Origin of the sequence: Pectobacterium sp. F1-1, from assembly GCF_025643735.1 — a bacterium.
Classification (GTDB): domain Bacteria; phylum Pseudomonadota; class Gammaproteobacteria; order Enterobacterales; family Enterobacteriaceae; genus Pectobacterium; species Pectobacterium colocasium.
Window position 1 is genome coordinate 2,133,843 of record NZ_CP104733.1, and the last position, 57,671, is coordinate 2,191,513.

Consider the following 57,671-nt stretch of genomic DNA (forward strand, 5'->3'; position numbering starts at 1 on the left):
CATCTTTCGATGTCGTGAAGAAATCGACAGGCGAACAGGTGGCGCACTGGTTCGGTCATCTGGATGCTGAATTGTTCGCACAACTGCTGGCGCACATCGGCAAGTGGTACAACACCGCTTATATCGGGCCAGAGCGAAATAACCACGGCCATGCGGTATTGCAGAAGCTGCGTGATATTTACCCCGTTCGCGCTATTTACGCCGAGCAACACCTTGATCGCGATAACGACGACGAGACGCCGAAGCTGGGCTGGCTGACTACCAAGCAGAGTAAGCCGGTGGTGACGGAAGGGCTGAAAACGTTACTGCGCGAAAAGGCCAGCGGCATTCGCTGGATCGGCACCATCAACGAACTCAATACCTATGTCTATGACGCCAAAGGCAGCATGGGCGCACAAACCGGTTGTTTCGATGACCAGGTGATGAGCTATGCCATTGCGCAGGAAATGCGTGCTCGCATGCCAGCCAGACCGAAACTGAAACCTATCGACCGTTCTAAACCCACTCACTGGATGTCACATTGATGAACACAGCCGCTATTGACGCTGAGGCACGGCCACAGCAGCAGGATAATCGCCAGCAGGACAATCGCGACCGCTTTACGCAGCGGCAGTTACTGGATCTTTCATCGGACATTGACGCGCAACCAGACTGGCGCACCACGGCAAATACCGCTTGTGCGTATTACGACGGCGATCAGCTTGCGCCGGAAGTGGTGGCGAAACTGCGTGAACGCGGTCAACCGCTGACGATGCATAACCTGATTGCGCCAACCATTGATGGTGTACTGGGCATGGAGGCCAAGACACGTACTGACCTGATGGTTATCGCTGATGATCCTGATGAGGAAATGGAGCAACTGGCCGATGCGGTCAATGCGGAATTTGCTGACGTCTGCCGATTGTCCAACATCAATAAGGCTCGCTCCGATGCCTACGCTGAGCAGATCAAGGCGGGGTTATCATGGGTTGAAGTCCGCCGTAATAGCGATCTGTTTGGTTCGCGCTACAAGGTTGGAACCGTTCACCGTAATGAAGTGTTCTGGGACTGGCATAGTCGCGAGGCTGATTTGAGTGATTGCCGCTGGTTGATGCGCAAGCGCTGGCTGGACGTGGATGAGGTGAAGGCCACTTTTCCCGATATGGCGCAAGTTATCGACTATTCGATCAATGAGTGGCGCGGATTTGTCGATACCGATATTGCCGAGGGGCAGGAGTCCGCCTTAATCAGCGCTTATGACGAGTACCAACAGTGGAGCCGTAAGGATACTGAATGGGTGTCTGCCAATCGTAAGCGCGTCATGTTGCAGGTGATCTACTATCGCACGTACCAGCGGGTGCCGGTTCTTGAACTGTCTAATGGCCGCGTTATCCAGTTCGATAAAAACAACGTGATGCACGCCGTGGCGCTGGCGACAGGCCGTGTGTCGGTGGTGATGTCTCGCGTCAGCCGGATCCGTGAAGCGTGGTTTGTCGGGCCGCACTTTCTTGGCGACCGCCCATGCTCAGCGCCACAAGGCATGTTCCCGCTGGTGCCGTTCTGGGGCTATCGCAAAGACAAAACAGGTGCGCCTTATGGCTTAGCCTGCCGTGCGATCCCCGCTCAGGATGAAGTGAACTTCCGCCGTATCAAATTAACCTGGCTATTGCAGGCCAAGCGCATCATCAAGGATGCCGATGCAACCAACATGACTGACAGGCAGTTAGCGGACGAGGTTGAGCGGCCAGATGGCGTAATCACGCTCAACCCTCAGAGACACAATAAAACAACGGCAGCGGATGCGATTAATATTCAGCAGGATTTCCAAGTCGCGCAGCAGCAGTTTCAGGTCATGCAGGAGAGCATGAAACTGATTCAGGACGGGATGGGCGTGTATTCGGCATTTCTCGGGCAAGACTCCAGCGCTGCTTCTGGCGTAGCGATCAGTAACCTAGTCGAGCAGGGGGCGACGACGCTAGCGGAAATCAACGATAACTACCAGTTTGCCTGTCAGCAGGTCGGACAGTTGCTGCTGTCGTATTTACTGGAAGATCTGACGCGCCGGCGCAATTACTCCGTTGTGGTGAACCGCGACGATCCGCGGCGCCGTAAATCTGTCACCATCAATGAGGAATCCGGCAACGGGATGACGAACGATGTTTCCCGCCTGCGTGCGCATATTGCGCTTGCGCCGATCCAGCAGACGCCAGCCTATAAATCGCAACTGGCCGAGCGTATGTCTCAGGTTATCAACGGCTTGCCGCCGCAGGTGCAGGCCACGGTGCTGGATATGTGGGTCGAGTTGCTGGATGTGCCGAAGAAAGCGGAGTTTATCGAACGTATTCGCAGTGCGCTGGGTACGCCGAAAGCGCCGGATGAAATGACGCCAGAAGAACAACAGGCGGCTCAGCAACAGCAACAATTGCAGGCACAGCAGCAAGACCTGGCGATGCGTGAGATTGCAGGGAAAGTGGCGAAGCTGGAAGCCGAGGCACAGCGCATCGCGGCGGCGGCTCAGCGTGAGCAAACCTTAACGAACAGCCAGCGCTTTGATGATGCGAAAACGCAGGCGGTGATCTAGCCCCCTGAAACACCAGACAGTAGCTGTATCTCCAGATAAGAGATAGGCTTGAATATATGTCTAATACTAACGCCAATTTTGAGATGACCGGGATCCTATTAGGGCAAGAAGTCCGTAAACGTAAAACGCCACAGGAGAAGATCGCCATTATCCAGCAGACGATGCAGCCGGGCATGAATGTCTCCCATGTCGCCCGTCTGCATGGTATCCAGCCCAGCCTGCTGTTTAAGTGGAAGAAGCAATATCAAGAAGGCAGCCTCACCGCCGTTGCGGCCGGAGAGGAAGTCGTTCCTGCTTCCGAGCTTACCGCTGCTCTGAAGCAGGTCCGGGAGCTTCAGCGCCTTCTGGGCAAGAAGACGATGGAAGTTGAGATCCTGAAAGAAGCTGTGGAGTACAGTCAGTCGCGAAAATGGATAGCGCACGCGCCCTTGTTGCCAAAGGACGGAGAATAGCTCAGGTCAGCCGTACCATGGGCGTGTCGCGTGCGCAGTTGTCACTGCGGATTAAGCGTTCTGCCGACTGGCAGGACAGTCGCTGTAACCGGCGTAATGACGAAGCTGACGCTGAAATACTGTCGGCCATCCTCGGTATCATCAGCGATATGCCCAGCTACGGCTATCGACGTGTGTGGGGTATCCTGCGTAAGCAACGTCGTGCAGAGGGGCAGCCGCCGGTAAATGCCAAACGGCTTTACAGGATAATGCGCAAACATAAGCTGTTGTTACTGCATGACAAACCAGAGCGGCCGCAGCGCGAGCATAAGGGTAAAATCGCGGTGGCAGAAAGCGATATGCGCTGGTGCTCAGATGGCTTCGAGTTCGGATGCGACAACGGTGAAAAACTACGGGTTACGTTCGCTCTGGACTGCTGTGACCGGGAGGCCATAGAGTGGGCGGCGAGCACGGGAGGCTACGATAGTTCGACCGTGCAGGATGTGATGCTGAGGTCAGTGGAAAAGCGCTTCGGAGACAGGTTGCCGGACATCCCGGTGCAGTGGCTGACGGATAACGGTTCAGCGTATAGCGCGCATGAAACGCGCAGGTTCGCGAGAGAACTAAATCTGGAGCCCTGCACAACAGCGGTGAGCAGCCCGCAGAGCAATGGCATGGCCGAGCGGTTCGTGAAAACGATGAAGGAAGATTATATCGCGTTTATGCCAAAACCGGATGTGAGAACAGCACTGAAAAACCTTGCAGCAGCGTTTACGCATTACAATGAGAACCACCCGCACAGTGCGCTGGGATATCACTCTCCGAGGGAATACCGGCGGCAGCGGGCATCGTTAACTTAAGATACAAAAGCTGTCCGGAGATGGCGGGTCAAGATCACGAAAACGCAGGCGGAAACTGGTCGTATCCTTCAGGATATGGAGAATACGACGCGGGAAATTGAGGTGTTGAACGCTCAGATGATGCAGAGTATTCAGGGACAGATTGATAAAATAGACTTTTAAAATCAGTTTATTAACTGTGTTTATGAAATTAGGCGAATGCTTTAGCTTGGTCAGCGAAGTCTCTATAATTGCATGACTGTATAAAAATACAGTATTGGAATTTTTTGATGGAGAACTTCAATGATTAAGTACCGTTTATATGCTCCAAACGATGGAGACACAATGACCGTTGATGGCGGTGGCGGCGGTTGGGTTTCAAACGATGACCGCAAAGGGGGTAATGACAGGAACAATGATAAAGGCGGCTCTGCCGTTGATTATGGTAAAAACCCTGAAAAGCAGGCTATCGTTAATCCCTATTTGGCAATCGCGATACCGATGCCGGTCTACCCTCTTTATGGAAAGCTAGGGTTCACAATAAATACGGCAGCAATTCAGACTGAACTCGCAAATATCAGAGCAGCAATTAACACTAAACGTGCAACACTCAGTGCAGTGATTGGCAGATCACTTCCGATCATTGGGCGGGTATTTGGTGTTACTGCAGCCGGCATGTGGCCTTCTAGTACCGCTCCCAGTAGTCTCGACTCTATATACAATCAAGCACATCAGCAGGCTTTAGCCCAGTTAGCTGCTCAACAGGGAGTATTAAATAAAGGGTATAACGTTACAGCAATGCCTGCGGGTTTCGTCAGCAGTTTACCTGTCAGTGAAATCAAATCATTGCCAACAGCTCCCGCCAGTTTACTGGCACAAAGTGTGATTAATACCGAGCTTTCCCAGCGTCAACTGGCTCTAACTCAGCCCACGACGAATGCACCCGTCGCGAATATTCCCGTAGTTAAAGCAGAGAAAACAGCAATACCAGGTGTGTATTCAGCGAAAATTATTGCTGATGAACCTGCATTCCAGATCAAAGTAGATAATACCCAGACTGCTTTGGCAAAAAATCCGCCGAAAGTAAAAGATGATATCCAAGTCTCTTCTTTCTTGTCCACACCTGTGGCTGACACGCACCATGCATTTATTGATTTTGGCAGCGATCATGAACCGGTATACGTGTCTCTTTCAAAAATTGTGACAGCAGAGGAAGAGAAAAAACAGGTTGAAGAGGCCAAACGCCGTGAGCAGGAGTGGTTATTGCGTCATCCTATTGTTGCTGCAGAGCGAAAATTAACTGAAATCCACCAAGTGCTCTCTTTTGCTCAACAGCTAAAAGAAAGCTCTGCCGCAACCATTTCAGAAAAAACTAAAACTGTTGCGGTTTACCAAGAACAGGTGAATACCGCTGCGAAAAATCGCGACAATTATTATAATAATTCTAAGGCATTTTTGAGTTCGGGAATAACCGGGGGACCAGGATATCCAATGTATCTTGCCGCATGGCAAACGATGAATAACTTTCATCAGGCTTATTTCAGAGCAAATAATGCATTGGAACAAGAGAGTCATGTTCTGAACCAGGCTCGTTCTGAACTGTCTAAGGCTGAGCAATTGCTTGCTGAGAATAATCTGCTTCAGGTTGAAACGGAACGAACGCTTGCCGAAGAAAAAGAGATAAAACGTAACAGGGTTAATGTATCAACATTTGGCACAGTGCAAACTCAACTTAGCACACTGTTGTCAGCATTTTATGCCGCTACATCTGGATCTACTGCATCTATTTCCCTAAGTGTTCCTTCTGGGGAATTAGCCTCTTTTTTATATAAACCACAAGGGATGATTGGCAGCGGTAAGATTGTTGGGAAGGATGTCGATATTTTATTTTCCATTCCAGTAAAAGAGATTCCTGGATATAAGCCTCCTACTAACTTTGACGATTTAGTCAAGAAAAATGGAAATCTGGATCTTCCTGTTCGTCTGGCATTTTCTGATGAGAATGGAGATAGGGTTCTCCGGGCATTCAAAGCGGGTAGTCTGCGAGTCCCTTCAAGTGTCAGAGGTGTAGCTGGTAGCTATGACAAAAGTACGGGTATTTTTAGTGCAGAAATTGACGGTGTTTCATCTCGCCTTGTACTGGAAAACCCTGCGTTTCCTCCGACCGGAAATGTCGGCAATACGGGTAATACTGCTCCTGACTATAAAGCATTACTGAATACTGGTGTTGATGTTAAACCTGTTGATAAAATCACAGTTACGGTAACACCAGTTGCAGAGCCGGTGGAGTTCGATGATTATATCATCTGGACACCGACAGCAGATGGCAGCGGAGTTGAACCGATTTATGTGGTGTTTAACGATCCCTTGGATTCAGATCGGTTTACTCGTAAGCAACTGGACAAAAAGTATCTTAAACATGCCAAAGATTTTGGTATTGTTGATACCAGAAAAAATAGTGAAACACTGACTAAATTTAGAGACGCAATTATTACACACTTAGAGGAAAAAGAAACTTTTGAAAAAGGGACATATCTACTTGTGAAGGATTCAAAGGTTTTCTTTAACCCGAAGACGAATAATGTTGTTGTCATGGATAAGGATAATAAATTTATTTCCGGTTGGAAGTTGGATGTTGATTCTCAGCAGTATAAAAACTACGTTAATAATGGGGTGTTAAGATGAGTAATAAACTTATTGATTTTGCTAGGAGTTTTGTTGAGTCTAAAATTAATGCTGATAATTTCTCAGATTCTTACATTCTCATGTGGAAAGAAGAAAGGGATGCTAATCGGTTGTCAATCGATGGAAAAGAAGTAGATGAAGCGTCGTCTAGTATTTTTTGCTTGGCTGATTGCTATAATCCAGAGTCGGATCGTGATAATTACGAATTCGACGAAGCTAGTTTAAGAAAAGAAATAAAAGCCACGTTGGAAAAATTCAAACTTCTTTGATATCTCTTGCGTGTAAGAAAGATACGCGCTAAATTCGCGAAAGATACCGGAGTATGCCTTAAAAAGCTGCTCCGGTTTTTTTATACCACAAAATCAGTATCGGCCACCTTCGGGTGGCTTTTTTGTTTGTGCCGATAAGCGTTTTTGTTAGAGCGCTTATTCGCATGGGCAGCGATACGCCTTTTCCCTTTCGGATCTATCCGACAAATAGACATGCAGGAGTAATGACGTGAGTGTTGATATTAATAATTTAACAGGCGAAGAAACAGCTGAAGAGCTGGAAGCATTGTTGAATGGCTTGGGCGATGTGGATATTTCTGATGAGGCGGCAGGTGTGGTAACCCATACCGGACAAGCTACCGCCGATAATCTGAATGGGCAGCAGGAAAATAAGGGCGATACCACCACGCTGACGCCGGGCGTAGCTGCACAACCACAGGTGACCACAACGCAACAGCCGACTGTTTCTGATGAAGGTACTGGCCCCGCAAAAAGCATTCTGAGCAAGGACGGTAAGCACACCATTCCTTATGGCGTGTTGGAGGCAGAGCGTGCTGAGAAGCAGCGACTGACAGAAGCGAATCAGCGAACCTCTACAGAATTGGCTGAAGCTCGGCGACAGTTGGAAGTCTTTACGCGCCAGATTAACGATGCTGGTTTACAGCCTGCGCAGCTGCCGGAAAAAGCTAAAATCACACCAGAGCAGATCGCGACGGTGCGTGAGAGTTTCCCTGAAGTGGCGAGTGTGCTTGATGCGCTGACACAGAAAGTGGAATACTTACAATCTGCGCAGCCAGCCCCTATAGTTTCTCAACCTGTTAATGACAACCCTGTGGTTGCGGCACTGGATGCCACGCCAGATCTGAAAAACTGGCAAGATAGCGATCCAGACCGCTTTACACTGGCGGTGCATATCGATGAAACACTCAAACTTGATCCCGCGTGGAAAGACAAACCGTTAAATGAACGATTCGGTGAAGTCGTGAAGCGAACCCGCGCCGCCTATGGTGAGTCTGTGGAGAGTGCACCTCAACAGCCTACGCAAGCCGCGCAACAGCAACCGACCGCCGAAGAGCTTCAGCAAAAAGCAGCAGATCTGCTGGCGAAAGCAACCGCTTCGTCACAGCTGCCTGCGTCACCGTCAGATGTCGGTTCAACGACGCAACATACTGCATCGCCACTGGAGCAGGCGGCTAATGCCGATCCTGACCAATTGCAGGTGATGTTTGCTGGCATGACCGATGCGCAGATTGAAGCGCTGTTAGAACAAGCCATCTGACGTTACCTACTCACATCATCCAACCCGCCGCGTGCGGGTTTTCTTTTTTAGGGAATCAACATGACTACCATTACCTCCGCTCAGGCGAATAAGTTGATGCAGGTTGCGCTGTTCACCGCAGCCAACCGCAACCGCTCATTCGTTAACATCATGACGGAACAGCAGGAAGCACCAAAAGCGGTAACGCCGGATAAAAAAGGCGTGAAGCAAACCAGCTATACCGCGCCAGTGGTGCGTATTACCGATCTGCAAAAGCAGAAAGGCGATGAAGTGGATATGCAGATCGTCCACAAACTCAGCAAGCGCCCGACGATGGGCGATGCGAAGCTGGAAGGGCGTGGTGAAAACCTCGCGTTCGCGGATTTCTCACTCAAGATTAATCAGGGCCGTCACCTGGTTGATGCAGGTGGGAAAATGTCAGAGCAGCGCTATAAGCACAATCTGAACAAAACCGCACGCACCTTGCTGGGCACGTACTTCAATGATCTGCAAGATCAGTGCGCGACGGTACATCTGGCGGGCGCACGCGGTGATTTCATCGCTGATGACACCATTCTGCCGCTGGCGGGGCATGGTGAGTTCGGCAAAATCATGATTAACGATGTGCTGCCACCAACCTACGATCGCCATTTTTACGCCGGTGATGCGACCAGTTTTGAAAGTCTGGATGTTGCCGATATCTTCAGTTTGGGCGTAGTCGATAATCTTTCTCTGTTTATCGATGAAATGGCGCACCCGCTCCAGCCCGTCAAAATGTCGAAAGACGAAATGGCGAACGACGATCCGTATTACGTCCTGAACGTCACGCCGCGCCAGTGGAATGACTGGTATACCTCCACGTCGGGTAAAGACTGGCAGGCGATGTTGTCACGCGTTATTCAGCGATCTAAAGGTTTCGATCACCCGTTGTTCAAAGGTGAGTGCGCAATGTGGCGAAACATTCTGGTGCGCAAGTACACAGGGATGCCGATCCGCTTCAATTCTGGCTCTCAGGTCTCCGTATCTAACAACGATCTGGCTGCCACCGTTGCACTGAAAGAAGCAAAAACCACCATTGACCGCGCTATCTTGCTGGGCGGTCAGGCGTTGGCGAATGCTTACGGCACGGGCGAGGGCGGTGGTCACTTCGGTTACCACGAAGAGAAAGTGGATCATGGTAACGGTACTGAGATTTCAGTACGTTGGATTAACGGCCTGAAGAAAATCCGCTTCCAGCAGAAAGATGGCCGCATGAGCGACCACGGCATCATCGTCGTGGATTCCGCGATCTCCACAGGGCGTTAATCAATCCCCTCAATCCCTCTCATAACAGCAGGTTGCGGCCTGCTGCTTTGCTTTATCAGGAGAAAATTTTATGGCAACGATTCAAGCACCGTCCATGCGTGACGCGGTGTACCAAGGTCCACAGGGCAATCTGTCTTTGGCAGAGAGCCAGATTGTGCTGGCTGCCGCAGCCGCCGGCGATATTGTCGAACTGCTGGAAATGCCGATCGGTATGCGTATCTGTTCTGTTGATCTTGTCAGCGAAGCATTAGGTGCTGGCGTAACAGTGGAAGTAAAAAGCGGTACACATACGCTTGTCGCGGCGGCCAGCCATGCTGATGCGGTAGCGAAATCTGTACCCGTGGTGCCGTACAGCACGGCGGCTAGCGGTGAGAAAATTACCGCCACGATTGCCGGCGGTGCCGCAACGGGTCGTCTGGTCGTCAATGTGAAATATGTCGCGGTAGGCTACTAAGCCGCTTCCAACATTATCCAGCCCACTTCGGTGGGCTTTTTTATGAGGATTCAAGAATGACAGATATTTCTGTTGTGTACATCGGTGGTAAAGACAAAAAGCGCGATACCGTGACAGGTAGCCGCCTGATCTTTCCCCGCCTTAAACCCGTCAACGTTGAAAGCGGGATTGCTCACCAGTTGCTGGAGTTCCCTACCGTATGGGTACGTGAAGACCAGGTGAAATCGGTGTTGGCACAGTCTGCGGAAGACGAGGAATTAAAAGCCCATTTGGCGGCGGAAGAGTTGGTACGCCAGAAGGCTGAAGCTGAAGCGAATAGCTGGGTGGTCAAAATCGGTAACGATGATGTCGATTTGGCAAAACTGACATCCGTCCAACTGGCGACGCTGGTTGAAGCGGAAGATCTGGCGGATCTGAAACAAGGCGCTCAGGAAAAAGTTGATGATTTCCGCGCACGCGTTCGTGACGCTGTCAAAGCAAAGGGCGCTGAGTAATGGCATCGCTTGACGCATTTCTGCCAGCGATCCGTAAGCATATTAGCGGGCCGTTAGATTTCATGATGCGGCAATCTGCATTGGAAGCCGCTATCACATTTTGCCGTGAGTCGCTGTTTTGCCGTGAATCGCTGGTGCTGACAGAGGTTGAGCAAGGTGTAACTCTCACGCTGACGGAGAGTCTGGAAGTGAAGTGCGTCAAGCGCTTACTGGTCACCGATACTAGCAACCCTGATGAGCCGGCCGTTCTTATTGCTGGCGTAGACTTTACCGTGATTTCAGCCAATCACATTGCGCCTACACGGCCGTTTGGCCGCATCGCCATTGTTTTTGCCGTAGAGCCGCGGCGCACTGCGGATAGTGTGCCTGATGCGTTGGCTGACGATTATGCGGATGTTATTGCTTCTGGTGCGTTAGAAGACCTCTACCTGATGCCGGGTAAGCCGTGGAGCGATCCGCAGCGAGCGGCGTATTTCAGATCCCTCTTCACCGATGGTTATCGACGTGCCTATCGTGATGCGCTTGATAACTCCCCGATAACCGGTTTCCACAATCCAGTCCGTAAACACGAATTCTACTAATGACAACGATTAACGACATTATCGGCAGAGCAAACTCACAGTTGCTGGATTCGCTGTGGCTGCGCTGGCCTAAATCCGAGTTGCTGGATTATTACAATGATGCGATTAACGCCATCATCATCATCAGGCCAGATGCCGGGGCATCCATTGAGACATTCGATTGCGATCCTGGTACGCGGCAACGCTTACCCGATGGCGCGATACGTTTACTGGAAATTACGCGAGTAGTTGGGGGGCGTGCTATTCAGCCGTTTCCGCGTGATGCGCTCGATTATCAGTATCCCGATTGGCACAGCATAACGGGCCCGATTGAGCGCTATTGCTACGATGAGCAGATGCCAAAAACCTTCTTTGTATTCCCCGGCGCACTGGCTGGTGCTCAATTGGAAATCAACGTAGCGCGCTTACCTTCACCTGCCACTATTGCCGATCTATCGCCGCAGAACGCCCGGTTATTCCCCCTTGATGAGCTGTACTTTAACCCTGTTCTTGAGTTCATCCTTTTTCGCGCCTATGGCAAAGACGCAGAAAACGGCAATAACGCGATGCTGTCATCCCAGCACTATCAAACTTTTGTCGATCTGCTGGGCGTCAAATCACAAACTGATACCGCCGCCGGGCAGAAAAAGCAGGCGCAATATAACGGGAGTTCGCAAGCGTGAGTGTATTAATCAGTGGTGTATTAATGAATCCGGCTGGTGTCCCTGTTTCTGGTGCTGAAGTCACCTTTAGCGCGCTGACCAACGGACCTTCGGTATTGAACGGTTTTTCTGCATCTGTCATGACCGATCAGGATGGCAACTACGCTATTCCGTTGGAGATCTGCGAGTACGCCATTTCAATCCAGAGTGATGGTTACAATTCGGTCTATGGTTCCGTTTCTATTAATGAGAAATCGACGCCAGCGACGATCAACGAACTATTAAAACTGGCCGCGATGGAGCAGGCCGTTACGCCAGCGATTATTGTCTATTTTCGTGAGATTCAGGCTGACGTAGCGGCAAAGCTGGCTGCGATGCAGGTGTTGGGTACTAACGCGGCAGAGGCTGCGAGTGCCGCTGCTGCTGCCAGAGATGAGGCGGCACAGTATGCCCAAAATCTCAGCGCGGCGGTGGCTCAAGTTCAGCAAGCCAGTGCGGCGGCGACGGCTTCAGCTAATGCTGCTAGCAATTCAGCCAATGGTGCGCTTGTTGCAAAAAATGCAGCAGAGACAGCTGCGGGAAATGCTCAGGCAACACTGGCTAACGCCATGCTTAAGGGGCAGTTCGGGTGGGGTGGTAAGGCAATTAATGTAGGTTCAAACGTTAACCTGTTTGATTATTTCACTATGGACAGGCCGGCGGGATTATATTGGGCAAATCAAACAGCAATCAACCGCCCACCTGATTTTGCAGACGTATTGTTGTCTTGGGAACCGATTGCCCATGGTGAATTTTATGGTGCCTTATTTGCAATTGGTTTTACTACAGGCGGTGCGAAAACCGCTTCTATTAGCGTGCAACAAGGTGCGTGGGAGACTTCTTGGACAGTTGATTGGAACAGCAAGAATCTTCCCAATCCTGTGTCTAGAGGTGAATTTGGAATTGGCGGTGTTGCTGTACCAATTCCGCCCAATGTTGATATTTACGAGTTTTTCTCATCGAGTAGACCGTCTGGTTTTTATTCCGCACATCAGGGAAATAACGCAAACGCTCCGGTTGGCCCAGCAGGAGCCGATTCGGGTAAGTATTTATGGATACTAGGGTTGAATAGTAACTACGGTACATTATATTTTAGCTCTCATAATATTCCTGCATATGAAGCGACGAACATTTGTTCAAACGGAAATTGGGCGGGGTGGTCTAAGCCGTGGAATGACAAAAATCTCCCGGCACCCAACGGATTTATGCGTAACGCCACCGCTGAGGGTTATCCTTCAGTTAGCGCCTATTACGATATGTTGAGAAGTGAACAGTCAGCGGGCTCTTGCACGATATTCGGGGAATGGAAAGCGTTTCTAAGTATCCGGCATCGAGGGGGACAGCCCGGTACAGACGCCTCTGACTGGGGATGGGCTATTGTTGATAACAATATGACGAGTGGAAATTTCAACAATTTCGTGTTGGAGAAAACGTTTAATAGTACACCATTACCAGCCGTGTTTATAAAACACTCAGGTAATACCACTGTAGACGCCAACGGTTTCCTCAAAACAGCCTCCCCGATAGTGAAACTATTTTCCGATGGCTCGTCAGAGTTAAATGCAGAATCCGATGGTGTTGTAACAACGCGGCTATCAGAGGGCGTTTATCAAATTACTGGCTGCCTAGGATTAAATGCCGATCGTGCATGGGGCGGCGAAGATGGCGGAATTACGAACCCGAAATGCCGGAATGGTTACGAGCGCATTTGGAATGACTACGAAGTACAAGAGGACGGCTCACTGATAATATGCACGTATCATCGTGTTCACAGTGACGCGATGCCGTTTGCGCAGAACAGACTAAACCTCGATCATCGACCATATAACGAGAAGAGGGATTCTGAAGAGTGGCCAGACCGAGCATTGATAGACATTCCGCTGGGTACTTATCTGACGGTTCGTGTACAGATGCCTGCACGCGAGGAAAAGCAATATGTGCCAGCCACCCGAGCAATCAGCCACAGCAACGTTTACTGCAATAGCGTCTCACCTACCTGATCACGCAAAAAACGCTAATTACTCAGCAATGATATCGAGCGCACTCTCCAGCGTTTCTACTGGATCTGTGTGAATCGCTGGCGCGTCATTTTCACCGACGCGTACAGCGACATAAAACCCTGAATCCTCGATCACTGCATAGGCACCAATTGGGCAATCAGTCAGCATGTCGCTGTCGTCCAAAATGCAGATTGTCGTTCCGTGATAATCAATGGTGTGCATATTCAATCCTTTTAAATTGCGTAGGTGAAAGATACGCGCTAAATTCCCCAAAGATACCAAGCCTCGCCTTAAAAAGCGGGGCTTTTTTGTTTTCTGTCTCAGGATCATTATGGCGACCATTGATATCACCACAATGCGCGGAATGATGCCACGCGTTGTTGAACACCTTTTGCCTGAATCTAACGCGACGGTGGCGGAGAGCTGCCACTTTCGGCATGGTGTTATCACTCCTATGCTGGATGATACCGATCAGGGCAAAACCTTTGCCTTTAAGCCCAAAACCATCTTCCACTATCGCGATAATTTCTGGTTTGCCTGGAATAAGATTGTTGACGCAATCCGCAGTCCGGTCGCCAATGATGATTATGGGCGCGTTTATTACACCGACGATGAATTTCCGAAGGTCACCTCTGCACAGATTGCGACGGGCGGTAACGGCAATTATCCCTCGGCATTTTTCCGTCTGGGTGTTCCGGTGCCTGCCAACCCGATCGTCATTGGCACCATCACGCCGCCAACTGACGTAGAAGAAGATGATCCAACGGATGATGAAACGCGCTTCTACACTGAAACCTACGTTACGGCATATGGTGAAGAGGGGCCGCCGGGGCCAGCCTCTGCGGAGCTGACGATAAAGTATTCTGGGAGTTCAGTGGAACTGAATTTGCAACCACCCGGACAGCAGAACAACAACATCACCAAACGCCGGATTTATCGATCGGCGACCAGTAGTCAGGCGGCGGATTTCTTATTGGTGGCCGAACTGGATATTGCCGTCGGCGTATTTGTTGACGATCTGTCAAATGCTCAGCTTAGCGCTTCACTGGAGACTTACGATTATTACATGCCGCCGGATGGTATGAGCGGTTTGTGCATGATGTCTAACGGCATTGCTGCTGGGTTTAAAGGCAATCAGGTGATGTTCAGTGAAGCCTATTTGCCTTACGCATGGAAAGACAGCAACAAGCAGACCACGCAGGATGATGTTGTGGCGATCGCGCCAGTAGGCACAACGCTGGTCGTTGGCACGAAAGGTATCCCCTATATTTTTTCAGGTATCACACCGTCGAATATCACGTCAACGCATTCCCTGATCGCGCTGTCCTGCGTCTCACGCCACTCAATGGTAACGATGGATGGTTTCGCGTTGTATGCCTCGCCGAATGGCCTGGTTTCTATCAGTGCTGATGGTGCGGCGACGATTGCTACGGCAAATATCGTTGAGGCTAAGCAGTGGCGGAAAGATTTCAATCCGACAACGATCCGAGCCTGGCGCGTGGAAAACGAATATCTGGCGCTCTATGACACAGATAACGGGGTGGCTGGGTTTATTTTCGATCCTGCCAGCATGGATATTCGCCACATCACGACATCGTTTGATACAGCCTATAACGATCCGGCGGGTGACACGCTCTATATCGTGAAAGGACGGCAGTTATATACGTTCAATGATGGCGCTTTCAACCTGAATATGCGCTGGCGCTCGAAGCAATATCTGGCTCCAGCGCATACGGCCTTTTCCTGCCTGCGAGTCATGAGCAATGCGTTATCGCACGTCGGCGTCATTCTGCATGTTGATGGCCGCTCAGCATTGCATTTGCCGCCGGGCAGCCTGCGAGAGTCGTTAGTTAAGCTGCCTCCCATTCGCGGTAAACGCTGGCAGGTTGAAGTCTACGGCAGCGTGCCGGTAGACAGAATTACGTTAGCTACATCGATGCAGGAAATGACAGCATGACGGCAAAGTTTAGAGCGGGCAAAGACCAGTCGGCGGTTTTAGAGAACGTTGAAACGCTGACCGGCCAACGTGGTGACGGGCGCAATCGCGCGGTGACGTATGGTGATTTGGCGACCCTTGGTCTGGCTAACCTGCGTCAGCTCGGGGGCGGAAAGGTTACTTTGACGCCTGGTAATGGTTCGGGAGGCGCTAATTCTGGCGGTGGTGTACAGAAGCCAACCAAACCCACCAATTTTAAAGCGACGGGCGGGTTTGCTTACGTGCTGCTTGAGTGGGACATGCCTAATTATCGCGGCCGGTCGCTGACGGAAATCTATCGTTCTCCTGAAGATAATCTGGCAAATGCGGTGTTGATTGCCAGCTCTGCGGCTGGGGTTTACGGTGACCCCGTTGATCCAGACTGGAAAGGGTACTACTGGATACGACACGTGAATGCGCTGGGTGAGCCGGGGGCATTCAATGATTCAAAAGGCACCTATGCACAAACGCATCCCGATCCAGCGGCTATCATCGAGGTGATTAAGGAGCAATTAAATACGTCGCCACTGATTGCCGATCTGACGGAAAAGCTGGAAACAAATACCAAAAATATTGGTACGGTTGATTCAAACGTAAAAACGTTATCTGAGTCTGTTAGTAATCAAAACAGTGCCATGGCAAAGCGGGTAACCGATGTTGAAACGTCATCACAAACCAATGCGTCAGCAGTCAGGGAATTATCGCAGTCGGTATCCGAGCAGTTTTCATCATCAGCAGAGCGTGTTGAAAAAGTAGAGGCTGCAACGAGAGAAAACAATGCAGCGGTGCAGACAAATGCAAAAGCCATCACTGAAATGGATAAAAATGGCTCAGCGTCATATCGGGCAATGTGGAGCGCGAAAGCACAAGCAGGAGATGTGACGGCAGGGATTGGTATTGTGGCTGGTCAGGATTCAAGTGGAAATACCATTAGCCAGGTTGCAGTATCAGCCGCTCAGTTCTTTATCTTTGATCCTAATAATCCCAACGATAAAACCACCTATGCGATCCCCTTTGCTGTTGTGGATGGCAAAGTGGTTATTGATGAATTGATCGCCAAAGATGCAGTGATAAAAATATTGTCCGCGCAAACCATTATTGCAGACAGTGTAAAGGCAGGTATTGAGATTGTTTCTCCGTATATAAAAACGGCTCGGATTGAAAGCGGTAATTTTACCGTTGATCAGAACGGTAATATGACAGCGAAGAATGCAAAGATAGAAGGGGAAATAACTGCGACCTCTGGATCGTTCACTGGAACCGTTAATGCCCAAAATGGGGTATTTCGGGGGACAGTTTATGCAACTAATGGGGAGTTTCGGGGAAAGGTTTATGTTGAAGATTTGGAGGGAGATGTAGTCAGGCCAATTACACATACAATAGGTCAAACAACGATAATTGAGGCAGTTCCATTTAAGAGGACAATATTTTCATCACCTGTTGTTTTAATTTGGAATACTGGTGAAGGTAATGTATGGGTTAACTTTAATGATCAGAATGCAATGAATGTATACGCAAACCCATGGAACAACAATAAGATCGCTCAGGGGGTTATTCCTGCAAACACTGAATTGAAAATAACGAGCGGAAGAGGGGGGACGGGGACCCCAGAAATTTTAGTTTTTACTATTATAAAATCATAATGGACATAAATTCAGCAATTAATCGTGTAGTCATAGACAGCCGAGAGCCCAATTTAATAACAAACATCCAAAGCGCCTGCCGTAAAAAGCAGGCGTTTTGCTTTGGTACAGATGATACGCGGATTGTTCTGCGGCCACGAAGTTATTACGGAATCCCGTATGTGGTGGTGTGGCTCGGTGTCAGCACAAGAAAAGATGCATTGGCCTATTGGCTGCCCCACGTTCAGGAATTAACGCGTATTGTCGGTGGGCGTTGGGCTGAGTTCTACACGGCAAGAAAAGGGTTCATCCGGGTGGCGCAGCGGCTTGGATTTGAGCGTCTACCTGATGAGTTCGGACTAATGAAATTCAAAATATCGGTGTGAGGTGATACGTGGGAAAAGGTGGCGGTGGCAGTACAGAGGTAAAGGAGACATCCCAGCAAGCGGCGGCGGCTGATGTTGCGCGGCAACAGTGGGATCTTTATCAGAACGAGCTGAAGCCCTATGAAAACCTGTTTATGGATAAGGTGGAAGGGCTTAACGATCAGCAGAAATACGACGGCATTGCTGGCGATGTCAATCTTGGTTACCAACAGGAATTTGGCAAAGCCAGGCGGCAAGCGGCCGATGGTCTTGCATCGGCAGGTGTCGATCCCAGCAGCGGCAAATTCCAATCAACGCTGAAGGATGTTGCTACCGACCAAGTGGCAGGCACGATTGATGCAACGAATCGGTCTCAGACCGATCAGCAGAATAAGTATGTTGCAGGTTTGCACGATGTGCAGGCAATGGGAGCGGGGCAAAAAGCGGAGGCAATGCAGGGATATCAGGGGATCGCCACTGCGTCGCAACAAAAAGCGATCTCGGATGCGCAGAGTTCGCTATCCAAGCAGCAGGCGACGAAAGGGCTGGTCGGAGCGGTTGGTGGGGCACTGGTTAGCCAGGGGCTATCAAGCTTACCGAGCAAAACACCAACACCAACTGGCGGTAGCTCCAGTGGTGTATTTGGTGTGTCTAATACGCCATTCATGAGCACAAGTTTCAGAAACATTGGGGGATAGCATGGGCTACGCATCGGATACATTTGCCGACATCACACGCAAGCAGTATGCCGACTGGCAAGCGCGGTATTTGCCGAAGCGTCAGGGGCTGATGGATTTATCCACTAACGGCCAACTGATGAATAACCAGTTAGCAAGGGCAGACGCTACACAGCAGCAAACACTGAATACGGCAACGGTCGGTGCCACCAATCAACAAGCACGCTACGGGGCGACTCAGCAAACCAATCAAAGCGATAACAGCCTGGGGCTTAAGTCCGCACTTGCCACTGCGGGGGCAAAAAATGGGATACGCGACGCGGAAACCGATCGGCAAATGAGCATCTTAACTGGCGGTTCAACGGGATTGCGTGAACTTCTCAACATTGGGAGTGAAACATAATGGGATACGGCTTAATTGATATTGCGGCGCAGACGCGCCAGCAGGGTTTGCAGGGTATGCAACAGTCGGCGGAAATGGAACAGCAGCGTGAGTCGGCTAACGAACAACTTAAGGCTCAGAAGAAGCAGGCACAGAATACCAATATGGGGATGATGGCCGGATTGGGTGGGGCGGGTGGTGCCTATTTAGGTGCTCAAATGGGAGCGGTGGGCGGCCCTATAGGCATGGGCGTCGGTGCTGCCGTTGGTTTACTGGCTGGTTCACTATTTTAATTGGAGGGCGTTATGGCAGATGTCAGAGGACTGGCAGACGGCTTTCTGGCCGGATTCAATACGATGGATAATGCATTACAGCGTCGGGAGGAGTCGGAGTTACGGCGGTTAATGATTGATCAGCAGCAGAAGAATGAAGATCGTCGTTTTGGGCTTGCCCAAGAACAATTTAACTATGGCAAGGAAACTGACAACCGTAATTTTGATCGCCAAACGGGCCGCGATAAGGAAGATGATCGCCGATTTGGTTTACGACAAGAGTTAGAACGTCAGCAGCTTGGAATTCAGCGAGCTGGGTTAGGTATGCGTGCGCAAGAGCTGAATATGCGCAGAGAAGAGCATGAATTCCAGATGGCAGAGACGAAGCGCCAGAAACGTATTAATGACGAAATGCCTGCTATAAAAATGTTCTATGACCAGTTGGAAAAAACCGGAAATATTGATCCTGAGTTATTTAATCAAATATCACCGGATAATCCGTTAAACCCGAAACGGTTTATTGGCGATAAGGCCATCAAGGACGTTACAGAGATTAACCGTATCATGCCCGCTGTTCTCAATGGCGATATGGACTATAACGATCCAGCAGCTATCAGCGTGATGAATAACGTGTTATCAGCACGTATCCAGCGTGGGATAGGTGATAAAGATCCAGAAACCGGTAAGACGATTAAGGCAAAAGAGTTGGGGCATATCGGGTTAACAGAAGATGGTCAGGGTGTCATTCCAACATTAAAAGTGACGTATAACGATGGATCTACCGCGCTCAAGCCAATGACCCGCTTTGGCTCGACAGATCCTAATGACACGATTGCGCCCATTGCCTTGCCTCGCCTGATGGAGGAAATTCGAGGTTATAGCCAGATGGTCGGCCAGTTAAATTATGGTGGTCGGGCGAAGTTCTTGAATGACATGGTTAATCCGCCAGATAAGACAGCAGTACGCGAGGAAGCAAAAGGGCTGCGTAAAGACTTACTGGATGTTGGCAAGGCGAGAGCGAAGGCTCTAGCTGATCCAATGGCGCAAGATCCGCAAACTGCTGCGGGGATTAACTCACAATATGACCAGTTGGAACAGCAGGTGAGAGATTCATACGGGCAGCCCCAACGGCAACCGAAAGCAAAGGATGACAGTGGGTTGCAGCAATGGGCGGCAGGCGATCAGGGTAAGGTTGCATTTGCTCAGAAAGCTATCGCTATGGGTGTGCCAGTCTCCTCATTGAGCGCTGAGCAATTGGATGCTAAGTATTTGCAGTATACGAAAGGAGCGAAGGCATCTGCCGATGCTGCTGTAGCTAACCAGTTGAGGCAGGCACGGAGCACACAAGAATAAGAATAGGCGCACGAATGCGCCTAAAAATTATCAACGATAGCCACCGCCACCAGGGCGAGAATCAGCAGATCGCCCACCGCAGCGTGAGCCGTCAGCAGCGGTATCAGAATCATGCTGACAACGGCCAGATCCAGCCATCACCTGAAATGATGAACCTAAAGTTAACATCACAAAAATTAGTGCAATTGCTTTCTTCATTATTAGCTAGTCCTTGAATGTGTGTAGTCCGCGAAATAGCGGCAACAAGAGCGTAGCCTAAGAAAAAATTCTTGCCTGTCATTTTTGATGAGAACGCGCTAAATTCCCCAAAGATACCAAGCCTCGCCGTTAATTCGGTGGGGCTTTTTTTTGGTTCATCGCGCTTAAGCGTGAACCAATAGAAAACGGCGGTAAAAGTGGTTAGTTTTGTATTCGCCAAAACACTAACCGACCACTCAACCGCCGTCTGCCATGAATGCTAACCTCTCTTCCCTTTTCTGGGAAGGCTTTACCGTTGACTCCTTTTCCCATTCCTCATCTGATGCGCTGCTTATTACGCTTCGCCCAGACCCCCGTTTTGCACCCCAGTGCCGCCGATGTGGCCGAAGAGACTGTGCCGTTCATGATGTCTCTGTACGTCAGGTTCGTGAGCGGGATTTGCTGCACTGGCGCGTCACCCTTCTGGTTCCTGTTCGTCGTCTTCGCTGCGCCTGCTGCGGTGTTGCCACCGAACGTATCTCCTGGTTGCCTGAGAGGCAGCGTTACACCTCTACATTATCAGTCTGGGTTGAGTCTCTTAGCCGTCTACTCCCCGTGAAGCACGTAGCACAGCTGACAGGCCTGCACTGGCACACCATCAAGAATATCGACCTCCGCCGTTTGCGTCGGGAATTGCAGGAGCCAGAGCGACATACACTTCGCCGCCTGATAATGGATGAGTTCGCCCTGTTTAAAGGCCATCGCTATGCCACTGTGGTCGTGGACGCTGATACGCAGCAGGTGCTGTGGGTCGGGGAAGGTCGCAGCCGCGCGGCCTTCCGCCCGTTCTTCACCTGGCTGGGACCGGAAGGCTGCGCGGCTATCGAGTCTGTCGCAATGGACATGAACACGGCGCTGGACCTTGAAGTCAGGGAGCAATGCCCACAGGCGGAAGTGGTCTATGACTTGTTCCACGTGGTGGCGAAGTTCGGTCGCGAGGTCATCGACAGGGTGCGGGTTGACCAGGCGAATCAGCTACGTGACAACGCGAAAGCCCGGAAGGTTATCAAGCGCAGCCGCTGGCTGTTGCTGCGTAACGCTGAAAATCTGCCAGCAGGTCATGATGTAAAGCTGGCAGAGTTGCTGGAGGCCAACCAGCCGCTGAACACCGTGTACGTGATGAAAACTGCGCTGAAAGAGCTGTGGTATGCGCCGGATAAGGAGGTGGCCCGGCATCGCTGGGATGAATGGTACAGGCAGTCTCAGGAGAGCGATATAAAAGCGCTGCAGCAGTTCGCAGATAAGCTCAAGGGCTACGTGAGCGGGATAATCGCCAGTGCTGAACATCGTCTGAATACGAGTGTGCTGGAGGGGATGAATAACAAAATCAAGGTACTAAAGCGAATGGCTTATGGATACCGGGATAACGACTACTTCTTCCTGAAAATTAAAGCAGCGTTCCCCGGTAAAGCGCGATGAACCTTTTTTTTGCCAAAATTTTGGAGTCCGCAATGGCTTACGATCCTCAGCAGCAGCGCCCCGAACAACAAGTAGCGAATAAGAACCGCCAATCTCTCAACATTCAGCAGCCGGGTGAACCATCCGATTTTGATCGTCAGTTCTTTTCGGCTGAAAACTGGAATAAGCCCGTTGTTGAGCCAGAAGCAACAATGGGGGATTACGTTAAAGCCGTAGGCGCTGGCGCGTTAGACATGGTTGCTGGCGTTGGTCAGTTATTTAAATCTGGTAACCAGATTCTTGATGAAAAAAAAGCAGACACCGCAGGTGATGCCGCCAATCCGCTAGGCATTGATAGCCAAATGATGGACGTTATGCGTCAGAATGCTGGAAATCCGGTGTCGCGTGCTGGCAATTTCATTCTTGAAGGTGCAGGTGATCTTGCTGGTGCTGCATCCCAGCGTATTAAGGATAGTTACAGCGACGGGGCGAAGAAAGCGGCTTCGCTAGATTTTGTCAATTTCGAGCATAATCAGGATGGGGATATTACTGGTGTCAGTGTTGGGGAAGGGCTTTTCGATAAGGATGCCTGGTTAATCAATGCTGTCCCAACGATTGCTCAACTATTAACGGCTGGTGGTGTATCAAAGCTGGGCGCAGGTGCTGCGCGTGAAATGGCAGAGCGTGCGACATTTAACCGGCTCAGCAAGTCAATGCCTGAAGAGGCTGCCCGTCAGCTTGCGAAAGAAACCGCAGATCGTGCCGCAGCGGTCGCCGGTAAAACGACATTTGTCGGCGCAATGTCTGGCTCAGCGCAAGGTCAGGGCGGTATCGATATGCGTGAGCAAATCAACAGCCTGTCATTCAATGAGTTGATGGAAAGCTCTACGTTTCAGTCTGCATTCAGCTCAATTGACTCCAATCCAGACAATGCCCGTTTGTCCGATACTCAAAAACTGGAGCTGGCACGTACTCAGGTAGCTGATCAGGCGGCAAGTGCTGTAACCGCAGATCCCCGCTTACTGGCAGTCAATATTGCCGCGTCAACTCTGGGCGATCACACGTTGCTGAAACTGCTAACACGTAAAGGCGCGGCTTCTGGGGTGCTATCTGGTATGACGACAGGAGCCGTGTCAGAAGGTGCAACCGAATTTGCTCAGGGGGCTGGGCAACGTTATGTGCAGAATGAACAGTTGATCGACACCGCGGGGCAAAAAATCGACCCGATGAAAGATGTGTTGAAAACCGGTGCAAATAATGCGGTTGTCGGCGCTGGGATGGGGGGCGCCATCGGTGCCGTCGGTGGTGTTCGCGGGCGACAGGCAGATAAGCAATCCAATCCCGAACCAACGGCAGGAGATCTTACAGGTGATCAGCCGCAGGCTACGCAGGTCGATGTGCCGGAGTGGCAGGCATCTGGACAGCTATCCGCTGAAGGTAACGGTTCATCTATTCCCGTCGTGAAAATGGGCGAGGATTCACCACCTTCTGGCTATACAGGTGAATGGCGTGATGGCGGCCCCGTGATTTCTGTTACTCAGGGAGTAGATAATTCACAGCTCAACCCTGAAAATGTCGTTGGTACGCCACAGAGTCGTATTGATGAATTCCGCGATACACCAGCCTATCTTAGGGAAGATCCACGTATTCAGGGATTTGCTGAAGACAGTGACGTGCAGCGTGCGCTTGCTGAACAACCTGACTCTCCTACCGCTGAGCAACTCATTCGCCAGCAGATTGAACAGGGCGATCAGGGCTATTCACCGCAAGAACTGGAGGCACTGGAACAGGCTGAACGAATTATCGCTGCACGTCGTCCACGCCTTCCTGCACCAGGTCAAACCTCTGTGATTGCCATGCCAGGAGAAGTTCGTCCACCCATGGGTGACGATGCTCAGGTCGGAACAGGGCCGCAGTTTGATGCAGGAAAGCAGGTGCGCGGGCAAGAATTCATCCCCGCCGAACGCTCCCGGGCTATGAATGAGGTTGGTCGTGCTAATCAAACGTATGACGGTGAAGCAGTGCCAACCAGTGCAATTGAAGATAAAAATATTATTTTCTCTAGTGCGCCGACTATTGATGAGGGCCAGACGGCGCAGCCTCCGCAGTTTACCGAAGGGCAAACTCGCATTCAGCGACAAGTACGCCAGTTCAGTGATGCCATGGGCGTTAACGATCAGGCGGCATTGCCCGATCAGCGCCACCGTGTTGCTGGTGTGCCCATCGATGCACAAACGGAGGCGTATGCGCGCGGGGAGCCTGTGGGGGAGCTGAAATTTTACCAGCGCGATCGCCCATTCAGCAATGAACATGTCGCTAAGCACTCCAAATGGGGCAAGATGCCAGGGGCTACAGTAGAAAAGGTTGATGGTGGTTATGCGGTGCGGCTGCCATCAGAACGAGAAAAAGACACTATCACACTTCCTTCTGGTGAAGTTATTACTGTGACGATGGATCGTGATGTACCTGGAGCTGCCATATTGACAACCGAAGATGGAGGACGGATTGGCCTAAGTGCAACACAGGTTGATGGAATCAAAGGCGAGCTTGCTGGCGATAGTCCGGTGGGTGGTGGTATCGGTGATCTTGCTCGGCTTAATGCAGCACTGGAACGCATTCGCACCCATACTGAGCATCGCGGCTATCCATTATTCCCCGTTGATGCAACGCGACGCGACACTGGCGAGAAGGTAAAGGCTTGGGCGGTTCAGGCACAGCCCAATAGTCCAATCAAGATGGCACCGAAACTTTTTGATACCCGTGCGGAGGCGGTATCTTACGCTGACCGACTGGCTGATCGGGATGAAAGCAATACAATATCCCGCTCCAAGCATGAAGCGGAACGTAAAGAGAAAGATGCGGCTGAGGCAGTGAAGCGGGCTCCAATTGATGAATTTCTTAATGCTCAGAATTTCAGCCCTATGCAGCGCGGGAGAGCTGATAAAACGTTACAGGAAATGATTCACTACGCTGAGTTTGATCGACCAGTGACGAGAGCTGAATCTGTTCAACAGATGATTGAGCGGGGCTGGCACCCAGAAACCACACAGAGAACATCTGGTAGTGGGAGGAGCAAGACCTTATACCGGATTGTTTCTGATGATGGCGATCTCTATAACGTGACAAAAACGGAGCATGATTTTGCCGCTCATCTGATGGGCAAACGAGGTACTAACCAAAAATCAAACCTGTATTATTCGCGGCAGGTTAATCGCCCTGATGGGCTTACCGTTGCTGAGGTGCGGCGCATTGCCGAAGATTTTCAGCGTGAGTACAATGGCAATATTCCATTAGAGATTCGAGTGTTTGCCCGACAGGAAGACGCATATGGCCCACAAGCGACACAGGAAAACATCGGTAGAATCCAAGGTGCGTATCATGCCGCCGGAGAAGGAAGGATCGTACTTAACGCTGCCAGCATTCGTAACGAGAGCGATGGACGAAGAACACTCCGTCACGAAAGCCTTGGCCACTTTGGGATCAACACCTTTAAGCCAGCAGATAAAAGACTGGTTCTTGATGCGATTCTCAAAACGCAGAGCGACCCCAAATTCAAAACCATCTGGGAACGAGTAAAGCAGAACTACAGCGATAAGTCAGAGTCCTATCAGGCTGAAGAAGTTTTCGCTCATGCAGCGGAACTGGAGCGCGGTGAGCGTGGTGCTCGCACCCGTCGCCGTATCATCCCAGCTTCTGTTTTACACGCTTTCCAGATGGCACTACGCCGTAGTGGTTTGGTCAAAGGACCAATGAAAATTAGCGAGCTTTACGACGCCGTTGACGCAGTGGCTGACGGTATTCGCAGCGGTCGCCGTCAGCAGCAAATATTCCCCAAGACCGATCAAGATCAATTCCGACGAGATAGCCAGTCACCGCAAAACGCCTCCAAATCTGGGGGCGTTTCTGTTTCTGGTTCTGATATCGGCGGCGGCAACATCATTCACGATGGTAGCTTTAGCCGTGATGGTAGCAAACCAGAAGCCGGCATGTTGCGCGACCGTGTACAGCTTGCGGCGGATGGCTTTGTTTCCCATCTGAACGGTGCTGCCAAAATTAAGGTGAAGGCGGTGCAGACACAGGCCGAAGCTGCCGCGATGATGCCTAACGGCATTCCTGCGGAATTCGGCACAGTTCATGCCATTTACCAGCCAGAGTTGAGTCGTGTGATTGTCATCGCCGATAACATCGCCAACGCCCGTGAACTGCGTGCCAAGTTGCGGCATGAAGTGATTGCGCACCATGGCTTAGCTTCAGTGATCGGCGATGTGGAATATGACCGCATCATGCGTGTGATACACCAGACGCGGGACAGCCAGAATAAAACCATTCAGGATGTCTGGCGACAAGTCGAGCAATCCTACGGGCAGGAGTCGTTAGAAACACAGGCGAATGAATTCTTGGCGCATATGGCAGAGCGTACCGAGCTAACGAAGCTGGGCGGTGTGTGGGATCGCTTTGTTACGCTGCTGACCAACGCACTGCGTAAAGCGGGCGTGCTTAACCCTATGGATATCACGCCAGCAGAGATCCGCAACATTCTGCGCACCATTACCGGCCGCTTCCAGAAAACGGCGATGTATGCCAATGAGCAACCAGGCACCCGTGAGTTCGATAACACCTTCTCGCGTACTGATGCGCTGTATTCAAAAGCAGATGATGTTGGCCCGCTAAAGCCATTGCCGCAGGAGGCTGAGCAGTACCGTGCCGATCTTGATCGGGCTATGCGGTCGTTGAAGTCCGGTGATGTGTCGGTGAAATTAGGCAGAACACCACCAGTGTTAAGGGCGCTGGGTGCGCCTAATCTGGATATGTTTATTAACCGTGATACCGTGCGCAAAGCCACCAATGGGGTGAAGCATGATGTGCCTTTATCGGTGATCGAGCAATTGCCTGAATTAATGCATGACCCACTTGCTGTATACCGTTCGTCTACCCAAAACGATGCCGTAGTGATTTTACTTGAGGCGCAAGATACAAATGGGAATCCGGTGGTGTCAGCGGTGCATATGAATGCCAGAAAGCAGAACATGGAAATTAACAAAATCGCTTCAGTTTATGGCACGGTAGGCGGAATGTCGAAAGTACAAGGGATGGAGGATGCTGGGCTGGTGCTATATCGGCGGGCAAAAGAAAACCCTAATCAGCCTCATTCAGCCGGACTCCAATTGTCCGGGGAGAGCACTAACCAGGGTTTAGACTCTGCCAGTCGCCGATACTCACAGGGGCTTCAATTGCCCAAGGAGGGCGACCCCGCAGAATCAAGTAAAAATATACTCTCTTCCGCTGATATCCGCAAGAACAAGACGCTGTACTCCCGCTCTGCCAATCCAGCAATGGACGCCGAAACCAGCCGTAAAATGGGCTTCAACGTCGAAAAAGGCTGGTTTGATAAAGCCAAAAACTTCTATCAGATGGCAGCCGATAAAGATCGGACGGAGCTGAAGCAGTGGTGGCAAGAAACCTTCCGCAAACTGAACACGAAGACCTTTGACGGTCTGGCGCCGTTAAAATACGCAGAAGATGCGGCAGGTAAATCTGATGCGATGGTTTCCGGCTACACCGCTGCGCGCATGTCGGCGGGTTCTGGTTCGGTGACGGCGGCGGTTCTGGAGCATGGTCTGGTTCGCTATAACAAAAATGAGGGAATCACTGAGCGGATTGCTGGCACGGGTAAAGCGGATTCCTTAATGGGGGTTCTGGACGGGCTAGGTAACCACCGTGAAAACTTTCTCAAGTGGATCGCCGGTCACCGCTCTGAGCGCCTGATGGCAGAGGGTAAGGAAAATAACTTTACCGTTGATGAAATTGCTTACATGAAGTCTCTGAATCGTGGCAATGAAAAACTGTTTGCGGAGCAGAAGGCAAAATACGATGCGTTCATCAAGTCCATCATCGACCTACAGCAGGATATGGGGCTGATTGATCCTGAGAGTCGAGCGATATGGGAGGATGCCTGGTATCTGCCTTACTATCGTGAAGCAGAAAGCGGCGAAACACACGGCCCGTGGACAACACGCGGCATTGCCAATCAGAGCAGCACAATCCGTAAGCTGAAGGGCTCTGAACTCACCATTAAAGACCCGATTGAAAACCTGTTCAACTACGTTGCTAAGTCGGTTGATGCGTCGATGAAGAATGAGGCTATGCGCCGTTCTGTCACGAATCTGGCTGATACCGACATGTTGGAGGCCATTGATAGCCCGAATAAAATGGACTATCAGCGCATCGGGAAGAATGTGGTTAAGGTCTATATGGATGGACAAGAACACTTGGTTCAAGTTAACGATCCCGATCTCTACCGTGCCTTCACGATGATCGACTTGGAGCGTAGTAACTCTCTGTTCATGCGAGCTGCGCGACAGGCCAAGCGCGTGTTAACGATCGGCACCACATCGATGCCAGACTTCATCATCCGTAACTTTATGCGTGATGCCATCCATTCATGGGCGATAAATAAGGATGGGTTTAAACCCGCAATTTCTTCATGGCAGGGGCTGAAGAAAGCCATGCGCACAGATGATACGCTGGTGGATATGATGTTTGCTGGCGCTACGTTTGGTGGTGGCTACTCCAATGTTTACGATCCAGCGGCTACAGCTTCCAGTATTCGTAAGGTGCTGCGCCGTAAAGGTTATAACGATAGCCAAATCCGTGAATTTGAATCATCGATTGTGCGTAATAGCAAAGAGGTGATGGACAAAATCGGCGCTGGTTTGGAGAAATACCAGAAAGTCAGTGAAGGGGCGGAGAACGCTAACCGAATCGCGACTTACGATGCGGCGCTAAAAGCAGGAAAGAGCAAGGCACAGGCTGCCTTTGAATCTCGCGATCTGATGGACTTCAGCATGCAAGGCTCCAGCGGCCTGGTAATCGCGCTGTCTGATATGGTGCCATTCTTCAATGCCCGCTTGCAGGGCATGAGCAAACTTGGCCGCGCAATTAAAGAGGATCCCCGCGAAGTTCTGAAACGGGGAGGTTACATTGCGGGTCTATCGCTGGCGCTGCTGGCGTTGAACTGGGACGATGATCGCTATGAGGAGCTACCTGATTGGGATAAAGACGCCTATTGGCACGCATGGATTGGCGATCAGCATGTTCGCTTCCCGAAACCGTTTGAAATCGGCCTGATGTTCGGCACGTTGCCAGAGCGTTTTGTTCGTGCATTGGGGGGTGAAGATACCCCAGGGAAATTTGGTAAAGTTGTTGCGCATAACTTCTTCGAGACAATGGCCTTCAATCCTATTCCGCAGGTAACGCGACCCATTCTGGAAACATTCGTTAATTACGATTTCTTCAGAGGTGGGCCGATTGAAAACATGGCTGATGATAATGTGATTGCCGGAGCGCGTTATAACGATCAAACCAGCTTGTTGATGCGTGAAATCGGTGGGGCGGCGAACCTTTCTCCTAAGATGTTAGATCACATCATCACTGGGTACACCGGCACGCTGGGTTCGTACATTCTGGGGGCGACGAATATCATCATGCGTAACATGGGGGATAGCGGCACATCGCCGTCGCTGCGGCTGGATGAAATGCCTGTCATTAAAGCGTTTGCCCGTGGTGCCGATCCGGCGAAGTCTACTCAGTTTACTGAGGACTTCTACCGCATGATGACGGAAGCCAACCAGATAAACAGCACGATAAACTCCTATCGCAAACAGGGCCGTCAGGATGAAGCTAATGAGCTGTTGCAGGATAACCGCGAGAAACTATCACAGCGCAAAGCGTTCACGGCGACACAAAAGCAGGTGAAGCAGCTTAATGACCAAATTGAGTTAACCAGGATTGATCGTATTTTAACGGCAGACCAGAAACGGGAGCGTATTGATCGCCTTATGGCGAAACGGAATATGCTGGTTCAGCAGACGGTGAAGCGAGTTAACCCATACTTTGACAAATAAGTGTTCTATTTCAGCCAGGGCTATAGCCTTGGCTGATCCTTATTATCTTTTCTTACTTAAACTTATCTTTGCAGTCGGATAGGTCTTTGAATTTATTCTTCTCAACCCATGTATATTTGAAGGCATCACCGACTAAATATTCCTTCATATAGAAACCGTCCCTTTGCTTATAAATTGGCTGATCGTAGATGTGTCGACCAATTTCTATCTTTCCCCAGCATGTGGCGGGATTTTGAGGGGTGCAGGCTGTGGTTAGTAAAGGCAATACAAACAAGCAGAGATATTTCCTCATAAACTATTTCCATGCTAATTATTTATTGATCCTATGCGCTGTTCAACGCTGGTTAGCATTCTATTTCAACCAGTTGCGAATGCATATGATAAAGGTCAGAAAAAAGAGAAAACCAACGATACCGATAATGATGCTGATAGTGCTATCCAGATGCATACGGGATTTACTTGTGATTAGGCACGCGCCAATGATAAACGGCGCTGAGAGCGCTGGATGTACCAGCACCATAACGGCCGCTAGAATTAGGCACAGAATGAAGGCGACAGATGACATGTTATTAGTCCGTTAAATTTGTTAAGAGGTGAAATTGCAGGCAATTTATGGGGGAAGGTATTCAGTAAAATACAAAGTAGCTCACTGTTTTCTATCGATATTTATCTTAATGAAAACGATGCTGTTTAATGCGCTATTTTCTATTTTTCTTTATATAATTCATTGTGTTGTGGTTTTTCCTTCAATCTACTGCTGCGTCACCTGCAATGGTTCGAAGCGGCTGACCTGATTGTTAAGGGCGTTGAAGGCGCGATCAAGAACAAGACCGTGACTTACGATTTCGAACGTCTGATGGAAGGCGCTAAGCTACGGAAATGTAGCGAGTTTGCGCAAGACATCATCGACAATATGTAATCTGCTATTCAGTGCAGATGAGTATCAGGGGCCAATTTGGCCCCTTTTTCTTTATGGGTGACCAATGCTTTGTGAACCGGGAATCAGTCTGAAGTACATGTGGTCGGGAATCGGGCTGTTCCAGCCACCGATGTACATCGCAAAGCCGATCATGCCAAAAAGAATGCAGAGTACCAGTATCGTCATCGCAATACCGGACAACGCAGTTTGTCGCCATAGTGGTTTGGTTGTTTTGCTGACTTTTGCCTGCGAGCCTGAAGGTTTCGTCAGGGAGAAATGAAGCGTTGAGGCCACCGGGCAGGATTCGACGCAGGTCATGCAGGCCGTACATTCCGCCGTTCTCACCTGAATCAGCTTGTCCACTGGGATGTTAGACGGGCAGGCTTTGGCGCACTTGCCGCAGTCGATACAGCTGGTGGCGTTGCGACGGATCTTGAAGGGGGACAGCAACGAAAAGACCCCCATGAGTGCACCGTAAGGACAGAGGTAACGACACCAGAAATGACGGACAAACAGACTGGCGAACGTGAAGAGAAACACGCAAACCAGCGTGATGGTGCCGATATTGCGAAAGAAGCCGAGCATTTTAACGTCGGCGATCAGGCCGTAGGGCGACATCAGGAACATATAAATACTCTGTGCCGGCATTGATAAGGCGATATAGAGGAAAAAGCCTAATAACAGATATTTCAGGCTGCGCAGTGGAATATCCTGCCACTTCGGAAGAATGAAATGTCGACCCAATATTTTCCCCCCCAATGCACCTACCCATTCGAAAATCGTGCCGATAGGACACAGCCAGGAACAGAACGATTTCTTGAGCAACAGGCTAATAAGAATAAATGCGGCAAGTAATAGCATTGACGCAAGGTGGATAGGGGGAAAATTGCCGGTTTCCCATGTGAACTTTGCGTTCATCAATCCGGCAATGGGCAGCCAGCCTTCGATACCACCCGGTCTCGGCATATAAAGACTCGTACCGCCAGTTTCAAAGTAGCGTACCCAAAAATAGAAGGTGATGCCGATATAAATGTTGAGCGCCAATAGCAGAATTTGTGTTGCTCTGCGCCAGCTCAGAGCATTGCGCCAGTCGTTCCAGGGAAGTTTGCCTCCGGTGGTGCCGGGACGCCGTTGCCACCGCTTTCTTGCTTTCTCACTCATTGCTCTCAATGTCTCCCATTTATTTTTTCATTCGGCGCTTTCAACGTACCGAAGGGATCGTGGGGCAACGTTATCATGCCCTTAGCGGTCAAAAATCGATTTGTGCATTGTAAATGCATGTTTTTGTTTTTTTAGCAGGGCGATTTAAATAAGAGAAGGGGAGATAACGCGGTATTCATCGCATCGGGGATAGTGTACTGAAGAGCGATGTCTAAAAATAAAGCCTTAGCGATATAAAAATAATGGGTACAAAAGCGTACCCATTCTATTAATTGCCAGATGGTATTATCTTTTATTTTCTCTATCATACTTCAAACGGCGTGCGTTGGTCGGCGTCAGCGTAGAGGAATGCCTTGCTGCATTTTCCACAACTCGAATGATTTAAGTTATATGTTATTAAAATCAGAGGTTATCGCTGTTAGTCAATTATCTATTTTTAGTCTGTTCCTTTAATTACCACCTGGTTGTTAATTTATGACTTTTGGCATTATGCCTGAGAGTGTTGCTTTGCCTGTAACTCCTCTTTTCGCATTGTTCTGACAATTTTATAAATCCATTGCAGCGAGACATTATATTTTTTAGCCAACGCGCTGTGATTGCGTCCGTCAAATTCTTCATAGATTTGAAGATCGCGTTGAGAAGCGCGCCAGGATATCCCCATTGGGAAATAAACGTTTTGTCCGCCCCATACGGTCATCATATGTTTGGCAACGGCATTACCGACTAACTCGGCTGTTTGCGGATCGAGCTCGGTGACGTTTTTGACCGTATCGGCCACGTGTTGAGAAAGTTCGACCAGAAGCTCAGGACCTTTACTGCGAAATTGTGGTTCAGTCATAAATCACCTTATTGTTATGCATGAGTGTTGTTACTGACGTGAAAACTGGGTTGTTACCTTTGCAGAGATTGCTCTGCTGTCATGGGTCTATTTAAAACTATAGTTGTTTTTGTGTCAACATCTTTAGTTTTAATTTGGGTTGTTTTTGGTTGTAAAAAGAAATGACAACCAGCGGGGCGGCGCGCAGAAGAGGCCAGATGAAGGGCAAAAAAATCCCGCCATAGGGCGGGAAAGGAACACATAGACAGGATGAATAACACAACATCAACAAGGGTTGATGAAACAATAGCATGGTGATTGTATAAAACTGTGGCGCGTGGGTAAGGTTATTTGGGCGAGGGTAAACGTTTTTTAGCGACGCAGGGTTTATTCGTAACGTGGCGAACAGCAACACCAACACAAAAACGGTGTCCGTATCGGCCCACCGGTTTTGATGAAGACGGCTATGGCCGGGATATCGCCAGTATCGGGACTACAGCAGAACCGAATACCAGAACACGCGGCCAATGATCTCGACTTCTGATTCGTACGCTTCTTCGTCAGCCTCGCGATTAAAGCTATGGATGACGAGAAGGCCGCCTGGTTTGCGGTAAAGCTGCTTGATTCGCTTGAGCTTATCGTTACCGCCACCTTCCTGAGCGATGGCGTAGAGCTTTCCATCAATGATGCGCTTGTTGTTGGTATCAACCGCGACGGTGGTTCCATCAGGGATGATGGGTTCCATACTGTCGCCCGCTGCCGGGAAACAAAGTACCCCTGAACCGTCCGTATTTGCGCCAACCTTACGCAGCGTAGCTTTAGAAAAACGGAGCTTAAAGCCGTTGTAATCCTCGCTCTGAACGCGTCCGTCGCCGCAGGCAAACTCAATATCCTTTAAAAAGGGCACTTCCACCTCGTCCTCTGATAATTCTGTCGTGCTGTCCCAAGCTGATACGGTGCCCCATTCTGATTTTGGCGGAATGCTCGATTCCTGGACAGGTCTAGTCACCCCGTCGCTACGCATTGGGTCTTCGCCGTTTGCCAACCATTCAGGGCGAACATGTAGTGCATTGGAAAGCTCAACAATTTTGGTTGTCTGCGACGCTTTCCCCACCTCGATCTTCTGTATGGCGGCCTGAGATACGCCAATCATGTCGCCAAGCGCTTTTTGGCTAAGCCCCTGTGCGATTCTGGCGGTCTTTAATCGTTCTGCAAGTGTCGTTTTCATCCGTTCAATGTACAACTTAGGTTGTCACTTATCAAGCGCGTATTAATCTTGTTTAAAAAAAGCTCCCGTTATCTTTCCTTGCTGTGCGCAAAAAACACGCATGAATACAACTTTGAAAACGATTTAAGTTGTTATCTATAGCGGCAAGCCCATTTGAATAGGTGAGATAACGTCGGCATACAGAAGTGCGATTGCTCGACTATCAAAAATCCTAATAAGTATCAGGCGGTCATAGTATCATCTTATTCCACCCCCTGATTTACTCTAAACGTGTGTGTCACTTGATCTAAATCACAATCCGACGGTATGCATTTTGCTTTTATGGAAATCCCGTTGTGGGAAATATAACCAATAAATTCGTTTCATTAAGCATGCGCATGACTGCGTGTCGCGGAGGATGTATGTCTGTAATTCGCACGTGTTTAAGTCTGTTTGGTGGTGATACGGTAATAGTTCGGTGTGCAAATACATTTGAAGTGCAAATGAGCAATGGTGAACAGGAAGCATTGGCTGAAGAGAATAGTGCTACGCAGGATTCTATTTGTCGTCATGCGGAAGGCGAAGTGTATTTAACGGTGCCTTATACCGGGATTTGGGATGTCGTCATCCGAGCAAAAAACGACACGCCTGAGCATTCCATAACCTATTTTCCTGCCTGATGATTTCCCGGTTGGTTATATTCTGTTAATAACTTGATAATATGTTTCGTTATCCAGTCGTGAAAGTTTGAATATACCAACCGTCCCCCCTTTCTTTTTTGCTTCCATCCTGCAACGTTGTGAGTGCGTCGCTATCTTTCTATTTCGCTTTTCACCTATCATCTTAAATGACTTCGCCTAATACCGCTCCACTTTAGCCAGACCATGCTGATTGCCGGGGAACGGTGAAGCGGCATTCATAAATAATTTTACCTGTTCCAGTAACTGCCACATATACCGGCACTGATGGTTACGCGTTATCGTTTCGTGTAACGACAACCACAGCAACTCGATTGGATTTAGCCACGGCGAATACGTGGGCAGGAACAACAACCGGAACTTCGTATTTTTTTCCAGCCACTTTTTCACCTTGTGGCTTTTATGAATGATGTAATTATCAACGACCAGCGTAATGGTTTTCGCTCGCCGATATGTCCGCCGTAATGTCTCTAACAGATTGATAAATAAATCAGAACACTTTTTACTGCCGCCAACGTAATGGACTCGTCCCGTATCCGAATGCAGTGCCCCTGCCAGATAATACTTTTGGTTCTGTCCCGGCGTAGTAATACGTTTCTGTTGCCCTTTGAGCATCCAGTCTGCACCGATTTTCGGGTTCAGGTCGATATCTACTTCATCCTGATAAAATACCGGATGGTTCGTCTGCTTCTGGGAGACGGCCTGTTCGATGGCGAGTCGCTTTTCCTCATAATGCGGGTCTTTGATTTTCAGTGTTGGCGCGGCTCTGCGCCAGACAATACCCGCTCGTCTCAGATAGCGATGTAACGTGGAAGGATGAAGCGTCACGTTAAAAAGCCGGTTAATGATAAGTGCCAACAACTCGGTACTCCAGCGGGAGCGCAGCCAGCCAAAATCCTGAGGAGAGCGTTTAATAAGAAGCGGTAGCATATGCAGGATATCAGCGACTGGCCAGCGCGGTGCTCGTCCGGCTTTGAGGCTCTTTAGACCTTCAACACCATGTAAAGTAAACCAATTTATCCATCTTCCAACCGATGAGCGGGCCGCACAAAGCAGTCTGGCAACGTCGGTGACAGTCATTCCCCGATGCAGCATCAGTATGGCGATGAGTCGTCTGGAGTAATTTTTATCATGTGTCTGTTGGGCTTCTTTACGCATTAGTCGTCGTTCTTCATCAGGGATTGCTGCTATGATCGGCATCGCTCAGTCCGGTTGGTGATTTGTTTTGATTTGGCGATTGATCAGATCGCATAACTCGGACTGAGTTCCCTTCAAGTGATCTACTATTTGGCAAAGTTATTTAATTGATACTTCCACTTGTTATTATTAATGATTTGAAGGGATGATAGAGTCTTGATCTTTTGCCATACTCAACACTCAGCCACCATGTGTCGTGATTCTAGGCAAGAGAAGGGCTTTGGTTTGATAACGCTGGCCCGCTGTTCTTATCGTGCTCATTGCTGCAACATTTTGGATTTATAGCTAAATTTTTGTCTAATCTGAACATTAAATACGATGGGAGGGGGGAACCCATGAGCCGTGCCCCGGTAAGCAAAGATGAAGACAAACGTCTTGCTGCTCTTCGTGAGTATGGAATTAAGAACGTATTATTTGACCCGAGTTTGAGTAACCTGATTAGTCTGGCCGCTAACATCTTTAGCGTACCTATCGTTTTGGTGTCGTTGGTGGAGGCTGAGCGCCAACTGTTTGCTGCCAGCTTGGGGGTTCCTTTTTGCGAAACCCCTCGTGATATCTCTTTTTGCGCGCATACGATCCTGAAGAAAAAAATCATGGTAGTGCCTGATGCACTCAAGGATGCGCGTTTTAAAAATAATCCTCTGGTTGTGGGGGTTCCCTACATTCGTTTTTATGCCGGTATTCCCTTAATTACGCCGTCCGGGCATGCCATTGGTACCTTATGTATTATCGATTTGAAACCCAGAGCGACATTCAGCAAACGTGACGAGCACAATTTGCAGGATCTGGCTTCATTAGTGATGGATAAGCTGGAAATGCGGCGTTTGGAGCTGGCGCGTAAAGCCAGTCAGGTTCGTTTTGAAAATATTGCCAATACCTCGCCTGATACCATTCTGTGCGTTAATGAGAAGGGGATGATTACCTTCTGGAATACTGCCGCGGAGCATATGCTGGAATACACTGATGAGGAAATCATTGGCCGCAGTATTAATACCATTGTACCCGATGCCTTTGTTGTACAGCTTAATCACTTGGTTGCCGATCGTGATTCGCTGATGAAAGGCGTGACGCTGGAGCTGAACGTGCAAGCCAAAAGCGGTAGCCTGGTTCCGGTCGAACTGTCAGTTTCGATGTGGGAAGACAACAACAATGTTAGCTATGGCGCAATATTGCGCGACATTACAGAGCGGCGGCGCAATGAAGAACGCCTGTTTTTGCTGGCGCATCTGGATCCGCTTACTGGATTGGCAAACCGCACACTGCTGACATCCAATCTGGAAACGGCGCTAAAGAATGAACCCGCGGTCTGTATCATGATGGTCGATCTGGACGGGTTTAAAGATGTGAATGACAGTCTGGGGCACTCCAGCGGCGACAATATTCTGGTGCACGTCGCTAAAAAAATAAAAGCCACGGTTCGCTCCGGTGATGTTGTGGCACGCATGGGTGGAGATGAGTTTGCGCTGTTGTTTCCCGGCCTGAATGATAAAAAAGTCGCGGGGAAAATTGCTGAGCAAATTATCCATGAAATTTCGCAGGCGATGATTATTGACGATCATCAAATCAATATTAGCGCCAGCATTGGGGCGGTGCTGTACCCAGAATATGGCCTGACTGTGCAGGATCTTTTGACCAGCGCGGATTTAGCACTGTATCAGGCGAAGTCTGAAGGTCGAAACTGCTACCGCTTTTTTACGCGCGAGCTGCTTGAGGTCTTTCAGGCTAAGCATGCCTTCCAGTTAGAATTTGTGCGCGCTTATGAGCAGAATGAATTTGAGATGTTCTACCAGCCACAGGTAAAACTGGCGACAAATGAGATCGTTGGTGCAGAAGCGCTGCTGCGCTGGCGTCACCCGGAAAGAGGGTTACTTGGTCCTGCTGCCTTTCTTACCGCATTAGAAAATGGCCCGTGGGCTGAGCGAGTCGGTGATTGGATCGTCGAAACGGCATGTCGGCAGGCGGCGGAATGGTGTCGGGAAAACGACAGCTATTTTCGCATCAGCATTAATCTTTTCAGCGCACAGTTTCGTACCGGTATGTTGGCGCAGAAGATTATGGATATTCTTGCGCGTACAGGATTGCAGCCAAGCTCGCTGGAGCTGGAAATCACGGAAAATATCATCCTGCGTTACGATGAAAACATGCTGCAACCGCTGAAGGCGCTGCGCGAAGCGGGGATCGGTATTGCTTTTGACGACTATGGAACGGGCTACGCGTCGCTGAGTATGCTGAAAAATTACCCGGTGACTCGGTTGAAGATCGATCAGACTTTTGTCAGAACCATGTGTGAATCTCCTCCGGACGCGGCGATTGTCCGGGCGATCCTGTATCTCGGGAAAAGTTTTGGCCTGGGCGTGATTGCAGAGGGGGTAGAAACATTAGAACAGAGCGAACGACTGCGGGGTAAAGGGTGTGAGGAAGCGCAGGGATACCTGTTTGGGCATCCGATGCCTGCGGAGGAATTTACTCAGCTACTGAAATTGAATAAACCCATAGACGTTTAAGGTAGTAAATAGACGGATAGCGGTTGTGGTATGTCTTTCTTAAAGGCCAGCGTCCGCTGGCTTTCATAATTCCGCACGGTACACGCGGCTAACAGACTAAAAAGTGGAATCCGGATCACATTTTTTCTATAGTGCAGGCTTGTAAACCTGTACCGGATGTCCCGTGCACGAAATATTTGAGATGCTCCTTGCAGTCTTCGACCGCGCCGCACTGATGCTGATTTGCCTGTTTTTCCTGACCCGAACACGTCAGTTCCGGCAATTGCTGCAAAAAGAGCAGCATTCGCCGGGAGAGCGTGCGACGGTGACAGCCATTTTTTCACTGTTTGCGCTGTTTGGTACTTACTCCGGTATTAATGTTGAAGGGTCGCTCGTCAACGTGCGCGTCATTGCCGTGATGTCTGGCGGTATTCTCTTCGGCCCCTGGGTGGGGATTGCGACGGGTATCATTGCGGGAGTGCACCGCTATCTCATTGATATTGATGGCATCACCTCCGTACCTTGCCTGATTACCAGCATCATCGCCGGTATCACTTCTGGCTACATCAATAAGAAAGTCAAAAAAGAGCAGCAGTGGAGCATTGGAATCCTGGGGGGGATGCTGTGTGAATCGTTAACGATGTTGCTGGTGGTAGCATGGGCGACGCCGATCGCGTTAGGGTTGGATATTGTTTCAAAAATTGCGGTGCCGATGATTCTCGGTTCTGTCTGTATTGGCCTGATTGTGTTGCTAGTGCAGAGTGTGGCGAATGAAAAAGAGGTGATTGCGGCCAGACAGGCCAAGCTTGCGTTGGATATTGCACATAAAACACTGCCGTATTTCCGCAATATCAACAGTGATTCGCTGACGGCTATCTGTCGCATCATTCGTACTGAAATTAATGCGGACGCGGTGGCGATCACGAATACGCAGCATATTCAGGCTTATGTGGGGATTGGGGAAGAAAAATATAATATTGGCCACGACATTATCAGCCCAATGACGCAACAGGCGATTCATGACGGAAAAATCATCATTAAAAATAATGATGAACAGCACCTGACGCCGGAAATCCACTCGATGATTGTCATTCCGCTGTGGGAGCACGGGCAGGTAACTGGTACGCTAAAAATCTATTATCGCCATGCCCACAAAATTACCTATTCATTACGCGTGATGGCCGTCGGTTTATCACAAATCATGTCAACGCAAATTGAAGTATCCCGTACCGAACAGCTACGTGATATGGCAAATAAGGCGGAATTGAGAGCGCTGCAAAGTAAAATCAACCCACACTTTCTTTTTAATGCGCTGAATGCGATTTCCTCGTCTATTCGTATTAATCCCGATACCGCGCGTCAGTTGGTGATCAATCTGTCACGCTATTTACGCTATAACCTCGAGCTTAACGATGATGCGCTGATCGATATAAAAAAAGAGCTGTACCAGATACAGGATTATATCGCGATTGAGCAGGCGCGGTTTGGCGCCAAGCTGACGGTGATTTACGACATCGATGACGATCTGGCGTATAAGATTCCCAGCTTATTAATTCAGCCACTGGTGGAAAACGCGATTGTGCATGGTATTCAGCCTTGTCGAGGGAAAGGCACGGTGGTGCTATCCGTGAAAGAGCAGGGTGATAGGTTGCTGGTGGCGGTAAAAGACACGGGGCACGGTATTAGTCAGGAAACGATGGATCGCGTGGCGCGTAATGAGTTACCGGGGAATAGAATTGGCTTGCTGAATGTCCATCATCGGGTTCGCTTGCTTTATGGCGATGGCCTGCATATTCGTCGTCTGGAACCCGGTACTGAAATTTATTTCTACATTCCACGAGAAGAGAAAATACCGTCGGCCTTGCCGGATACCATTCAGGTGCCGTCGTCGGGATATTCTGCTGCTGAACAAACCGGAGGCAACCCATGAAAGCCATTATTGTTGAAGATGAGTTCCTCGCGCAGCAAGAGCTGAGTTACCTCATCAAACAACACAGTGATATTACGATTGAGGCGACATTTGATGACGGGCTGGATGTACTGAAGTATTTGCAGCATAACGAGGTCGATGCGATCTTCCTGGATATCAATATTCCCTCATTGGACGGCGTCTGGCTGGCGCAAAATATCAGCAAATTTGCGCATAAGCCCTACATCATTTTTATTACGGCGTACAAAGAGCATGCGGTGGAGGCCTTTGAAGTCGAAGCCTTTGATTACATTCTTAAGCCGTATCATGAATCACGCATCGTCACGATGCTGCGTAAGCTGGAAGCGACCTGGCAACAGCGGCAAATGGCTCCCGCTGTCGACACTGGCGCGTCTTCTGGTGCGCCGAGAAGTGCGCAGCACACCATTAACCTGATGAAAGACGAACGCATTATCGTCACGGATATCAACAATATCTACTATGCCGCGGCGCAGGAAAAGGTCACGCTGGTTTATACCCGACGTGAGGAATTCATCATGCCGATGAATATTACGGAGTTTTGTAGCCGTTTGCCGGAAGAGTACTTTTTCCGCTGTCACCGTTCTTATTGCGTCAACCTGACAAAAATCCGTGAAATTGTGCCGTGGTTTAACAACACCTATATTCTGCGATTGAACGACCTGGATTTTGAAGTGCCGGTAAGCCGGAGCAAGATAAAGGCGTTCAGGTCATTGATGCGCCTTTAAAGGCATTTCATTCCGCGTTTCAGGCATCTCATTCCCCATTCGATCAATCACTGTCAGCCCGCTTGTATACTGGCTTCAGCCCATAAGTTGACAGTGTTTTGATGGATTTTTCCTTCTCCACATCAGCTTATATTTTTTAGCGTACCGAGTGAATCGGACCAATTTTTGATGTAGGGAAAAGCCCATGAATACCAAACCTGCTAATCGGGGATTAATCGTTCTCGGTACCATTATCACCCAAATGGGACTCGGTACGATTTACACCTGGAGTTTATTCAACCAGCCGCTGGTGGATAAATTCGGCTGGACGCTGAGTTCAGTGGCGACGACGTTTTCCATTACCAGTTTCTGTCTGGCATTTGCTACGTTGTTTGCCGGTAAGTTTCAGGAGCGCATTGGCCTGCGCCGCCTGACCATGATCGCCGGTATTGCATTGGGTGCGGGGCTGATGGCGAGTGCGGTGAGCCCGTCGCTGACCCTGATTTATTTGCTGATGGGTGTGGTTGTCGGTTTTGCTGACGGTACGGCTTATATCACGACGCTATCCAATCTGATCAAATGGTTCCCGAATCGTAAAGGGCTGATAGCAGGCATTTCTGTTGGTGCCTTTGGTACCGGCAGCTTGCTGTTCAAGTACGTCAACAGTTTTCTGATTGCGGAAGTGGGCGTGTCAGAAGCCTTCTTCTACTGGGGTGTTATCGTCATGGCGATGATTCTGGTCGGGAGTTCATTGCTGAAAGAGCCTGCTGCGGTGCCAGCTCAGAAGACTGCGGTTCAGGGGCAGACACGTGATTTCTCGCTGGCTGAAATGTTGGCAACGAAAGAGTCGTATTTGCTGTTTATTATCTTTTTCACCGCGTGCATGAGCGGGCTGTATTTGATCGGTATTGTGAAAGATATCGGCGTGCAAATGGCCGGAATGGATAGGGCGATGGCGGCCAATGCGGTGTCGGCGATTGCGATTTTTAATACCGTGGGCCGCATAGTCCTTGGCGCGCTTTCCGACAGTGTCGGGCGTATGCGGGTCATCAGCTTTACGCTGTTCGTGACGATTCTTGCGGTCTCCGTAATGACGTTCCTGCCGCTGAATCCGCTGCTGTTCTTTATCTGTGTCAGCGCGATTGCTTTCTGCTTTGGTGGCAATATCACCGTGTTCCCAGCGATTGTTGGTGACTTCTTTGGCCTGAAAAATCACAGCAAAAACTATGGCGTCATTTATCAGGGATTCGGCATTGGCGCGCTGTCGGGTTCGTTTATCGCGGCGCAGCTTGGAGGCTTCCAGGCCACATTTACGGCAATCATCATCATGTCTGTCGTTTCGCTGCTGATTACTCTGTGGGTCAAACCACCTAAACATCAACCGGTTAGTGCTTCACTGCGTGCAGATATGGCTCACGCTCAAAGCTAATCGAATACCGTGGCGGGCAGCCGATGTTCTGCTCGCCACAAGATTGTGCTGACATACACCCTTTCTCTCTCTGCTGAAATATCGCGATACAGTTCATCACCTCTCCAGTCATCTACGTGTCACAGGCGAACCCTAGCGTCGTTATTAGCACGCCTTTTTCCTAAAACACGTTTTCCAAAAATGAAATTTTCCTAAAAATAACGCGATTTTCCTAAAAACAAATCGTACCGGAGAAAACATCATGATGACTCGGTTTAGGTTCACATCTGTTTTTTTGATGCTGCTAAGTGTGGTCTTGCTCATTCCGCGGTCTGCCAAGGCGGCTGTTGAGCTGACGTTTTGGCATGGCATGGACAGCAATTTGAATACGGAACTGATTCGGTTGGTTAACCGATTTAATGAATCTCAGACGACATACCACGTTGAACCCATCTATAAAGGCAGCTATGAGCAGACGCTGGCTGCGGGAATTGCCGCGTACCGCACCGGTAACGCACCGGATATTTTGCAGGTTTATGATGTCGGTACACCGAATATGATACATAGCGGTGCGATCATCCCGGTGTTCGAGCTGTTCAAGCAGGTTGGTATCGAGAATGACAAAAAGGCCTTTCTGCCCGCAGTGGCGCTGTTTTACAGCGACAGCCAGACCGGACATCTGATTTCCCAACCATTTAACAGTTCAACCCCCGTTCTCTACTACAACAAAGATGCATTTAGTAAGGCAGGGCTCGATCCTGATAAGCCGCCACGGACCTGGACGGAGCTGGCGTACGACGCGGCGCGGCTGCGTCAGAGTGGAATGACGTGCGGCTATACGAACGCAGGGCAGCAGGGTTGGATATTGCTGGAAGCGTTTAGCGTGTGGAACGGACTGCCGATCGCGACGAAAAACAATGGCTTCGACGGCGTCGATGCGCATCTGTTGGTGAACGGTCCGTTGCAGGTCGCACACATTGCCCAGCTTGCGCAGATGATGAAAAAGAATGAATTCAGCTATTTCGGCCGCAATGATGAAGGCACCGCCCGCTTTTATAACGGCGACTGCGGCATATTGACCGCCTCATCGGGTGGATTACGCAAGATTCAGAACTATGCCAAATTTCACTACGGTGTCGGCATGTTGCCTTACAGCGAAGAGGCCAAAGGTGCGCCGCAGAATTCGTTCATCGGAGGAGCAAGCCTCTGGGTCATGAAAGGCAAAGCGGCCTCGCATTATCAAGGTATTGCTGAATTCCTGCATTTCCTGACGCTGCCAGAAAATGCCGCTGAATGGCATCAGATGACAGGTTATCTGCCGGTGACGCAACCCGCTTACGAACTCACGCGCGAGCAAGGGTTTTATGTCAGATACCCCGGTAGCGATGTCGCTATGAAACAGCTCACCAACAAACCGCCACTGCCTTATACGCGCGGCTTCCGTTTGGGCAATATGCCGCAAATTCGCACCATCATGGATGAAGAGCTGGAGAAGGTCTGGGCAGAACAGGAAACACCACAGCAGGCGCTGGACAATGTGGTTTCGCGGGGCGATCGCCTGTTGCAGCATTTCGCGCAGTCGGTTTCCCGTCATTCGTGATATTCCCCGTTTATTTGGAGCTTTCGACTGATGACAAAGCAAAATAAAGGTAGGGTTCAGGGCGTGATCGCGACGCAAAACGCGACGGTTCTGGCTGTGGCACATCGCGGCGTTTGGGCATCGGCGCCGGAAAATTCGCTAGCGGCGTTACGCGAGGCGATTCCTCTGGGCGTTGATGTCGTGGAGATTGATGCGCAATTGACGGCAGATAGCCACGTTGTCGTGATTCATGATGATACGCTCGATCGCACGAGCGATATGCGAGGTCGCATTAGCCAGATGACGCTGGCGGAAATCCGTCAGGCGCGTTTGCGCGGGAGTGACGGCGGCTCTGCATGGCCATTGGGTGATGAAAAGGTGCCGCTGTTGTATGAAATCCTCGAAGAGGCGCGAGGGCGGGTTGTCATCAACGTAGATGTAAAACATGAACGTGAATTTGGCGTGATCGCCCGCGATATTCGCGATAAAGGTCTAAGTGCGGGCGCGATCATGAAAAGTCCCGTTGATCTTGCGGCTACTCATTTTCCTATTGCTTCCCCAGCGTGGGATACCCAGATACCTTATATGCCGATGGTCCATCTCAAACGGGGGGAAACCGTCGATATTCTGCGGCAGGTTGATGATATTGGCATCGCCATTGTGGAAGCTAATTTTGATCATATTGATGCGGTGACCGAAGCGTATGCCGAGTTTCAACGGCTTGGGGTGCGGATTTGGGTGAACACGCTGGATTGCTCGCATTCTCTCGACTATAGCGATACGCACGCCTTAGCGGATCCTGACGCCGTATGGGGAGCATTAATTCGTGCTGGGGCGGGCGCGATTCAGGTCGATCACGTCGACGCGTTTATCGATTTTCGATCAACGCTGTTGTGATAACGCAGCAGGATTAACATCAGATAGGACGCCGCTTTCCTTTTGAAAAGTGTAAAGTTATGTGGATTTAGTAACTGAAAAGTTAAGAATGCTTGAAAATGCCACGGCAACCCATACGATGTATGTGTTGCAAACTTTATCTTTCTGCGAGAGGAAATCAGACCTTTATGATGCGTATTGCGCTTTTCCTGATCACCAACCTGGCGGTGATGTTGGTTTTCGGGCTGGTACTCAGCCTGACGGGAATTCAGTCCAGCAGTGTCCAGGGCTTAATGATTATGGCTGGGCTGTTTGGCTTTGGCGGTGCGTTTGTTTCACTGCTGATGTCTAAATGGATGGCGTTACGGTCCGTTGGCGGTGAAGTCATTGAACAGCCACGTAACGAAACCGAACGTTGGCTGATGGAAACCGTTCGTACACAGTCACAGCAGGCGGGGATCGCGATGCCGCAGGTGGCTATCTACCATGCGCCGGACATCAATGCCTTTGCGACGGGCGCTCGTCGTGATGCATCGCTGGTGGCGGTCAGTACCGGTTTGCTGCAAAACATGAGCCGTGACGAAGCGGAAGCGGTTATTGCGCATGAAATTAGCCACATTGCGAATGGCGACATGGTGACCATGACGTTGGTGCAGGGCGTGGTTAACACCTTCGTTATCTTCATCTCTCGTCTGATCGCTCAGGTTGTTTCCGGGTTCCTGTCCGGCAACCGTGATGAAGGGGAAAGCAGTAACGGTAACCCGCTGGTTTATTTTGCTGTCGCGACCGTGCTGGAACTGGTGTTTGGTATTCTCGCCAGCATTATCACCATGTGGTTCTCACGCTACCGTGAATTCCATGCGGATGCGGGGTCAGCCAAGCTGGTGGGGCGTGAGAAAATGATCGCTGCACTGCAACGTCTGAAGACCAGCTATGAACCGCAGGAAGAGAGCAGCATGATGGCTTTCTGCATTAACGGAAAATCGAAATCCTTCAGCGAACTGTTTATGTCTCACCCGCCGTTGGATAAGCGCATTGAAGCGCTGCGCTCCGGTGATTACCTGAAGTAACTCACGATATTTTCTTCCCAAAGGCCCGTTCGGGCCTTTGTTATTTCTGCGTTTCTTGATCCAACAAACCTGCGTTTTCTCTGTTCGTGTGTTTTCATTAGATCTGAAACAGGTGGTGAAAATAGGAAGAATGTTTTATAAAATAAAACCACGATCACGGAAAAATGAAACATTGTTTCTATAATGCCGATATAACAGGCGTCTCGCGTGAGATTGGTGGCCTGATTTTTGAACAACCGGTGTCGGGGTAACCCGCTTGCTGGGCGATCGGAATGTCAGGTTATCGAAGAGTATGCGCGTGTGGCGTCAGATTCTTCATGATAAGTTCTAAGGATTTACGGATGGCCAAAGGTAACAAGATCCCCCTAACGTTTCATACCTACCAGGATTCAGCAACCGGCACCGAAGTTGTGCGTTTAACCCCGCCCGATGTTATCTGCCATCGCAACTATTTCTACCAGAAGTGCTTCTTCAATGACGGCAGCAAGCTGCTGTTTGGCGCTGCGTTTGATGGCCCGTGGAATTACTATCTGTTGGATTTAAAAGAGCAGAGCGCTACGCAACTGACGGAAGGCAAAGGCGACAACACCTTTGGCGGCTTCCTGTCCCCGAATGACGATGCGCTGTATTACGTTAAAAATACCCGTAATCTGATGCGTGTCGATCTGGAGACACTGGAAGAGAAAACGATTTATCAGGTGCCTGACGACTGGGTCGGCTACGGTACTTGGGTCGCCAACTCCGATTGCACCAAAATGGTCGGTATTGAGATCAAAAAAGAAGACTGGAAACCACTGACCGATTGGAAAAAATTCCAGGAATTCTACTTCACTAATCCTTGCTGTCGCCTGATTCGTGTCGATTTGGTCACGGGCGAAGCGCAGACTATCCTTCAGGAAAACCAGTGGCTGGGTCACCCAATCTACCGTCCGGGTGATGACAACACCGTAGCTTTCTGCCACGAAGGCCCGCATGACCTGGTTGATGCCCGTATGTGGTTTATCAACGAAGATGGGACCAACATGCGTAAAGTGAAAGAGCATGCTGAAGGCGAAAGCTGCACCCACGAATTCTGGGTGCCGGATGGTTCAGCGATGATTTACGTCTCTTACCTGAAAGACGATAGCAATCGCTATATCCGCAGCATCGATCCGGTTACGCTTGAAGATCGTCAACTGCGCGTCATGCCGCCGTGTTCTCACCTGATGAGTAACTATGATGGCACGCTGTTGGTCGGTGATGGTTCCGATGCGCCGGTCGACGTGCAGGACGATGGCGGCTATAAAATCGAGAACGATCCGTTCCTGTATGTTTTCAACCTGAAAACGGGCAAAGAACATCGTATTGCACAGCACAATACATCCTGGGAAGTGTTGGAAGGGGACCGTCAGGTGACTCACCCACATCCTTCTTTCACGCCGGATAATAAACAAGTCCTGTTTACTTCTGACGTAGATGGCAAACCTGCGCTGTATCTGGCGAAGGTTCCTGATTCCGTCTGGAATTAATAATACTAATAAATCCGCGTCACATTTTATGGCGCGGATTATTTTAAAATATTTACTTACATATTATTTTATTAAGTCTCTGACGCGGTTATTTCTCAAACTTAACTTGATTATCGTTGTTGCTCCATTGCCATAATCAAAGCGTTCCCTTTATACTAAAACCATTGTTCTATTTTTTTTAAAACAAAAAAACCTGAGTAGGGTAACCACAAAAATGGCTATTGCAGATTTAGATAAACAACCCGATTCCGTGTCGTCCGTTTTAAAGGTTTTTGGTATTTTGCAGGCATTAGGTGAAGAGAGAGAAATTGGTATTACCGAGCTTTCTCAGCGAGTCATGATGTCCAAGAGTACCGTTTACCGCTTCTTGCAGACGATGAAATCCCTGGGCTATGTCGCGCAGGAAGGTGAATCAGAGAAATATTCATTAACGCTCAAGTTATTTGAACTTGGTGCAAAAGCATTGCAGAACGTCGATTTAATCCGCAGTGCGGATATACAGATGCGTGAGTTGTCTGCCCTGACGCGGGAAACGATCCACCTTGGTGCGTTGGATGAAGACGGCATCGTTTATATCCACAAGATTGATTCGATGTATAACCTGCGGATGTATTCGCGTATTGGTCGCCGTAATCCGCTGCACAGTACTGCAATTGGTAAAGTGCTGTTGGCATGGCGCGATCGTGGCGAAGTAGAAGAGATTCTGTCGACGGTTGAATTCACCCGCAGTACGCCACACACGCTGTGTACTGCTGAAGATCTTCTCAATCAATTAGACGTTGTCCGCGGACAAGGTTACGGAGAAGACAACGAAGAGCAGGAAGAAGGGTTGCGTTGTATCGCTGTGCCAGTATTCGATCGCTTTGGCGTGGTGATTGCTGGCCTCAGTATTTCTTTCCCGACAATTCGTTTTTCGGAAGAAAACAAACACGAATATGTGGCTACGCTGCATACGGCCGCCAGAAATATCTCTGAGCAAATGGGCTACCACGATTACCCGTTCTGATATTCTCTATCGATACCTGAGCCTGTCCTGACCGACAGGCTTTTTTTATGGTCATCCATCTCTGTCCGCCATCCTTCGGGCCGTCGCCAGCGATGTTGAAAAACGCTCCCCACGTTTTTTTATTTTTGCACCAATACGATAGCGCTGCATATCAATACGATATGGGGAGCGGATAGGGTTGGGTATCGAACTTGGCTACGTCACGGTGTTAAGATAGCCCACAGGTTCTGTCATAAGTGGTTATAAGTGGAGTCGTTGTGAACATATTAGAAGTGGTTTTTGTCTTGCTGGTTGTGCTGCTAGCCGCGCTGATCTGGTTTTTTGTTAATCGGGCGAGCGTCAGAGCCAATGAGCAAGTGAAATTGCTGCAAGAGATCGTAGAGCAGCAACGCCAGCAGTTAGCATTATTGAAAAAATTGCTGCCCCAGAATGCAGAGAAAAGTGAGCCTGAAACGCTTACCGCCGAGTTAGAGCGTGATGACGTGGAGTTAACGTTTAAAAGTGTCATTCCTGAACGTTAATACGCCATCACTGTGTCGCGTTTAACCCCGATCTCTTTGCCTGTTCACGTCATTTTTCATACTGATGGCGTGAGCAGGCATAGTTATAAAAATGAAGAAGGCTTTACAGGAAGCACAAAAACAACATGGCAAATGCGCAAAACAACATAGCAAGCAATCAAAAAGATAGAGCAAGCGATCAACAGGAACTGGTTTTAAAACGAGGGTTAAAAAACCGGCATATTCAACTGATAGCGTTGGGTGGCGCGATTGGTACTGGCTTGTTTTTAGGGATATCGCAGACTATCCAAATGGCTGGGCCGTCCGTTTTATTGGGCTACGCGATTGCCGGAATGATTGCGTTTCTGATTATGCGACAACTGGGCGAGATGGTGGTGGAAGAGCCAGTAGCAGGTTCGTTCAGCCATTTTGCCTATAAATACTGGGGCGACTTTGCGGGCTTTCTGGCCGGTTGGAACTACTGGGCGATGTTTATTCTGGTAGGGATGGCTGAACTGACGGCCGTGGGGATTTATATCCAATACTGGTGGCCCGAGACGCCAACCTGGCTGTCCGCCGCGATATTCTTCGTGCTCATTAACCTGATCAATCTGGTGAATGTGCGGATGTTTGGGGAGACGGAATTCTGGTTCGCCATTATCAAAGTGCTGGCCATCGTCGGGATGATTGTCTTCGGCAGTTGGCTGCTGCTGAGTGGTAATGGCGGCGAAACGGCAACGATACGTAATCTATGGATTCATGGCGGATTCATGCCGAATGGTGCAAGTGGATTGATCATGGCCATGGCGGTGATCATGTTCTCATTCGGCGGTCTGGAATTAGTCGGTATCACCGCGGCAGAAGCTGCCGATCCGAAACGTTCTATTCCTCAGGCGACGAATCAAGTGGTCTATCGCATCCTGATTTTCTATATCGGCGCGCTGTCTATTTTGTTATCGCTTTATCCGTGGGGAAATGTCGTTGATGGCGGTAGCCCGTTTGTTCTTATCTTCCATGCGCTGAATAGCAATTTGGTGGCAAACGTACTGAACATTGTGGTACTCACGGCGGCGTTATCGGTTTACAACAGCGGCGTGTACTGTAATAGCCGGATGTTGTACGGTTTGGCAAAGCAGGGGAATGCGCCGAAATCTCTCGCGAAGGTTAACGGACGCGGTGTACCTGTCCGCTCTATTGCGTTGTCAGCCTTAGCGACATCGTTCGGTGTAGCAATCAACTACCTGATGCCAGGCAAAGCGTTTGAGCTGTTGATGGCGCTGGTGGTGTCGACGCTGGTGATTAACTGGATCATGATCTGCTTTGCACATCTGCGTTTCCGTCAGGCGATGATGGCGAAGGGCATTGTTCCTGCCTTCAAAGCCTTCTGGTATCCGTGGGGCAACTACCTGTGTCTGGCGTTTTTGGCGGGGATTTTGGTGATTATGCTGCTGTCGCCGGGTATTCGCATTTCGGTCATTTTAATTCCATTCTGGATTGCCGTTATTTGGCTGGGTTTCAGACTTTCCCGTAAAAATAACGCGGCGCTGAAGTCGACGCAAACACAGTAAACATGCCCGTGGCCTGTTCATCATACGGTAACGATGTCCAGGCTACCCATCCAGCTTTAATACACCACTTATAAGGTGTATTATTGTCCCCGACGTTATCCATGTCACGCTAGTGCACGCCTTTAGTCGTGTGCACCATGTGTATATATTTCACAGAGTACAGAGAAATAGCACGGTTAACACTTTTGATTTTCAATTGATAGACGATTTTTTGCATGTGAGCTTTCGTGTGGCTCACCACTGTAAATAAGGGAATTATAATGCCAGTTATCACCCTTCCTGATGGAAGTCAGCGTCATTACGACCACGCCGTTTCTCCCCTGGATGTTGCACTTGATATTGGTCCCGGTCTGGCAAAAGCCTGTATCGCCGGACGCGTCAATGGCGAGCTGGTTGATGCCAGCGATAAAATCGATACCGATGCGCAGTTAGCTATCATCACTGCCAAAGATGAAGCGGGTCTGGAAATTATTCGCCACTCCTGTGCGCACTTATTGGGTCATGCGATCAAGCAACTGTGGCCAGATACCAAAATGGCGATTGGTCCGGTTATCGATAACGGTTTTTACTACGACGTAGATATCGACCGTACCCTGACTCAGGAAGATATTGAGCTGCTCGAAAAGCGTATGCACGAGCTTTCTGACACTGACTATGACGTCATTAAGAAAAAAGTCAGTTGGCAGGAAGCGCGCGATGCGTTCGCTGCGCGCGGTGAGACCTACAAAATGGCGATTCTGGATGAGAACATCAGCCGCGATGATCGTCCGGGTCTGTATCACCATGAAGAATACATCGATATGTGCCGCGGCCCGCACGTACCGAATATGCGTTTCTGCCACCATTTCAAATTGCAGAAAACGTCGGGCGCTTACTGGCGTGGCGACAGCAAAAACAAAATGCTGCAACGTATTTACGGCACAGCGTGGGCGGACAAAAAGCAGTTGGCTTCTTATCTGCAACGTCTGGAAGAAGCGGCGAAGCGTGACCATCGCAAAATCGGCAAACAGCTGGACCTGTATCACATGCAGGAAGAAGCGCCGGGTATGGTGTTCTGGCACAATGACGGTTGGACGATCTTCCGCGAGCTGGAAGCCTTTGTGCGCATGAAGCTGAAGTCGTACCAGTATCAGGAAGTCAAAGGTCCATTCATGATGGATCGCGTGATGTGGGAAAAAACCGGTCACTGGGAAAACTACAAAGAAGCGATGTTCACGACCTCATCAGAAAACCGTGAATACTGCATCAAGCCGATGAACTGCCCGGGTCACGTACAGATTTTCAATCAGGGATTGAAATCATACCGCGATCTGCCGCTGCGTATGGCCGAGTTCGGTAGCTGTCACCGTAATGAACCATCTGGCTCTCTGCATGGTTTAATGCGCGTGCGTGGCTTTACTCAGGACGATGCGCACATCTTCTGTACGGAAGAGCAGGTTCGTGATGAAGTGAACAGCTGCATCAAGATGGTGTATGACATGTACAGCACCTTCGGTTTTGAAAAAATCGTGGTGAAACTGTCTACGCGTCCTGAAAAACGTATCGGTAGCGATGAGATGTGGGATCGCGCTGAAGCCGACTTGGCCGCAGCGTTGACTGAAAATAACATCGAATTTGACTATCAGCCGGGTGAAGGGGCGTTCTACGGTCCAAAAATTGAATTTACCCTGCATGACTGTTTGGATCGTGCGTGGCAGTGTGGTACGGTGCAACTCGACTTTTCATTACCGGGTCGCCTGAATGCGTCTTACGTTGGTGAAAGCAACGAACGTCAGGTGCCGGTTATGATTCACCGGGCTATTTTGGGATCAATGGAGCGCTTCATCGGTATTTTGACCGAAGAATTCGCCGGTTTCTTCCCAACTTGGTTAGCTCCGGTTCAAGTGGTGATTATGAATATCACCGATACCCAGTCTGACTATGTCAACGAATTGACCCGAAAATTGCAAGAAGCGGGCATTCGCGTAAAAGCAGACTTGAGAAATGAGAAGATAGGCTTTAAAATCCGCGAGCACACTTTACGGCGTGTTCCCTATATGCTGGTTTGTGGCGACAAAGAAGTTGAGGCAGGAAAAGTTGCTGTCCGTACTCGTCGCGGTAAAGACCTGGGGAGTCTGGATGTCAGTGAAGTCATCAGTAAGCTGCAGCAAGAGATTCGCAGCCGTAGTCTTCATCAATTGGAGGAATAAGGTATTAAAGGCGGAAAACGAGTTCAACCGGCGCGTCCTAATCGCATCAACAGAGAAATTCGCGCACATGAGGTACGCCTGACAGGCGTCGAAGGCGAACAGCTTGGCATTGTCAGTCTGAATGAAGCATTAGAAAAAGCCGAGGAAGCAGGTGTTGATTTAGTTGAAATCAGTCCGAACGCCGAGCCGCCGGTTTGCCGAATCATGGATTACGGCAAGTTCCTCTATGAGAAGAGTAAGGCCACAAAGGAACAGAAGAAGAAGCAAAAAGTTATTCAGGTCAAGGAAATCAAATTCCGACCTGGTACCGATGATGGCGACTATCAGGTCAAACTACGCAACCTGGTTCGCTTTCTGGAAGATGGTGACAAAGCCAAAATCACACTGCGTTTCCGCGGTCGTGAAATGGCGCACCAACAGATTGGTATCGAAGTGCTTAACCGCGTTCGTGACGATCTGAGTGAACTGGCTGTCGTCGAATCCTTCCCAACGAAGATCGAAGGCCGTCAGATGATCATGGTGCTAGCACCGAAGAAGAAACAGTAAGGCACTCAAGTAACAGAACCGCGCTGCTTTTATTTTGCGTTAAGCAAAAAACTGTGCGGTTTTGTTCGCCTTATCTGATTCGTTTTATTAACAATGCGAAGTGGAAATAAAAATGCCAAAGATTAAAACAGTACGCGGCGCCGCTAAACGCTTCAAAAAAACTGCCGGTGGTGGTTTCAAGCGTAAGCATGCCAACCTGCGTCATATTCTGACCAAAAAGTCGACTAAACGTAAACGTCATCTGCGTCCGAAAGGCATGGTCTCCAAAGGAGATCTGGGCCTGGTTGTCGCATGTCTGCCGTACGCATAAGTAACCTTTTTTTAATTCAGAATAAGACTTTAGGAGAGAGCATATGGCTCGCGTAAAACGTGGTGTAGTTGCCCGTGCACGTCACAAGAAAATACTGAAACAAGCGAAAGGTTACTACGGTGCCCGTTCGCGCGTTTATCGTGTTGCCTTCCAGGCAGTAATCAAAGCTGGTCAGTACGCTTACCGCGACCGTCGTCAACGTAAACGTCAATTCCGTCAGCTGTGGATTGCACGTATCAATGCAGCAGCCCGTCAAAATGGCTTGTCTTACAGCAAATTCATCAACGGCCTGAAAAAAGCCTCTGTTGAAATTGACCGTAAGATTCTGGCTGATATCGCTGTATTCGACAAATTAGCGTTCAGCGCTCTGGTCGAAAAAGCGAAAGCAGCACTGGCGTAAGTCAGTTGAGAGAGGGAGCTTTGGCTCCCTCTTTTCGTCCAACGTCACAGATTTTTTATTTTTCTCAACACTTTTTTATTCACAAGGCTTCTTGTGATTCTCAAAACGTTGACTTTTAAAACAAGGTAACGCAAGCATGAATGCTGCTATTTTCCGTTTCTTTTTTTACTTTAGCACCTGAACTCAGGGGGCTTTGCGCGTAAGAAAAGAAACGAAAAGTAGCGCTTAAGCCTCCCTTAGGGAGGCTTTTTTGTTTACGACAATCGGTTTTTGCTATTGTTTTTAGTAATATTTATCGCTTTAGTAAAACGATATTCTTCAATCATGACCGTTGGCCACTTAGGCAGAAAAAGAGGAACACAATGCCACATCTCGCAGAGCTGGTTGCTAAAGCCAGAACAGCTATAGAAGAGGCCCAGGATGTTACCGCACTGGAAAATGTGCGTGTCGAATATCTGGGTAAAAAAGGTCACTTAACCCTTCAGATGACCTCGCTGCGCGAGTTGCCGGCTGAAGAACGCCCTGCTGCCGGTGCTGTCATTAACCAGGCGAAGCAAGACGTTCAGGACGCGCTGAACGCCCGTAAGCAAACGCTGGAATCCGCCGAGTTGAATGCGCGTCTGGCGCAAGAAACCATCGATGTCTCGCTGCCGGGCCGCACGATTGAAAATGGTGGCTTGCATCCAGTGACGCGCACTATCGATCGCATCGAAACCTTTTTCGGCGAGCTGGGTTTCTCCGTTGTAACCGGACCAGAAATCGAAGACGACTATCACAACTTTGATGCGCTGAATATCCCAGGGCATCACCCTGCGCGAGCTGACCACGACACGTTCTGGTTCGATGCGACACGCCTGCTGCGTACGCAGACGTCTGGCGTGCAGATTCGTACGATGGAAAAGCAGCAGCCGCCTATTCGTATCATTGCGCCAGGCCGTGTTTATCGTAACGATTACGATCAGACCCACACGCCAATGTTCCATCAGATGGAAGGGTTGATCGTCGATAAAGACATCAGCTTCACCAACCTGAAAGGTACGCTGCATGATTTCCTGCGTAATTTCTTTGAGGAAGATTTGCAGGTTCGCTTCCGTCCGTCTTATTTCCCGTTTACCGAGCCGTCCGCTGAAGTGGATGTGATGGGTAAAAACGGCAAATGGTTGGAAGTCCTGGGTTGCGGAATGGTGCACCCGAACGTCCTGCGTAATGTCGGTATCGATCCGGAAGTGTATTCCGGCTTCGCGTTCGGTATGGGTATGGAGCGCCTGACGATGCTGCGCTATGGCGTGACCGATCTGCGTGCATTCTTCGAAAACGATCTGCGTTTCCTCAAACAGTTTAAGTAAGGCGGGTATACATCATGAAATTCAGTGAACTCTGGTTACGCGAGTGGGTAAACCCGGCGGTTGATAGTGAAACGCTATCCGAGCAAATCACGATGGCAGGGCTGGAAGTGGATGGCGTTGAGCCGGTTGCTGGTGCATTCCACGGTGTGGTTGTCGGTGAAGTGGTTGAATGTGGGCAACACCCTAATGCAGACAAACTGCGTGTAACGAAAGTCAACGTAGGCTGCGATCGCCTGCTGGACATCGTGTGCGGCGCACCGAACTGTCGTCAGGGCCTGAAGGTGGCGGTGGCGACGGTAGGTGCCGTGTTGCCGGGCGATTTCAAAATTAAAGCGGCCAAACTGCGTGGCGAGCCGTCTGAAGGCATGCTGTGCTCATTTTCCGAATTGGGTATTTCCGACGATCACGATGGCATTATCGAACTGCCAGCAGATGCGCCGATTGGCACAGATATTCGTGACTATCTGAAGCTGGATGACAACGCGATTGAAATCAGCGTGACGCCAAACCGTGCTGATTGCCTTGGTATCATCGGCGTGGCGCGTGATGTGGCCGTGTTGAACCAGTTGGCGTTGAATGAACCGGCGATTGAGCCCGTTACCGCAACGATTCAGGATACGTTCCCGATTCAGGTTGATGCGCCGCAGGCATGCCCGCGTTACTTAGGCCGTGTGGTGAAAGGCATCAATGTTAAGGCAGCAACGCCGCTGTGGATGCGTGAAAAGCTGCGCCGCTGTGGTATTCGCTCTATCGATCCGGTTGTTGACGTGACGAACTACGTCCTGCTGGAACTCGGCCAGCCGATGCACGCATTCGATCTTGACCGCCTCAATGGCGGCATCATCGTGCGGATGGCGAAAGAGGGCGAAGCGCTGACGCTGCTGGATGGCAACGAAGCCAAACTGAATGCAGATACGCTGGTTATCGCTGACCAGCAGAGCGCACTGGCGATGGGCGGCATCTTTGGCGGCGAGCATTCTGGCGTCAATGACGCTACGCAAAACGTCCTGCTGGAATGTGCTTATTTTAATCCGCTGTCGATTACCGGACGCGCACGTCGTCACGGTTTGCACACCGATGCTTCTCATCGCTACGAGCGTGGCGTCGATCCGGCGTTGCAGCACAAAGCCATTGAGCGCGCGACTCGTTTACTGATCGATATCTGTGGTGGTGAAGCGGGCCCGGTCGTTGATGTGACCAGCGAAGCAGACCTGCCGACGCGTGCAACGATTACGTTGCGTCGTGAGAAGCTGGATCGTCTGATTGGACATGTGATTGCTGATGAGCAGGTTAGCGATATCCTGCAACGTCTGGGCTGTAACGTCGTGAAAACCGACGCAGGTTGGCAAGCGACGGCACCGAGCTGGCGTTTCGACATGGAAATTGAAGAGGATTTGGTTGAAGAAGTCGCGCGTATTTACGGCTACAACAACATTCCGAATATTCCGACTCAGGCACCGTTGGTCATGACTGCGCATCGCGAAGCGTCATTGTCATTGAAGCGTGTGAAGACCTTATTAGTCGATCACGGTTATCAGGAAGCAATTACTTACAGTTTTGTTGACCCGAAAATTCAGGGATTAATCCACCCTGATGAAGCGTCGTTGAGTTTGCCGAGCCCCATCTCCGCAGAGATGTCGGTGATGCGTTTGTCGCTGTGGAGTGGCTTGCTGAGCGCGGCGGTGTATAACCAAAACCGTCAGCAAAGTCGTCTGCGTCTGTTTGAAAGCGGCCTGCGTTTTGTACCGGACAGCAGTGCTGACCTGGGTATTCGTCAGGATCTGATGCTGGCGGGGGTCATTACCGGCACTCGCTATGAAGAGCATTGGGATCTGGCGCGTCAGGCTGTTGACTTCTATGATTTAAAAGGCGATTTGGAAGCGGTACTGGCATTGACGGGCAAACTGTCTGAAATCGAATTCAAAGCCGAAAATAATCCGGCATTGCATCCGGGACAAAGTGCTGCTATTTATCTGGGCGACGAACGTATTGGATTTATTGGCGTTATTCATCCAGAACTGGAGCGCAAGTTGGATCTTAACGGGCGCACCGTGGTGTTCGAACTGTTGTGGGACAAGGTTGCAGACCGCGTATTGCCTGAGGCGAGCGAGGTTTCCCGCTTCCCAGCGAACCGTCGTGATATTGCCGTTGTGGTCGCTGAAAATGTCCCCGCAGGAGATATTTTGGCCGAGTGTAAGAAAGTTGGCGCAAATCAGTTAGTTGGCGTAAACTTATTCGACGTGTACCGAGGGAAGGGCGTAGCGGAAGGTTATAAGAGTCTGGCTATCAGTCTGACCCTGCAAGATACCACGCGTACACTGGCAGAAGAGGAAATTGCCGCTACCGTTGCAGAATGCGTAGCAGCATTAAAACAGCGATTCCAAGCATCCTTGAGGGATTGAACCTATGGCGCTTACTAAAGCTGAAATGTCAGAATACCTGTTTGAGAAGCTCGGGCTGAGCAAACGGGATGCCAAAGAGCTAGTC

The 57,671-nt window shown here is 49.8% G+C and carries 48 protein-coding genes, 1 pseudogene and 1 other annotated feature (2 of these 50 cut by a window edge); of the genes and pseudogenes, 42 read left to right on the forward strand and 7 right to left on the reverse strand.

Annotation, left to right across the window (positions count from 1 at the left end):
- The 12 genes and pseudogenes from NAL19_RS09410 to NAL19_RS09465 form a co-directional block, all read left to right on the forward strand.
- Nucleotides 1-524, forward strand: partial view of a terminase gene (locus NAL19_RS09410; RefSeq protein ID WP_263059693.1) — the 3' end only. It extends 1,141 nt beyond the left edge of the window; 524 of the gene's 1,665 nt are visible here — the last part of the coding sequence; its start codon lies off the left edge, out of view; the stop codon is at nucleotides 522-524.
- Nucleotides 524-2,551, forward strand: a pseudogene (locus tag NAL19_RS09415) (portal protein); the annotation flags it as partial. The gene NAL19_RS09410 and the pseudogene NAL19_RS09415, both read left to right, overlap by 1 nt.
- A gap of 92 nt (nucleotides 2,552-2,643) precedes the next feature.
- A protein-coding gene (locus NAL19_RS09420; protein ID WP_263059643.1) for an IS3 family transposase occupies nucleotides 2,644-3,851 on the forward strand; the annotation gives its coding sequence in 2 pieces (ribosomal slippage) (nucleotides 2,644-2,965 and nucleotides 2,965-3,851; 1,209 coding nt in all).
- 282 nt (nucleotides 3,852-4,133) lie between these two features.
- Complete coding sequence (locus tag NAL19_RS09425) at nucleotides 4,134-6,515, forward strand: colicin-like bacteriocin tRNase domain-containing protein (protein ID WP_263059512.1); 2,382 nt, start codon at nucleotides 4,134-4,136, stop codon at nucleotides 6,513-6,515.
- Nucleotides 6,512-6,784, forward strand: coding sequence for a colicin immunity domain-containing protein (locus NAL19_RS09430; RefSeq protein ID WP_263059513.1), 273 nt, complete (start codon nucleotides 6,512-6,514; stop codon nucleotides 6,782-6,784). The genes NAL19_RS09425 and NAL19_RS09430 overlap by 4 nt, the downstream gene beginning before the upstream one ends.
- 229 nt (nucleotides 6,785-7,013) lie before the next feature.
- Complete coding sequence (locus NAL19_RS09435) at nucleotides 7,014-8,063, forward strand: hypothetical protein (protein WP_263059514.1); 1,050 nt, start codon at nucleotides 7,014-7,016, stop codon at nucleotides 8,061-8,063.
- A gap of 60 nt (nucleotides 8,064-8,123) precedes the next feature.
- A complete protein-coding gene (locus NAL19_RS09440; protein WP_263059515.1) occupies nucleotides 8,124-9,347 on the forward strand; it encodes a N4-gp56 family major capsid protein in 1,224 nt (407 codons plus the stop codon).
- 70 nt (nucleotides 9,348-9,417) lie between these two features.
- Nucleotides 9,418-9,801, forward strand: coding sequence for a hypothetical protein (locus NAL19_RS09445; protein WP_263059516.1), 384 nt, complete (start codon nucleotides 9,418-9,420; stop codon nucleotides 9,799-9,801).
- 56 nt (nucleotides 9,802-9,857) lie between these two features.
- The gene (locus NAL19_RS09450; RefSeq protein WP_263059517.1) at nucleotides 9,858-10,295 is read left to right on the forward strand and encodes a hypothetical protein; all 438 of its coding nucleotides are present in this window, start codon (nucleotides 9,858-9,860) and stop codon (nucleotides 10,293-10,295) included.
- The gene (locus NAL19_RS09455) at nucleotides 10,295-10,876 is read left to right on the forward strand and encodes a hypothetical protein (RefSeq protein ID WP_263059518.1); all 582 of its coding nucleotides are present in this window, start codon (nucleotides 10,295-10,297) and stop codon (nucleotides 10,874-10,876) included. Before NAL19_RS09450 ends, NAL19_RS09455 begins: the two co-directional genes overlap by 1 nt.
- Entirely contained in the window at nucleotides 10,876-11,538 is a 663-nt protein-coding gene (locus tag NAL19_RS09460; RefSeq protein ID WP_263059519.1) for a DUF6682 family protein, read from the forward strand. Before NAL19_RS09455 ends, NAL19_RS09460 begins: the two co-directional genes overlap by 1 nt.
- Nucleotides 11,535-13,556, forward strand: a complete 2,022-nt coding sequence (locus NAL19_RS09465; RefSeq protein ID WP_263059520.1) for a prophage tail fiber N-terminal domain-containing protein — start codon at nucleotides 11,535-11,537, stop codon at nucleotides 13,554-13,556. Before NAL19_RS09460 ends, NAL19_RS09465 begins: the two co-directional genes overlap by 4 nt.
- An 18-nt stretch (nucleotides 13,557-13,574) precedes the next feature.
- Here the strand turns inward: NAL19_RS09465 and NAL19_RS09470 are convergent, their stop codons facing one another.
- Nucleotides 13,575-13,778, reverse strand: a complete 204-nt coding sequence (locus NAL19_RS09470; RefSeq protein WP_263059521.1) for a hypothetical protein — start codon at nucleotides 13,776-13,778, stop codon at nucleotides 13,575-13,577.
- A 109-nt stretch (nucleotides 13,779-13,887) separates the two neighbouring features.
- On the opposite strand from NAL19_RS09470, the gene NAL19_RS09475 reads away from it, so the two are divergent.
- From NAL19_RS09475 to NAL19_RS09505, 7 genes are read left to right on the forward strand one after another with little or no spacing between them, the layout of a single operon-like run.
- Complete coding sequence (locus tag NAL19_RS09475) at nucleotides 13,888-15,513, forward strand: hypothetical protein (protein WP_263059522.1); 1,626 nt, start codon at nucleotides 13,888-13,890, stop codon at nucleotides 15,511-15,513.
- Nucleotides 15,510-17,174, forward strand: a complete 1,665-nt coding sequence (locus NAL19_RS09480; protein ID WP_263059523.1) for a DUF1983 domain-containing protein — start codon at nucleotides 15,510-15,512, stop codon at nucleotides 17,172-17,174. Before NAL19_RS09475 ends, NAL19_RS09480 begins: the two co-directional genes overlap by 4 nt.
- Nucleotides 17,174-17,539, forward strand: a complete 366-nt coding sequence (locus NAL19_RS09485; protein ID WP_263059524.1) for a hypothetical protein — start codon at nucleotides 17,174-17,176, stop codon at nucleotides 17,537-17,539. The genes NAL19_RS09480 and NAL19_RS09485 overlap by 1 nt, the downstream gene beginning before the upstream one ends.
- An 8-nt stretch (nucleotides 17,540-17,547) precedes the next feature.
- Nucleotides 17,548-18,216, forward strand: coding sequence for a hypothetical protein (locus tag NAL19_RS09490; protein WP_263059525.1), 669 nt, complete (start codon nucleotides 17,548-17,550; stop codon nucleotides 18,214-18,216).
- 1 nt (nucleotide 18,217) lies between these two features.
- The gene (locus NAL19_RS09495; RefSeq protein WP_263059526.1) at nucleotides 18,218-18,598 is read left to right on the forward strand and encodes a hypothetical protein; all 381 of its coding nucleotides are present in this window, start codon (nucleotides 18,218-18,220) and stop codon (nucleotides 18,596-18,598) included.
- Nucleotides 18,598-18,870, forward strand: coding sequence for a bacteriocin (locus tag NAL19_RS09500; protein ID WP_261877775.1), 273 nt, complete (start codon nucleotides 18,598-18,600; stop codon nucleotides 18,868-18,870). The genes NAL19_RS09495 and NAL19_RS09500 overlap by 1 nt, the downstream gene beginning before the upstream one ends.
- A gap of 12 nt (nucleotides 18,871-18,882) precedes the next feature.
- Nucleotides 18,883-20,202 (forward strand): DUF4670 domain-containing protein, encoded by a 1,320-nt coding sequence (locus NAL19_RS09505; RefSeq protein ID WP_263059527.1) that lies wholly within the window; start codon nucleotides 18,883-18,885, stop codon nucleotides 20,200-20,202.
- 30 nt (nucleotides 20,203-20,232) lie between these two features.
- On the opposite strand, the gene NAL19_RS21685 is transcribed toward NAL19_RS09505, so the two are convergent.
- Together NAL19_RS21685 and NAL19_RS09510 are read right to left on the reverse strand one after the other, a co-directional pair.
- The gene (locus NAL19_RS21685) at nucleotides 20,233-20,370 is read right to left on the reverse strand and encodes a transmembrane anchored protein (RefSeq protein WP_317630321.1); all 138 of its coding nucleotides are present in this window, start codon (nucleotides 20,368-20,370) and stop codon (nucleotides 20,233-20,235) included.
- Nucleotides 20,312-20,620, reverse strand: coding sequence for a hypothetical protein (locus NAL19_RS09510; RefSeq protein WP_263059528.1), 309 nt, complete (start codon nucleotides 20,618-20,620; stop codon nucleotides 20,312-20,314). Before NAL19_RS09510 ends, NAL19_RS21685 begins: the two co-directional genes overlap by 59 nt.
- 32 nt (nucleotides 20,621-20,652) lie before the next feature.
- Between NAL19_RS09510 and NAL19_RS09515 the strand changes: the two genes are divergently transcribed.
- The 3 genes from NAL19_RS09515 (at nucleotide 20,653) to NAL19_RS09525 (ending at nucleotide 30,660) form a co-directional block, all read left to right on the forward strand.
- Nucleotides 20,653-21,858, forward strand: coding sequence for an ISL3 family transposase (locus NAL19_RS09515; protein WP_225086319.1), 1,206 nt, complete (start codon nucleotides 20,653-20,655; stop codon nucleotides 21,856-21,858).
- A gap of 32 nt (nucleotides 21,859-21,890) precedes the next feature.
- The gene (locus NAL19_RS09520; RefSeq protein ID WP_263059529.1) at nucleotides 21,891-29,741 is read left to right on the forward strand and encodes an LPD38 domain-containing protein; all 7,851 of its coding nucleotides are present in this window, start codon (nucleotides 21,891-21,893) and stop codon (nucleotides 29,739-29,741) included.
- A gap of 700 nt (nucleotides 29,742-30,441) precedes the next feature.
- Nucleotides 30,442-30,660: an isocitrate/isopropylmalate family dehydrogenase gene (locus NAL19_RS09525; RefSeq protein ID WP_263059694.1), complete on the forward strand. Its 219-nt coding sequence runs from the start codon at nucleotides 30,442-30,444 to the stop codon at nucleotides 30,658-30,660.
- A 51-nt stretch (nucleotides 30,661-30,711) separates the two neighbouring features.
- On the opposite strand, the gene NAL19_RS09530 is transcribed toward NAL19_RS09525, so the two are convergent.
- The 3 genes from NAL19_RS09530 to NAL19_RS09540 form a co-directional block, all read right to left on the reverse strand.
- Nucleotides 30,712-31,821: a 4Fe-4S binding protein gene (locus NAL19_RS09530; protein ID WP_263059530.1), complete on the reverse strand. Its 1,110-nt coding sequence runs from the start codon at nucleotides 31,819-31,821 to the stop codon at nucleotides 30,712-30,714.
- A gap of 487 nt (nucleotides 31,822-32,308) precedes the next feature.
- The gene (locus tag NAL19_RS09535; RefSeq protein WP_180776898.1) at nucleotides 32,309-32,659 is read right to left on the reverse strand and encodes a Mor transcription activator family protein; all 351 of its coding nucleotides are present in this window, start codon (nucleotides 32,657-32,659) and stop codon (nucleotides 32,309-32,311) included.
- Nucleotides 32,660-33,131: 472 nt separating this feature from the next.
- Nucleotides 33,132-33,866 carry an XRE family transcriptional regulator gene (locus NAL19_RS09540; protein WP_225087946.1) on the reverse strand — a complete coding sequence of 245 codons (735 nt, stop codon included), beginning with the start codon at nucleotides 33,864-33,866 and terminating at the stop codon, nucleotides 33,132-33,134.
- 401 nt (nucleotides 33,867-34,267) lie between these two features.
- Here NAL19_RS09540 and NAL19_RS09545 point away from each other — a divergent pair, with 401 nt between their 5' ends.
- Nucleotides 34,268-34,525 carry a hypothetical protein gene (locus tag NAL19_RS09545; RefSeq protein ID WP_225087947.1) on the forward strand — a complete coding sequence of 86 codons (258 nt, stop codon included), beginning with the start codon at nucleotides 34,268-34,270 and terminating at the stop codon, nucleotides 34,523-34,525.
- Between the two features lie 177 nt (nucleotides 34,526-34,702).
- Here NAL19_RS09545 and NAL19_RS09550 read toward each other — a convergent pair whose 3' ends face one another.
- Nucleotides 34,703-35,743 carry an IS630 family transposase gene (locus tag NAL19_RS09550; protein ID WP_263059531.1) on the reverse strand — a complete coding sequence of 347 codons (1,041 nt, stop codon included), beginning with the start codon at nucleotides 35,741-35,743 and terminating at the stop codon, nucleotides 34,703-34,705.
- Between the two features lie 332 nt (nucleotides 35,744-36,075).
- Between NAL19_RS09550 and NAL19_RS09555 the strand changes: the two genes are divergently transcribed.
- The 19 genes from NAL19_RS09555 to ihfA form a co-directional block, all read left to right on the forward strand.
- The gene (locus NAL19_RS09555) at nucleotides 36,076-38,244 is read left to right on the forward strand and encodes an EAL domain-containing protein (protein WP_263059532.1); all 2,169 of its coding nucleotides are present in this window, start codon (nucleotides 36,076-36,078) and stop codon (nucleotides 38,242-38,244) included.
- A gap of 163 nt (nucleotides 38,245-38,407) precedes the next feature.
- Nucleotides 38,408-40,153 (forward strand): sensor histidine kinase, encoded by a 1,746-nt coding sequence (locus tag NAL19_RS09560; protein WP_225087950.1) that lies wholly within the window; start codon nucleotides 38,408-38,410, stop codon nucleotides 40,151-40,153.
- Nucleotides 40,150-40,899 (forward strand): LytR/AlgR family response regulator transcription factor, encoded by a 750-nt coding sequence (locus tag NAL19_RS09565; protein WP_263059533.1) that lies wholly within the window; start codon nucleotides 40,150-40,152, stop codon nucleotides 40,897-40,899. Before NAL19_RS09560 ends, NAL19_RS09565 begins: the two co-directional genes overlap by 4 nt.
- Nucleotides 40,900-41,083: 184 nt before the next feature.
- Nucleotides 41,084-42,307 (forward strand): OFA family MFS transporter, encoded by a 1,224-nt coding sequence (locus tag NAL19_RS09570; RefSeq protein ID WP_263059534.1) that lies wholly within the window; start codon nucleotides 41,084-41,086, stop codon nucleotides 42,305-42,307.
- 241 nt (nucleotides 42,308-42,548) lie between these two features.
- Entirely contained in the window at nucleotides 42,549-43,886 is a 1,338-nt protein-coding gene (gene ugpB, locus NAL19_RS09575) for a sn-glycerol-3-phosphate ABC transporter substrate-binding protein UgpB (protein WP_263059535.1), read from the forward strand.
- A gap of 30 nt (nucleotides 43,887-43,916) precedes the next feature.
- Nucleotides 43,917-44,762, forward strand: coding sequence for a glycerophosphodiester phosphodiesterase family protein (locus tag NAL19_RS09580; protein WP_263059536.1), 846 nt, complete (start codon nucleotides 43,917-43,919; stop codon nucleotides 44,760-44,762).
- Nucleotides 44,763-44,929: 167 nt separating this feature from the next.
- Nucleotides 44,930-45,811 carry a protease HtpX gene (htpX, locus tag NAL19_RS09585; protein WP_263059537.1) on the forward strand — a complete coding sequence of 294 codons (882 nt, stop codon included), beginning with the start codon at nucleotides 44,930-44,932 and terminating at the stop codon, nucleotides 45,809-45,811.
- Between the two features lie 341 nt (nucleotides 45,812-46,152).
- Complete coding sequence (gene ogl, locus NAL19_RS09590; RefSeq protein ID WP_225087956.1) at nucleotides 46,153-47,319, forward strand: oligogalacturonate lyase; 1,167 nt, start codon at nucleotides 46,153-46,155, stop codon at nucleotides 47,317-47,319.
- 214 nt (nucleotides 47,320-47,533) lie between these two features.
- On the forward strand, nucleotides 47,534-48,325 hold the full coding sequence (kdgR, locus tag NAL19_RS09595) for a DNA-binding transcriptional regulator KdgR (RefSeq protein ID WP_180741133.1): 792 nt from the start codon (nucleotides 47,534-47,536) through the stop codon (nucleotides 48,323-48,325).
- A 257-nt stretch (nucleotides 48,326-48,582) separates the two neighbouring features.
- Nucleotides 48,583-48,846 (forward strand): YebO family protein, encoded by a 264-nt coding sequence (locus NAL19_RS09600; protein ID WP_263059538.1) that lies wholly within the window; start codon nucleotides 48,583-48,585, stop codon nucleotides 48,844-48,846.
- Between the two features lie 125 nt (nucleotides 48,847-48,971).
- Entirely contained in the window at nucleotides 48,972-50,393 is a 1,422-nt protein-coding gene (locus NAL19_RS09605; protein ID WP_263059539.1) for an amino acid permease, read from the forward strand.
- 260 nt (nucleotides 50,394-50,653) lie between these two features.
- Complete coding sequence (gene thrS, locus NAL19_RS09610; RefSeq protein WP_225087960.1) at nucleotides 50,654-52,582, forward strand: threonine--tRNA ligase; 1,929 nt, start codon at nucleotides 50,654-50,656, stop codon at nucleotides 52,580-52,582.
- A 3-nt stretch (nucleotides 52,583-52,585) separates the two neighbouring features.
- Nucleotides 52,586-53,128, forward strand: a complete 543-nt coding sequence (gene infC / locus NAL19_RS09615; protein ID WP_072034236.1) for a translation initiation factor IF-3 — start codon at nucleotides 52,586-52,588, stop codon at nucleotides 53,126-53,128.
- Nucleotides 53,129-53,240: 112 nt separating this feature from the next.
- Complete coding sequence (rpmI, locus tag NAL19_RS09620; protein WP_004263702.1) at nucleotides 53,241-53,438, forward strand: 50S ribosomal protein L35; 198 nt, start codon at nucleotides 53,241-53,243, stop codon at nucleotides 53,436-53,438.
- A 43-nt stretch (nucleotides 53,439-53,481) separates the two neighbouring features.
- Nucleotides 53,482-53,838 carry a 50S ribosomal protein L20 gene (rplT, locus tag NAL19_RS09625; RefSeq protein ID WP_005968887.1) on the forward strand — a complete coding sequence of 119 codons (357 nt, stop codon included), beginning with the start codon at nucleotides 53,482-53,484 and terminating at the stop codon, nucleotides 53,836-53,838.
- 131 nt (nucleotides 53,839-53,969) lie between these two features.
- Nucleotides 53,970-54,093 (forward strand) — a sequence feature (Phe leader region).
- Complete coding sequence (gene pheM, locus NAL19_RS09630; RefSeq protein WP_001386830.1) at nucleotides 53,975-54,019, forward strand: pheST operon leader peptide PheM; 45 nt, start codon at nucleotides 53,975-53,977, stop codon at nucleotides 54,017-54,019. (Overlaps the previous feature by 45 nt.)
- A gap of 107 nt (nucleotides 54,094-54,200) precedes the next feature.
- Nucleotides 54,201-55,184 carry a phenylalanine--tRNA ligase subunit alpha gene (gene pheS / locus NAL19_RS09635; protein ID WP_225087961.1) on the forward strand — a complete coding sequence of 328 codons (984 nt, stop codon included), beginning with the start codon at nucleotides 54,201-54,203 and terminating at the stop codon, nucleotides 55,182-55,184.
- 14 nt (nucleotides 55,185-55,198) lie between these two features.
- Nucleotides 55,199-57,586, forward strand: a complete 2,388-nt coding sequence (pheT, locus tag NAL19_RS09640) for a phenylalanine--tRNA ligase subunit beta (protein WP_263059540.1) — start codon at nucleotides 55,199-55,201, stop codon at nucleotides 57,584-57,586.
- 4 nt (nucleotides 57,587-57,590) lie between these two features.
- Nucleotides 57,591-57,671: the 5' portion of an integration host factor subunit alpha gene (gene ihfA, locus NAL19_RS09645; RefSeq protein ID WP_009112984.1), read on the forward strand. It continues 216 nt past the right edge of the window; 81 of the gene's 297 nt are visible here — the first part of the coding sequence; it begins with the start codon at nucleotides 57,591-57,593; the stop codon falls past the right edge of the window.

Excerpts from the sequence above, each read along its gene's own strand:
- pheT (WP_263059540.1), top strand. The coding sequence starts at position 55,199 with ATGAAATTCAGTGAACTCTGGTTACGCGAGTGGGTAAACCCGGCGGTT.
- NAL19_RS09445 (WP_263059516.1), top strand. The coding sequence starts at position 9,418 with ATGGCAACGATTCAAGCACCGTCCATGCGTGACGCGGTGTACCAAGGT.
- NAL19_RS09485 (WP_263059524.1), top strand. The coding sequence starts at position 17,174 with ATGGACATAAATTCAGCAATTAATCGTGTAGTCATAGACAGCCGAGAG.
- ogl (WP_225087956.1), top strand. The coding sequence starts at position 46,153 with ATGGCCAAAGGTAACAAGATCCCCCTAACGTTTCATACCTACCAGGAT.
- NAL19_RS09540 (WP_225087946.1), bottom strand. The coding sequence starts at position 33,866 with ATGAAAACGACACTTGCAGAACGATTAAAGACCGCCAGAATCGCACAG.
- NAL19_RS09500 (WP_261877775.1), top strand. The coding sequence starts at position 18,598 with ATGGGATACGGCTTAATTGATATTGCGGCGCAGACGCGCCAGCAGGGT.
- htpX (WP_263059537.1), top strand. The coding sequence starts at position 44,930 with ATGATGCGTATTGCGCTTTTCCTGATCACCAACCTGGCGGTGATGTTG.
- NAL19_RS09495 (WP_263059526.1), top strand. The coding sequence starts at position 18,218 with ATGGGCTACGCATCGGATACATTTGCCGACATCACACGCAAGCAGTAT.
- NAL19_RS09450 (WP_263059517.1), top strand. The coding sequence starts at position 9,858 with ATGACAGATATTTCTGTTGTGTACATCGGTGGTAAAGACAAAAAGCGC.
- NAL19_RS09565 (WP_263059533.1), top strand. The coding sequence starts at position 40,150 with ATGAAAGCCATTATTGTTGAAGATGAGTTCCTCGCGCAGCAAGAGCTG.
- NAL19_RS21685 (WP_317630321.1), bottom strand. The coding sequence starts at position 20,370 with ATGTTAACTTTAGGTTCATCATTTCAGGTGATGGCTGGATCTGGCCGT.
- thrS (WP_225087960.1), top strand. The coding sequence starts at position 50,654 with ATGCCAGTTATCACCCTTCCTGATGGAAGTCAGCGTCATTACGACCAC.
- NAL19_RS09425 (WP_263059512.1), top strand. The coding sequence starts at position 4,134 with ATGATTAAGTACCGTTTATATGCTCCAAACGATGGAGACACAATGACC.
- NAL19_RS09530 (WP_263059530.1), bottom strand. The coding sequence starts at position 31,821 with ATGAGTGAGAAAGCAAGAAAGCGGTGGCAACGGCGTCCCGGCACCACC.
- rpmI (WP_004263702.1), top strand. The coding sequence starts at position 53,241 with ATGCCAAAGATTAAAACAGTACGCGGCGCCGCTAAACGCTTCAAAAAA.
- NAL19_RS09455 (WP_263059518.1), top strand. The coding sequence starts at position 10,295 with ATGGCATCGCTTGACGCATTTCTGCCAGCGATCCGTAAGCATATTAGC.
- NAL19_RS09570 (WP_263059534.1), top strand. The coding sequence starts at position 41,084 with ATGAATACCAAACCTGCTAATCGGGGATTAATCGTTCTCGGTACCATT.
- NAL19_RS09470 (WP_263059521.1), bottom strand. The coding sequence starts at position 13,778 with ATGCACACCATTGATTATCACGGAACGACAATCTGCATTTTGGACGAC.
- NAL19_RS09535 (WP_180776898.1), bottom strand. The coding sequence starts at position 32,659 with ATGACTGAACCACAATTTCGCAGTAAAGGTCCTGAGCTTCTGGTCGAA.
- NAL19_RS09520 (WP_263059529.1), top strand. The coding sequence starts at position 21,891 with ATGGCTTACGATCCTCAGCAGCAGCGCCCCGAACAACAAGTAGCGAAT.
- kdgR (WP_180741133.1), top strand. The coding sequence starts at position 47,534 with ATGGCTATTGCAGATTTAGATAAACAACCCGATTCCGTGTCGTCCGTT.
- NAL19_RS09555 (WP_263059532.1), top strand. The coding sequence starts at position 36,076 with ATGAGCCGTGCCCCGGTAAGCAAAGATGAAGACAAACGTCTTGCTGCT.
- NAL19_RS09580 (WP_263059536.1), top strand. The coding sequence starts at position 43,917 with ATGACAAAGCAAAATAAAGGTAGGGTTCAGGGCGTGATCGCGACGCAA.
- NAL19_RS09605 (WP_263059539.1), top strand. The coding sequence starts at position 48,972 with ATGGCAAATGCGCAAAACAACATAGCAAGCAATCAAAAAGATAGAGCA.
- NAL19_RS09480 (WP_263059523.1), top strand. The coding sequence starts at position 15,510 with ATGACGGCAAAGTTTAGAGCGGGCAAAGACCAGTCGGCGGTTTTAGAG.
- rplT (WP_005968887.1), top strand. The coding sequence starts at position 53,482 with ATGGCTCGCGTAAAACGTGGTGTAGTTGCCCGTGCACGTCACAAGAAA.
- NAL19_RS09545 (WP_225087947.1), top strand. The coding sequence starts at position 34,268 with ATGTCTGTAATTCGCACGTGTTTAAGTCTGTTTGGTGGTGATACGGTA.
- NAL19_RS09440 (WP_263059515.1), top strand. The coding sequence starts at position 8,124 with ATGACTACCATTACCTCCGCTCAGGCGAATAAGTTGATGCAGGTTGCG.
- NAL19_RS09505 (WP_263059527.1), top strand. The coding sequence starts at position 18,883 with ATGGCAGATGTCAGAGGACTGGCAGACGGCTTTCTGGCCGGATTCAAT.
- NAL19_RS09475 (WP_263059522.1), top strand. The coding sequence starts at position 13,888 with ATGGCGACCATTGATATCACCACAATGCGCGGAATGATGCCACGCGTT.
- pheS (WP_225087961.1), top strand. The coding sequence starts at position 54,201 with ATGCCACATCTCGCAGAGCTGGTTGCTAAAGCCAGAACAGCTATAGAA.
- NAL19_RS09460 (WP_263059519.1), top strand. The coding sequence starts at position 10,876 with ATGACAACGATTAACGACATTATCGGCAGAGCAAACTCACAGTTGCTG.
- ugpB (WP_263059535.1), top strand. The coding sequence starts at position 42,549 with ATGATGACTCGGTTTAGGTTCACATCTGTTTTTTTGATGCTGCTAAGT.
- NAL19_RS09515 (WP_225086319.1), top strand. The coding sequence starts at position 20,653 with ATGAATGCTAACCTCTCTTCCCTTTTCTGGGAAGGCTTTACCGTTGAC.
- NAL19_RS09550 (WP_263059531.1), bottom strand. The coding sequence starts at position 35,743 with ATGCCGATCATAGCAGCAATCCCTGATGAAGAACGACGACTAATGCGT.
- NAL19_RS09430 (WP_263059513.1), top strand. The coding sequence starts at position 6,512 with ATGAGTAATAAACTTATTGATTTTGCTAGGAGTTTTGTTGAGTCTAAA.